At 72.7% G+C, this 43,821-nt stretch carries 33 protein-coding genes; 23 read left to right on the top strand and 10 right to left on the bottom strand.

The features are described 5' to 3' along the window. From infB to ACFF45_RS27505, 6 genes are all read left to right on the top strand, one after another. Positions 1-2,098 (top strand): translation initiation factor IF-2 (infB, locus tag ACFF45_RS27530; protein ID WP_381349282.1); only part of this gene is annotated, 2,098 nt, incomplete at its 5' end. 175 nt (positions 2,099-2,273) lie between these two features. Beyond that, positions 2,274-2,567, top strand: coding sequence for a DUF503 domain-containing protein (locus ACFF45_RS27525; RefSeq protein ID WP_381349281.1), 294 nt, complete (start codon positions 2,274-2,276; stop codon positions 2,565-2,567). 40 nt (positions 2,568-2,607) lie between these two features. Beyond that, positions 2,608-3,054: a 30S ribosome-binding factor RbfA gene (rbfA, locus tag ACFF45_RS27520; protein ID WP_381349280.1), complete on the top strand. Its 447-nt coding sequence runs from the start codon at positions 2,608-2,610 to the stop codon at positions 3,052-3,054. Then, positions 3,051-3,956: a tRNA pseudouridine(55) synthase TruB gene (gene truB, locus ACFF45_RS27515; RefSeq protein WP_381349279.1), complete on the top strand. Its 906-nt coding sequence runs from the start codon at positions 3,051-3,053 to the stop codon at positions 3,954-3,956. Before rbfA ends, truB begins: the two co-directional genes overlap by 4 nt. Before the next feature lie 257 nt (positions 3,957-4,213). Next, positions 4,214-7,648 carry a trypsin-like peptidase domain-containing protein gene (locus ACFF45_RS27510; RefSeq protein ID WP_381349278.1) on the top strand — a complete coding sequence of 1,145 codons (3,435 nt, stop codon included), beginning with the start codon at positions 4,214-4,216 and terminating at the stop codon, positions 7,646-7,648. Between the two features lie 122 nt (positions 7,649-7,770). Then, a complete protein-coding gene (locus ACFF45_RS27505) occupies positions 7,771-8,730 on the top strand; it encodes a bifunctional riboflavin kinase/FAD synthetase (RefSeq protein WP_381349277.1) in 960 nt (319 codons plus the stop codon). 85 nt (positions 8,731-8,815) lie between these two features. Here ACFF45_RS27505 and ACFF45_RS27500 read toward each other — a convergent pair whose 3' ends face one another. The 3 genes from ACFF45_RS27500 to eccE all read right to left on the bottom strand — a co-directional run bounded on the left by ACFF45_RS27500 (position 8,816) and on the right by eccE (position 14,544). Beyond that, the gene (locus tag ACFF45_RS27500; protein WP_381349276.1) at positions 8,816-12,109 is read right to left on the bottom strand and encodes an SCO5717 family growth-regulating ATPase; all 3,294 of its coding nucleotides are present in this window, start codon (positions 12,107-12,109) and stop codon (positions 8,816-8,818) included. Positions 12,110-12,451: 342 nt separating this feature from the next. Continuing rightward, positions 12,452-13,225, bottom strand: a complete 774-nt coding sequence (locus tag ACFF45_RS27495; protein ID WP_381349285.1) for a hypothetical protein — start codon at positions 13,223-13,225, stop codon at positions 12,452-12,454. Between the two features lie 5 nt (positions 13,226-13,230). Continuing rightward, positions 13,231-14,544, bottom strand: a complete 1,314-nt coding sequence (gene eccE, locus ACFF45_RS27490; RefSeq protein WP_381349275.1) for a type VII secretion protein EccE — start codon at positions 14,542-14,544, stop codon at positions 13,231-13,233. A gap of 192 nt (positions 14,545-14,736) precedes the next feature. On the opposite strand from eccE, the gene eccB reads away from it, so the two are divergent. The 7 genes from eccB to ACFF45_RS27455 all read left to right on the top strand — a co-directional run bounded on the left by eccB (position 14,737) and on the right by ACFF45_RS27455 (position 21,969). Then, positions 14,737-16,263: a type VII secretion protein EccB gene (gene eccB, locus ACFF45_RS27485; protein ID WP_381349273.1), complete on the top strand. Its 1,527-nt coding sequence runs from the start codon at positions 14,737-14,739 to the stop codon at positions 16,261-16,263. Positions 16,264-16,280: 17 nt separating this feature from the next. After that, positions 16,281-17,516: a type VII secretion-associated serine protease mycosin gene (mycP, locus tag ACFF45_RS27480; protein ID WP_381349284.1), complete on the top strand. Its 1,236-nt coding sequence runs from the start codon at positions 16,281-16,283 to the stop codon at positions 17,514-17,516. A 221-nt stretch (positions 17,517-17,737) separates the two neighbouring features. Next, positions 17,738-18,121, top strand: coding sequence for a DUF2563 family protein (locus ACFF45_RS27475; protein WP_381349272.1), 384 nt, complete (start codon positions 17,738-17,740; stop codon positions 18,119-18,121). Next, on the top strand, positions 18,121-19,842 hold the full coding sequence (locus tag ACFF45_RS27470) for a WXG100 family type VII secretion target (RefSeq protein WP_381349270.1): 1,722 nt from the start codon (positions 18,121-18,123) through the stop codon (positions 19,840-19,842). The genes ACFF45_RS27475 and ACFF45_RS27470 overlap by 1 nt, the downstream gene beginning before the upstream one ends. Positions 19,843-19,966: 124 nt before the next feature. After that, positions 19,967-21,136 (top strand): S8 family serine peptidase, encoded by a 1,170-nt coding sequence (locus ACFF45_RS27465; protein ID WP_381349269.1) that lies wholly within the window; start codon positions 19,967-19,969, stop codon positions 21,134-21,136. Between the two features lie 112 nt (positions 21,137-21,248). After that, entirely contained in the window at positions 21,249-21,587 is a 339-nt protein-coding gene (locus tag ACFF45_RS27460; RefSeq protein ID WP_381349268.1) for a WXG100 family type VII secretion target, read from the top strand. 79 nt (positions 21,588-21,666) lie between these two features. Further along, on the top strand, positions 21,667-21,969 hold the full coding sequence (locus ACFF45_RS27455; protein ID WP_381349266.1) for a WXG100 family type VII secretion target: 303 nt from the start codon (positions 21,667-21,669) through the stop codon (positions 21,967-21,969). Positions 21,970-22,059: 90 nt separating this feature from the next. Here the strand turns inward: ACFF45_RS27455 and ACFF45_RS27450 are convergent, their stop codons facing one another. The 4 genes from ACFF45_RS27450 to eccCa all read right to left on the bottom strand — a co-directional run bounded on the left by ACFF45_RS27450 (position 22,060) and on the right by eccCa (position 29,009). After that, positions 22,060-22,590, bottom strand: a complete 531-nt coding sequence (locus ACFF45_RS27450) for a hypothetical protein (RefSeq protein ID WP_381349264.1) — start codon at positions 22,588-22,590, stop codon at positions 22,060-22,062. Between the two features lie 39 nt (positions 22,591-22,629). Next, positions 22,630-24,426: an alpha/beta hydrolase gene (locus ACFF45_RS27445; protein ID WP_381349263.1), complete on the bottom strand. Its 1,797-nt coding sequence runs from the start codon at positions 24,424-24,426 to the stop codon at positions 22,630-22,632. A 9-nt stretch (positions 24,427-24,435) separates the two neighbouring features. After that, positions 24,436-24,879 (bottom strand): hypothetical protein, encoded by a 444-nt coding sequence (locus ACFF45_RS27440; RefSeq protein ID WP_381349262.1) that lies wholly within the window; start codon positions 24,877-24,879, stop codon positions 24,436-24,438. A gap of 161 nt (positions 24,880-25,040) precedes the next feature. Further along, positions 25,041-29,009, bottom strand: a complete 3,969-nt coding sequence (eccCa, locus tag ACFF45_RS27435) for a type VII secretion protein EccCa (RefSeq protein ID WP_381349261.1) — start codon at positions 29,007-29,009, stop codon at positions 25,041-25,043. 294 nt (positions 29,010-29,303) lie between these two features. Here eccCa and eccD point away from each other — a divergent pair, with 294 nt between their 5' ends. Further along, complete coding sequence (gene eccD, locus ACFF45_RS27430) at positions 29,304-30,809, top strand: type VII secretion integral membrane protein EccD (protein WP_381349259.1); 1,506 nt, start codon at positions 29,304-29,306, stop codon at positions 30,807-30,809. Between the two features lie 372 nt (positions 30,810-31,181). Continuing rightward, complete coding sequence (locus ACFF45_RS27425) at positions 31,182-32,711, top strand: outer membrane protein assembly factor BamB family protein (protein WP_381349258.1); 1,530 nt, start codon at positions 31,182-31,184, stop codon at positions 32,709-32,711. Between the two features lie 49 nt (positions 32,712-32,760). Here the strand turns inward: ACFF45_RS27425 and ACFF45_RS27420 are convergent, their stop codons facing one another. Then, the gene (locus ACFF45_RS27420; RefSeq protein ID WP_381349257.1) at positions 32,761-33,054 is read right to left on the bottom strand and encodes a DUF397 domain-containing protein; all 294 of its coding nucleotides are present in this window, start codon (positions 33,052-33,054) and stop codon (positions 32,761-32,763) included. A gap of 270 nt (positions 33,055-33,324) precedes the next feature. Here ACFF45_RS27420 and rpsO point away from each other — a divergent pair, with 270 nt between their 5' ends. The 5 genes from rpsO to ACFF45_RS27395 all read left to right on the top strand — a co-directional run bounded on the left by rpsO (position 33,325) and on the right by ACFF45_RS27395 (position 38,791). Then, on the top strand, positions 33,325-33,612 hold the full coding sequence (gene rpsO / locus ACFF45_RS27415; protein ID WP_094057916.1) for a 30S ribosomal protein S15: 288 nt from the start codon (positions 33,325-33,327) through the stop codon (positions 33,610-33,612). A gap of 324 nt (positions 33,613-33,936) precedes the next feature. Further along, positions 33,937-36,162, top strand: a complete 2,226-nt coding sequence (locus tag ACFF45_RS27410) for a polyribonucleotide nucleotidyltransferase (RefSeq protein WP_381349256.1) — start codon at positions 33,937-33,939, stop codon at positions 36,160-36,162. Then, positions 36,159-37,538: a M16 family metallopeptidase gene (locus ACFF45_RS27405; protein WP_381349255.1), complete on the top strand. Its 1,380-nt coding sequence runs from the start codon at positions 36,159-36,161 to the stop codon at positions 37,536-37,538. The genes ACFF45_RS27410 and ACFF45_RS27405 overlap by 4 nt, the downstream gene beginning before the upstream one ends. A gap of 36 nt (positions 37,539-37,574) precedes the next feature. Continuing rightward, positions 37,575-38,327, top strand: a complete 753-nt coding sequence (gene dapB / locus ACFF45_RS27400) for a 4-hydroxy-tetrahydrodipicolinate reductase (RefSeq protein ID WP_381349254.1) — start codon at positions 37,575-37,577, stop codon at positions 38,325-38,327. 11 nt (positions 38,328-38,338) lie between these two features. After that, positions 38,339-38,791 carry a hypothetical protein gene (locus ACFF45_RS27395; RefSeq protein WP_381349253.1) on the top strand — a complete coding sequence of 151 codons (453 nt, stop codon included), beginning with the start codon at positions 38,339-38,341 and terminating at the stop codon, positions 38,789-38,791. A gap of 39 nt (positions 38,792-38,830) precedes the next feature. On the opposite strand, the gene ACFF45_RS27390 is transcribed toward ACFF45_RS27395, so the two are convergent. Continuing rightward, positions 38,831-39,385 carry an SCO5741 family PH domain-containing membrane protein gene (locus ACFF45_RS27390; protein ID WP_381349283.1) on the bottom strand — a complete coding sequence of 185 codons (555 nt, stop codon included), beginning with the start codon at positions 39,383-39,385 and terminating at the stop codon, positions 38,831-38,833. Between the two features lie 100 nt (positions 39,386-39,485). Then, positions 39,486-39,725: a hypothetical protein gene (locus ACFF45_RS27385; RefSeq protein ID WP_381349252.1), complete on the bottom strand. Its 240-nt coding sequence runs from the start codon at positions 39,723-39,725 to the stop codon at positions 39,486-39,488. Between the two features lie 167 nt (positions 39,726-39,892). Between ACFF45_RS27385 and thyX the strand changes: the two genes are divergently transcribed. The 3 genes from thyX to ACFF45_RS27370 all read left to right on the top strand — a co-directional run bounded on the left by thyX (position 39,893) and on the right by ACFF45_RS27370 (position 43,594). After that, positions 39,893-40,633, top strand: coding sequence for an FAD-dependent thymidylate synthase (gene thyX / locus ACFF45_RS27380; RefSeq protein WP_381349251.1), 741 nt, complete (start codon positions 39,893-39,895; stop codon positions 40,631-40,633). 222 nt (positions 40,634-40,855) lie between these two features. Next, entirely contained in the window at positions 40,856-41,755 is a 900-nt protein-coding gene (gene dapA / locus ACFF45_RS27375) for a 4-hydroxy-tetrahydrodipicolinate synthase (RefSeq protein ID WP_381349249.1), read from the top strand. Between the two features lie 153 nt (positions 41,756-41,908). Further along, complete coding sequence (locus ACFF45_RS27370) at positions 41,909-43,594, top strand: ribonuclease J (RefSeq protein ID WP_381349247.1); 1,686 nt, start codon at positions 41,909-41,911, stop codon at positions 43,592-43,594. Positions 43,595-43,821 lie beyond the last annotated feature (227 nt).

The following is a 43,821-nucleotide window of genomic DNA, read 5'->3' as shown; positions in this document are numbered from 1 at the left end:
CGGCTTCGCCGGCCGTCCCGGTGGTGGCGGCGGCGCTCGTCCGGGCGGTGGCGGCGGGTTCGCCGGTCGTCCCGGTGGCGGCGCTCCCGGTGGTGGCGGCGGCTTCGGCGGTGGCGGCGGTGGCCGTCCCGGCTTCGGCGGCCGTCCCGGCGGTCCCGGTGGCCGCGGTGGCACGCAGGGCGCCTTCGGGCGTCCCGGCGGTCCCGCGCGCCGTGGCCGCAAGTCGAAGCGGCAGCGCCGCCAGGAGTACGAGGCCATGCAGGCCCCGTCGGTCGGCGGTGTGATGCTGCCTCGCGGCAACGGCGAGACCATTCGCCTGTCGCGCGGTGCCTCGCTCACCGACTTCGCGGAGAAGATCAACGCCAACCCGGCGTCGCTCGTCGCGGTCATGATGAACCTCGGCGAGATGGTCACGGCGACCCAGTCCGTCTCCGACGAGACGCTGGAGCTGCTGGCCGGCGAGATGAACTACTCGGTGCAGATCGTCAGCCCGGAGGAGGAGGACCGCGAGCTGCTCGAGTCCTTCGACATCGAGTTCGGCGAGGACGAGGGCGACGAGGAGGACCTGGTGGTCCGCCCGCCGGTCGTCACCGTCATGGGTCACGTCGACCACGGCAAGACCCGACTGCTCGACGCCATCCGCAAGACGAACGTCATCGCGGGCGAGGCCGGCGGCATCACCCAGCACATCGGTGCCTACCAGGTCGCGACCGAGGTCAACGAAGAAGAGCGCAAGATCACCTTCATCGACACCCCGGGTCACGAGGCGTTCACCGCCATGCGTGCGCGTGGTGCGAAGTCGACCGACATCGCGATCCTGGTCGTCGCGGCCAACGACGGCGTCATGCCGCAGACGGTCGAGGCGCTCAACCACGCCAAGGCGGCCGACGTCCCGATCGTCGTCGCGGTCAACAAGATCGACGTCGAGGGCGCCGACCCGACCAAGGTGCGCGGTCAGCTCACCGAGTACGGGCTGGTGGCCGAGGAGTACGGCGGCGACACGATGTTCGTCGACATCTCCGCCAAGCAGGGTCTGCACATCGACTCCCTGCTGGAGGCCGTGATCCTCACCGCCGACGCCTCGCTCGACCTGCGGGCCAACCCGAACCAGGACGCGCAGGGCATCTCGATCGAGTCCCGTCTCGACCGCGGCCGCGGTGCCGTGGCGACGGTCCTCGTCCAGCGGGGCACGCTGCGGGTCGGCGACACGATGGTCGTGGGCGACGCCTACGGTCGCGTGCGCGCCATGCTCGACGACAACGGCAACAACGTCGCCGAGGCGGGCCCGTCGACCCCGGTCCAGGTGCTGGGTCTGACCAACGTCCCGGGTGCCGGCGACAACTTCCTCGTGGTCGAGGAGGACCGCACGGCCCGCCAGATCGCGGAGAAGCGTGCCGCTCGCGAGCGCAACGCGGCCTTCGCGAAGCGCACGCGCCGCGTGTCGCTGGAGGACCTGGACAAGGTGCTGAAGGCCGGCGAGATCCAGCAGCTGAACCTGATCATCAAGGGCGACGCCTCCGGTTCCGTCGAGGCCCTGGAGTCCTCGCTGCTCCAGCTCGACGTCGGCGAAGAGGTCGACATCCGCGTCCTGCACCGCGGCGTCGGTGCGGTCACGGAGTCCGACATCGACCTGGCGATGGGATCGGACGCCATCGTGATCGGCTTCAACGTGCGCGCCGCCGGGCGTGCCGCGCAGATGGCCGAGCGCGAGGGCGTGGACGTCCGCTACTACTCGGTCATCTACCAGGCGATCGAGGAGATCGAGGCGGCCCTGAAGGGCATGCTCAAGCCGGAGTTCGAAGAGGTCGAGCTGGGTACGGCGGAGATCCGCGAGGTCTTCAAGTCGTCCAAGCTGGGCAACATCGCGGGTGTCCTCATCCGCTCCGGCGAGGTCAGGCGCAACACCAAGGCGCGCCTGGTCCGCGACGGCAAGGTCATCGCGGAGAACCTCAACATCGAGGGTCTGCGTCGCTTCAAGGACGACGTCACCGAGATCCGCGAAGGGTTCGAGGGCGGTATCAACCTCGGCAACTTCAACGACATCAAGGTCGACGACGTCATCGCGACGTACGAGATGCGGGAGAAGCCGCGGGCGTGACCGCACGTGGCTGACGGTGGCCGACGGGACCTGTGCCCGTCGGCCACCGCGGTTTGCCCCCGGGGCGGCGCGGGGCGCGGCCCCGGGCGAAACCCGGTCGAGCCCCCGGCGGCGGCGCGGTACCGTTCTTGAGGGCTCCATCGATCCCGTGCCGGCGGGTGAACCGGTTGCACACATGTATGTGGGGACGCTGTCCTTCGACCTGCTCCTCGGCGACGTTCGGTCGCTGAAGGAGAAGCGCTCCGTCGTCCGCCCGATCGTCGCCGAGCTCCAGCGGAAGTACGCGGTGAGCGCGGCCGAGGTGGACCACCTGGACCTCTACCGCAGGGCCCGGATCGGCCTGGCGGTGGTGTCCGGCGACGCGGGGCACGTCAGCGACGTGCTGGACCGGTGCGAGCGGCTGGTCGCCGGGCGCCCCGAGGTGGAACTGCTGTCGGTCAGACGCCGCTTCCACGGCGACGACGACTGACCCAGAGAACGTAGATCAGGAAAGAACGGGAGACGGACCAGTGGCCGACAACGCGCGTGCCAAGAGGCTGGCGGACCTCATCCGAGAGGTGGTGGCCCAGAAGCTGCAGCGCGGGATCAAGGACCCGCGGCTCGGTTCGCACGTCACCATCACGGACACCCGGGTGACGGGCGACCTGCGGGAGGCGACCGTCTTCTACACCGTGTACGGGGACGAGGAGGAGCGGGCGGCCGCGGCCGCCGGTCTGGAGAGCGCCAAGGGCATCCTGCGCTCCGAGGTCGGCAGGGCGGCCGGCGTGAAGTTCACGCCGACGCTCACCTTCGTCGCCGACGCCCTCCCGGACACCGCCCGGACCATCGAGGACCTCCTGGACAAGGCCCGCCAGTCCGACGAGAAGGTGCGCGAGGCCTCGGCGGGCGCCACCTACGCCGGTGACGCCGACCCGTACAAGAAGCCGGGTGACGACGAGGACGACACCACCGCATGACCCAGAAGCACACCACGCCCGACGGCCTCGTCATCGTCGACAAGCCGTCGGGCTTCACTTCGCACGACGTGGTCGCCAAGATGCGCGGCATCGCCCGGACCCGCCGCGTCGGCCACGCCGGCACCCTCGACCCGATGGCGACGGGCGTCCTCGTCCTCGGCGTCGAGCGGGCGACCAAGCTCCTCGGGCACCTCGCGCTGACCGAGAAGGAGTACCTGGGCACGATCCGCCTGGGCCAGACGACCGTCACCGACGACGCCGAGGGCGAGATCACCGGTTCGGCCGACGCCTCGAAGGTCGCCCGGGACGCCATCGACGCGGGGATCGCCCGGCTGACCGGCGACATCATGCAGGTGCCGTCCAAGGTCAGCGCCATCAAGATCAACGGCGTGCGGTCCTACAAGCGGGCCCGGGAGGGCGAGGACTTCGACATCCCGGCCCGGCCCGTCACCGTCTCGTCGTTCAGCGTGTACGACGTCCGGGACGCCGTCGCCGACGACGGCACGCCCGTGCTCGACCTGGTCGTGTCGGTGGTCTGCTCCTCCGGCACCTACATCCGCGCCCTCGCCCGGGACCTGGGCGCCGGGCTCGGCGTCGGCGGCCACCTCACCGCGCTGCGCCGCACCCGGGTCGGGCCGTACAAACTCGACACGGCCCGCACCCTCGACCAGCTCCAGCAGGAGCTGACGGTGATGCCGATCGCCGAGGCGGCCGCGGCCGCGTTCCCGCGCTGGGACGTGGACGGCAGGCGGGCCCGGCTGCTCGTCAACGGCGTGCGGCTGGAGATGCCCGACGAGTACGCGGGCGCCGGTGCGGTGGCCGTCTTCGATCCCGAGGGCGCCTTCCTCGCCCTCGTGGAGGCCCAGCGGGGCAAGGCCAAGAGCCTCGCCGTCTTCGCCTGACGGCCCGTCACGTCCTGCCCGTGGAGCGGCGGTCACGGGGCCCGGCGCTCCCGCCGCTCCACGGCCCCCCATCGGTTCCCCCACCCCTAGGGTGTATCCAGCGGCCCCCGTCCGTTCACCCGCGCAGGCAGGCGCTCGGAGTGAACCAGGGGAGTGCAGGGGGGCGCGTTCGTCACGCGTGCTGTCTCCCTGATCATCCGGCCCCTACCGTCGAGGTCAGGGCACAGACGGACGGCGGCACGGCGGGAGGTCCGGCCATGGCGGTACGAGACCCGGGGACCGCACCGCGCGACGGCGTCCTGGTACGCATCCACGACCCCGCCGGACGGCCCCGCGGCACCGGCGTCGTCGCCGACCGCCAGGGCACCGTCCTCACCAGCCACGAGGCCGTCGACGGACTGGCCCGGCTGGTGCTGCGCGCCGGGGAGCGCAGCTGTGTGGTGCCCGCCGAGGCGGTCACCGCGCTGCCGGAGCGCAACCTCGCCCTCGTACCCACCGAGGGCCTGGCCGCGGAGCCGCTGCCGCTCACCGTGCGGGACCGCGTCGAGACCGGCGCGTACGTGCGGATCGCCGCCGGCTGCTGGCGTGAGGCGCGGGTGCTGGGCGCGGTGACGGAGGCGGCCTACCCGGCCGCGGACCGCCTGCGCCGCCTCGACGGCGTGCTGCAACTGGCGATCGGCACGGCCGGGCGCGACGCCCTGCGGCCGGGCGGCGGGGCGGCCGGGGGGCCGGTCGTCGACGCCGCCACCGGAGCCGTGGTCGCCCTGCTCGCGACCGGGCTGCACACCGGCCACCGCGACTGGGGGCTGGCCGTGCCGCTGCGGCCCGCCGGGAGCGGCCCGCTGGCCGACCTGCTCGCCCGCAACGCGGCCACGGTGCCCGCCTACGGGGCGGACCTGAACCTCGCCGGGGTGCTCGCACTGACGGCCACCTCGGTGGCGCAGGACGGCCCGCCCGAGGCGCGCGCGGACCGGGCCGGCCGGGAGGCAGCCGTCGCGCCCGCCCCACGGGCCGCCGTCGTGCGGGAGTCGGCCGCGTTCACCGGGGGCCCGGCCACCGTTCTCGCACTCGTCGGGCCGCCGGGCAGCGGCCGTACGACCGAACTCGCGGCGCTCGCCGCCCGGCGCGCCCGGGACGCGGAACCGGCCCCCACGGTGTGGCTGCGCGGGGCCGACCTGCGGGCCGGGGACGCGTCGGTGGCGGACGCGGTGCGGCGGGCGCTGCACCGGGCGGCCCGGATCGTGGCGGCGGCACGGGACGGCGGCGCCCTGCTCGACGGGGCCGGCGGCGCCCTGCTCGGCGACACCGGCCCCGACGGCCTGGCCGGGCCGGCCCGCGCCGCCGGCCAGCCCCTGCTGCTGCTCCTCGACGGCCCCGAGCAGATGCCCCCGGCCCTGGCCCACCGCCTGCCCGCCTGGGCCGGGGAGACCGCGCGGTGGCTGGAGGAGACGGGGGCGCGCCTGGTCGTGGCGTGCCGGGCGGAGTACTGGGAGCAGGCCGGGGCGGCCTTCCCGGCCGGCCGCCTCCACCCGGGCGCGGCACCCGCCGGCCTGCCCCCCTGCGTCCCGCTGGGCGACCTGGACGAGGCCGAGGCCCGCCGCGCCCACGCCCGGCACGGCCTCCCCGACGGGGCCCTCGCCGCCCCCGACGCCCGCCACGCCCTCACCCTCCGGCTCCTCGGCGAGGTCCTCGCCGCCCGCCCGGACGTCCGCCCGGACGGCCCGCTCGACCGGTACGCCGTCCTCGCCGCCCACCTCGACCTGATGTGCCTGCGGGTGGCGGTACGGCTCGCCGCCGAGAACGGCCTGCGCGGCACCGCCGTGCGGCGGCTCGCGGCGAAGGTGGCCGGGCAGGTCCACGAGGCCGCCCGGCGCAGCCTCGGCTCCGGGCACGGCGAGCTGGACCGGGACGCGTTCGAGGCGCTGTTCCCCTGGGGCCGGGCCCCGGCCCGGCTCGGCGGGGGCACCGGCTGGGCGTCCGCCGTCCTGACCGAAGGCCTGCTCGTCCCGGCCGGCACCGGCTACCGCTTCGCCCACGAGGAGGTCGCCGACTGGCTCCAGGGCATCCACCTCGACCTGGACGAGGCCCTGCGGGCGCTGGTCCACCACCGCCGCGCCCCCGGCGCCGGCCGGCCGGCGCCCCTCGCGCACCACCGCGCCGGCCCCGTCGTGCAGGCCCTGCTCCTGCTCGCCCGGCAGCACGGCCCGCACCGGCTCGCCGTCCGCCTGGAGGAACTGCTGCTCGCCCTGGACGCCGACCCGCACTCCTGGTGGGCGGCCCGGCTGCTCGGCGAGGCGCTGCGCCGGGTGCCGGACGCCACGCCGTACCTCCGGGTCCTGCGGCTGCTCGCCGACGCGATCGCCGACTGGCGGCGGCGGGGACGGCCGGTGCCCCGGGAGTTCGGGCCCGCCTTCTGGACGGAGCCGGCGCTGCCCGGCGCCGAGCGCCTCGACCTGCTGCGCCGCCTGGTCCTCGCCGACACGCAACCGGCCGGCCCGGACCGGTACCTCGACACCGCCGCCCGGCTGCTCGCCGCCGACCCCGTCGCCGTGCAGCCGCACCTCGTCCGCTGGTTCGACGACGAGCGGCCGCTGCCCGCGGCGCCGCACGCGACCGTGGCGACCGCCGCGCAAGCACTGCTGCACACGCACCGGCACCGGGCGCTGGACGACCTCACGGAGGTGCTGGCCGGCACCGCGCACCGGCGGGGCGGCGAACTGCTCGGCGTGCTCGCCGAGGAGGAACCCTCCGCCGTGTGCCGGGCCGTGGACCGGTGGGCGCACGACGAGCGGCCGGCACGGCGGGCCGCGGCGGTGGCGTACGGGCCGCGTACCGCGCCGCACGCGCGCGGCGAGGCCGACCGCGCACTGCTGCGCCGCGCCGCCCTCGCCCAGCTCGCCCGCCCCGCCGACGCGCACCTGCACGGCGGGGCGCTGGCCCTCCTGGTCCGCGATCCGCACACCCGGGCCCGGTACCTGCCCCGCGCGGTCGAGCACTTCGCGGCCGGCGACCCCCAGCCGCCCGCGAGCGCGCTCCTGGCCGCGCTGGCGGCCCACCCGGAACCGGTGCTCGACGCCTTCCGGGCCCGGCTGCACCGGCCCGGCACCGCCGAGGCGCTGTGCGCGCTCGCCGACGCGGCGACCCCGGCGCCGGCCCGGCGGGTCGCCGCGCTGCTGCGGGACGCCGTGGCGCTGCACCCGGACCGGGCCGCGGCCGTGGCCGCCTGTGTCGGCCGCCGCCTGGACGCCGGGACCGCCTCCAGAACCGTGCTGGTCCCGCTGGTCACCGGGTTGCTGGAGGGCGGCTGCGAACAGCTCAGGGTGGCGCTGGCCGACGTCCTGGCGGCGCCCGGGCCGCCCGCCCGCGAGGCCCTGCGCCGGGAACTGTGCGACCTGCTCCTCGTCCACGAGGAGGCCCCGCCCGTCCTGGAGGCCGTGCTGCGCTCGGCCGTCCGGCACGGCGGGGAGGGGCTGCGCGCCCTGGTCCACCGCACGGGCATGCTCCTCGTGCGCACCCCCGAGGGCGCGACCCGCTTCGACCGGACGCTGCTCGACCTCGGCCGCGCGGTCCCCGGTTTCGCGGCCCAGGTCGCGCACTGGCTGGACGACGCTCCGCGGGACTGGGCCGCGGTGGTCGGCCCCAGCACCCGCCGGATGATCCAGAACCTGGCCGGTGCCCGGGTCCCGGCGTGATCGCCTGCGGCACGTGCGTCCGGTCACAGCCTCCATGCCGGTGCGGGCCGGATCCGCCGGGCATGGCACCCTTAGACCTGCGTAAGAGGCATAGACGGACACGGGTTCGAGGAGCGGTCACAGTGCAGCGCTGGCGTGGCTTGGAGGACATCCCCGAGGACTGGGGGCGCAGCGTCGTCACCATCGGCTCCTACGACGGTGTCCACCGCGGGCACCAGCTGATCATCCGGCACGCCGTGGAACGCGCCCGCGGGCTGGGCGTCCCCACCGTCGTCGTCACCTTCGACCCGCACCCCAGCGAGGTCGTCCGCCCCGGCAGCCACCCGCCGCTGCTCGCCCCGCACCACCGCCGCGCCGAGCTGATGGCCGAGCTGGGGGTGGACGCGGTGCTGATCCTGCCCTTCACGGCGGAGTTCTCGAAGCTCTCGCCGGCCGACTTCGTGGTCAAGGTCCTGGTCGACAAGCTGCGCGCCAAGGCGGTCGTCGAAGGCCCCAACTTCCGCTTCGGCCACCGAGCCGCCGGCAACGTCGAGTTCCTCGCCGAACAGGGCAAGGTCTACGACTTCGAGGTCGAGGTCGTCGACCTGTTCGTGTCGGGCGAGGCGGGCGGCGGCGAGCCGTTCTCCTCCACGCTGACGCGGCGGCTGGTGGCCGCGGGGGACGTGGCGGGGGCCGCGGAGATCCTCGGCCGGCCGCACCGGGTCGAGGGCGTCGTCGTCCGCGGCGCCCAGCGCGGCCGCGAACTGGGCTTCCCCACCGCCAACGTCGAGACCCTGCCGCACACCGCGATCCCGGCCGACGGGGTGTACGCGGGGTGGCTGACGGCCGGGGGCGAGGCCATGCCGGCCGCGATCTCCGTGGGTACCAACCCGCAGTTCGACGGCACCGAGCGCACGGTGGAGGCGTACGCCATCGACCGGCTCGGGCTGGATCTGTACGGGCTGCACGTCACCGTCGACTTCCTGGCCTTCGTGCGCGGCCAGGCGAAGTTCGACACGCTCCAGGCGCTGCTGGAGCAGATGGCGCAGGACGTGACGCGGTGCCGGGAGCTGATCGGGGTTGCGCAGCGGACGGCGTCGTAGCGGGCGGTCCCGCGCCGACGGGTACGACTGAAGGGCGGCCGGTGCCGGAGAGGCACCGGCCGCCCTTCACGCGTACGGCCTGTCGCTACTGCTGGGGCGGGCCGTCCGGCTGGCCGGTCTGGCCGGTCTGGCCGGTCTGCGGGTAGCCGTAGCCGTAGCCGGGGTGCTGGGGGTGCGGGGCCGGCTGGCCCGGTTGCGGCGGGTAGGGCTGGGCGGGGGCGTACTGCTGACCCGGCGTCGGCTGTCCCGGCGTCGGCTGTCCGGGAAGCGGCTGCCCGGGCAGGGGCTGCCCCGGCACCGGCTGACTCGGCAGGGGCCGGCCGGGCATCGGCGGGGCGGCGACCGGGGGCGGGTTGCCGTCGCTGGTCCACAGGCCGTGCATCTGCTGGTGGCGGACGAAGTCCTCGGCCACCATCGCCGCGAGGTTGAAGTACGCCTCCCGCACCTTGGGCCGCATCATGTCGAGGTCGACCTCGGCACCGGCGGCCAGGTGCTCGTCGAACGGCACGACGACGACGCCCCGGCAGCGCGTCTCGAAGTGCGCGACGATGTCCTCCACCTTGATCATCTTGCCGGTCTCGCGGACGCCGGAGATGACGGTGAGGGAGCGTGAGACCAGATCGGCGTACCCGTGCGCGGACAGCCAGTCCAGCGTCGTACTGGCGCTGCTCGCACCGTCCACGGACGGCGTCGAGATGATGATGAGCTGGTCGGCGAGGTCCAGCACCCCGCGCATGGCGCTGTACAGCAGGCCGGTGCCCGAGTCGGTGAGGATGATCGGGTACTGCTTGCCGAGCACGTCGATCGCGCGCCGGTAGTCCTCGTCGTTGAACGTCGTCGAGACGGCCGGGTCGACGTCGTTGGCGATGATCTCCAGACCGGAAGGGGCCTGGGAGGTGAACCGCCGGATGTCCATGTACGAGTTGAGGTACGGGATCGCCTGGACCAGGTCCCGGATGGTGGCCCCGGTCTCCCGGCGGACCCGGCGGCCGAGCGTACCGGCGTCCGGGTTGGCGTCGATCGCGAGGATCTTGTCCTGCCGCTCGATGGCCAGGGTGGAACCGAGGGCGGTGGTGGTCGTCGTCTTGCCGACACCGCCCTTGAGGCTGATCACGGCGATGCGGTAGCAGGACAGCACCGGCGTCCGGATCAGTTGCAGCTTCTGCCGGCGCTCGGCCTCCTCCTTCTTGCCGCCCAGTTTGAACCGGGAGACCGCCGCGGTCGGACGCCCGCTCTTCGCCTTCTGCTTCTTGTTGTTGAGCAGCCGGTCGGAGGACAGCTCGACGGCCGCGGTGTAACCGAGCGGCGCGGCGCCGGGGTTGGTGGGCTGCCGCTGGTCGTGCCGCAGGGGCTGCGGCCACGCGGTGCCGAGGCGGGGGTCCGCGGGCGGGGCCGGCGGCTGGGGCTGCCCCTGGGGGTGGTGCGGGGGCTGGGGGCGGCCCTGCGGGGCGCCGGCGGGGGGCTGCTGTGGAGCGTGCGGGTGCTGCGGGTGCCGGGCGTCGGGCTGCGGGGGGACGCCGGGGTGGGCGGCGGCCTGCTGCTGCGCCGGGGGCTGCGGGAAGCCGTAGCCGCTCTGGGGGGCGGGGGTGCCGGGGTGCGGGAAGCCGTATCCGGCCTGGGCGTCGGGGGTGCCGGGGGGCGGGAAGCCGTAGCCCTGCTGGGCGTGCGGGACGCCCGGAGCGCTGGGCGGGCTCTGCTGCGGGAAGCCGTAGCCCTGCTGGGTGTGGGGCTCGGGCGTGCCCGGCTGTGGGGCGTGGGGGGTGTGCGGACCCGGTGCCGGGACCGGCGGGGTCCACGCGGCCGGGGCGGGCTGTGGCGGCTGGGGCTGGACGGGCGGCTGCTGGGCGGGCGCGGGCGGCGGGCCCGGCGTGGCGGTGGCGGTCGGCTGCGGGTGGGGCTGCGCGGCAGGCGCGTTCAGGTCCGGCTGGGGCTGCGGCTGCGCCGGCCACTGGGCGGCGGGGGCCGGGGCCGCGGGCTGGTACGACGGCGGCAGCGGCGGCACTCCGCCCTGCGGGGCGGGCGGGGGAGTCCAGGCCGAAGACGCGTCGGGTGCCGGTGTGGCGGCGGCGGTGCGGGGACCGTCGTCGGCCCGGGGGGCGTCGTCGGTCCGGGGGGCGTCGTCGGTCCGGGGGGCGTCCTCCGGGGAGGCGCCGTCGTGGCCGGCGTCCCCGTGCGCGGTGTCCTGGTGGACGGCGTCCTCGTGCGGCGGCGCGTCGGAGGCGGCCGCCTCGGGGCCGGCGGCGGGGGCGTCCTGCGCTGCCTCGGGGGTCTTCGCCGGTTCGGGCAGGCCGGGGGTGGAGGCAGTGGTGTCGGTGGTGCCGGTGCCGTCCGTGTCGGCGCCGGCTGTGGTGCCGGCGTCCGTGGCGGACGCGGCACTGTCGGCGGTGGCGTCCTCGGCGGTGGCGTCCTGCTCCGGGGCGGCCGGGGTGTCACCCTCCGGCCGCTGCTCGCCCTTGGCCCTGGCGTCGGCCGCGTCGGCGGCGGCCGCGAGCTCGGCGATCTCCCGCTTCAGCGAGGCCGCGGAGAACCGCAGGGTGGCGCCGCTCTCCAGGTCCCCGTTGCCGGGCTCGGCCTCCTCGGCGGCCTGGAGGGTCTCCGGGGCGGGCGCGGCCGGCGGCTGGAGCTCGAAGCCGCTGCCCTCGGGCAGCCGGGGCACGCCCCCGGACTCCCCGGCCGGCGGCACGGGCGGCGGGAACGGAACGCCGGGCGCGGGCGCGGGCGGGGGAGGCGTGAACGGCACTCCCGGCATCGGCACGGGCGCGGGCGGCGTGAAGGGCGCCGCCGGGGTGGAGTAAGCCTGCGGGGCGGCGGGGGGCTGCGGTGCCAAGGGGGTCTGCGGGGCGGCGGGGGCCTGCGGGGCGGAGTGCGGGTGCGGGGTGGGGTGGCCCTGCGGGGCGGAGTGCGGGTGCGGGGTGGGGTGGCCCTGCGGGGCGGAGGGGGTGTGCGGGGTCGGGCCGGGCCCGAAGTCCGCCGCGGGCGGGGTGTGGCCGGGCCCGAAGTCGCCCGCGGGCGGGGTGTGGCCGGGCCGGGAATCGGCCGGGGGCGGGGTGTGGCCGGGTCCGAAGTCACCCGGCTGCGGAGGCGTGGGGCCGGGCCCGAACGGCGGGGCGGAGGGGGAGGCGGGCGCGGGCGCCGCGGGAGCCGGAGCGCCGGGAGCGGGTCCGCCGGGACCGGCGGAAACCGCGGACTCGGGCGGCACCGGCCCCGCGTCCCCCGGCCCCGCGTCCCCCGGCTCCCCGGACGCGTTCTGCGTGTACCAGGCAGGCGGCGCGTAGTCGATGGTGAACTCGCCCGTCATCTCGACGGCGGCCTCCGCGTCGGGCTGGTCATCGCCGGGCGTCGCCCAGCCCCCGCGGATCCCGTCCCGATCGCTGCTCACAATTCCTCCTGGTGTGGTCGAGCACCCTCATGCCGTGCGGGGGCGACCAGTACTTGTCGGGCTTGGTCGAGTCGAGGTCGTCCGGTCCACGGGCTCTCCCCCTGGGGCACGGACGCCCGGTCCATGGTTCTGGCGTCGCGCCGGTACCAGCCTAATCACCATGCCGCCCACCTCGTCAGGCCCGTCCACTCCAGCACGGCCGGTCCGCGGGGTCACCAGGGGCCCGCAGGTGTCCGCAGGCCGACCCCGCAGTGAACAAACCCGCGGATAGCGGGTGTTGAAACAGGGTGAGAAAGGGGCGAACATCCCCGAATGCGCAAGGGGCGTCGAGGGACGGCCGATTCAGTCCATCCGGCGGGGCGCGCCCAGCAACCCGGTCTCGGGATCGGTGGGCCGTGTCATCACGTACTGCCGGTCACGGTCGGTGCACCAGAGCGTCAGGCCGTCGGGCAGCGTGGGCAGGGCCTCCACGTCGGCGCGGGGCAGTGCCATCGTCCGCCCGAACTCCGCGGCCTCGTCCGGGGAGACCCGCTGCACCCCGACGAGCCGCGCCTGCCGGACCAGCCGGGGAGCCACCGGGCTGAGGTACGGCAGCACGGTCAGCACCGACTGCCAGGGCCCGGAGACGACCCGGCCGCGCGGCGGGCGCATCCCGCAGTCCCGCACCACCAGCACGGGCGTGCCCGCCGAGGTGCCCTGCGGGGGCACCCGGCCCACCTCGTGCACCGCCAGGCCGTTCTGCCCGCCGCCCATGGCGTGCACCATCTGCATCCAGGCCTGCGGCCGTCCGGTCTCCACCGCGACCCGCGCGCCGGTCGCCGCCGCCCTGAGGGCGATGACCTGGGCGGTCCACAGGCCGCCGATCAGGACGACGTCGTACGGGGTCGGCCGGTTGAGGCCGAGCACCGCGGGCCGGTTCTCCGCGTCCACCCCGACGACGACACCGTCGTCTCCGACGGGCAGGGCCAGGGCGTCCAGTCGGTCCACGGACACGGTGTGCCGCGCGTGCCGCGGGCCGATCAGCCCGAAGCCGCGGCGCAGCAAGTCCCGCGCCCGCTCCGGGGCGGCGGGCCGCTGCTCGCCGGGGCCGCCGGCCCGTCCCGCCCGGGTGGTCATGGGGGTCACCGGGCGCCTCCCAGGGGCAGCGTGGCCAGCATGCCCGGCACCTGTTCCCGGTCCAGGCGGGCGAGCCCGGTGCCCGTGTGCCGTGCCGCGGCCTCCAACGCGCGCCGGGCCGCGACGAGTTCGTCGTCGCTGCGTCCGGTCACCCGCAGATGCCCGCACACGGACACCTCCTGCCGCTCCCCTCTCGCCAGGGTGACGCTGAAGGTGGTGGCGAGCGCGGGAACGGCCGTGATCAGGGCGATGACCTGCGGCAGCGAGGGTGCCTGCCGGCTTCCCGGCGAGGGCCACCGGCGGATCCAGTACGTGGTGTGCCGGCGGTTGTCGCAGCGCCAGCTCCGCCCGGACTCCTCGGTCCGCCGCTCCCGTGCCTCCGTACGGCCTGCTTCCGCCGTCACCAGCGGGTTGGCGCAGGCGGAGGTGGCGATGGCGGCGGTCAGCTCCTCCTCGTCCAGGAGGGTCGCCCGGAACCCGGCCCCGGTCAGCCGGCTCGCCAGCTGGTCGGCGGCGCGCACCACGCACTTCTGCGCGCCCGGCAAGCCCCCGCCGCGCGCCGCCACGGCCTCCGGGCACAGCTCCGGGTCGAGCTTCACGGCGATCCAGGTGATGCGCACGGCCGGGGCGCCCGTCTGCTCCTGCAACGGCGCGTAGTTGGCGACGGCCACGGACTGCCGCGGCAGATGGAGCGCGGGAGCGGGCTGCGTGTGCAGCACCACCTGCGCCGACTCCAGCCGGATGCCGTCCACCTCCAGGGCGTCGTACACGAGGCCCAGCGGCAGCGGCTGCCGGTTCCGGTCGGCCCGCAGCGCGGTGGCGTCCGCCTCCACCTGGAGCACGGCGGTGACGAAGGTGCCGTCGCCGACGATGCCGACGGGGCGGCGGTCACGACCGGCGTACGTGTACGTCCGCAGGCTCGGGTCGCACTCCACGGCGGGCGCGAGTCCCGGCTCCGTGTCCGGGGGTATCGGCGTGCCGGCGGCCCGCCGCTGCCTGACCCGCAACGCCCGTGCCGTGGCAAGCCGTTCGGGCAGGGAGTGGCCGTGCCGGCGGACGAAGGCGACCAGGACCAGGCAGACGGCGACGACGGCCGCGACCGCCAGGGCCACCGGACCGATCACCCATCCGACGAGCAGCGCGGCGGCGGCGACCTCCAGCACGACCACGCGGTGCAACCGGAACGCCCCGGCCCGCCCCGCACGCGGCCCGAGGCGCGGCGTCCCCGAGGCGGCGGGCTGCCGCGCGGGCGCCCGTCCCGGAGCCGCGGAGCCCTCCGCCCGCGACCGGAACCGGACGCGCGTTCCGGAAGCCCTCACTGCATCCCCCCGCCTCACTCACGACTCGCCGCCGACCGCGTACCGCACCAGGCCATCGGCGACCCGGACACCCTACCCGTCCGCCCAACTCCCGCTGCGTACCAGGCATAGTAGGGGGCCGGTCCGACATCGGGGCGGGTAGCCGGTCACCCGCCCGCGGCCGGCGCCACACACGGGGAGAGACAGGCACAGATGGCATCTCGGCGGGACCAGCTCAACGCCTACACCTTCGCGAAGCGCCGCATGCTCGCGGCCTTCCTGCAGTCGTCGCCCGACGGCTCGGAGGAGGGGGCGCCGCGCCCGCTGCGCGCGGTCCTGCCCGGAGTCCTCGTCGGGGTGGTCGTCATGGCGGTCTTCGGGGCGTGGGGCATGTTCCGGCCGACCGCGCCCAAGGGCTGGGACGAACCCAACGCCAAGGTGATCGTCGCCAGCAAGTCGACCACGCGTTACGTCGTCCTGAGGACCGACGGCCAGGTCCAGCTCCACCCGGTCCTCAACATGGCCTCGGCGAAGCTGCTCCTGGAGGCCGGGCAGGGCGACGTCGTCACCGTCGCCGAGTCCGTCCTCGACAACGGCGACATCCCGCACGGCGTGACCATCGGCATCCCGTACGCGCCGGACCGCCTGCCCTCGGCCGAGGAGGCCGGCACCGCCAAGCGCTGGGTGGTCTGCGAGCGCCCGAGCGCGGGCGGCGGCGACACCGTGCAGAAGGCCGCACTGGTCCTGTCCGCTCGCGACCAGGAGGTGACCGACGGCAGGAACCGCCTGCGGGGCGGCCAGCTGCTCTACGTCGCCGGCCCGGACGGCCGGCGCCACGTCGTCGACGCGGGCGGCACGGCGTACCCCGTCGACCGGAACGACGAGCTGCTGTTGCGCGCCGTGGTCGGCTCCGGCCGGCAGCCCCAGCGGGTGTCCGCGGAGTGGCTCGCGACGCTGCACCGGGGCGACCCGGTCACCTTCCCGGAGATCACCGGGCGGCCGGGCGCCGCGGCCGGCGCGCCGGGCCGGCTGGACCGGGCGACCGACCGGGTCGGCACGGTGCTCAAGGCACCCGACAACAACGTGGACCAGTACTACGTGGTGCTGCCCGGCCGGGTCGCCCCCGTCTCCGCCTTCGTCGCCCAGCTCCTGCTGTTCAGCAAGGAGCTGGCCCCGCTCGGCCAGGCCGGCCGGGCCCGCCAGGTCAGCCCCGGCGACATCGTGCCGGGCCGGGCGTTCGGCACCGAACACCACTGGCCGACCGGCGACCCGGTCCCCGTCAACGAGGCCTCGGCGGCCCAGGGCAGCCGCAGCACGGTCTGCAACGTCCTGCGCCAGGTGGACGCCGGCTCCGGCGCCACCACCCTGAGCACCTGGGCCGGCACCGACTTCCCGCAGCAGCTGCCCGCCGGTGCCTCCAGCGCCTACGTCACGCCGGGTTCCGGCCAGCTCTACCGCCAGTTCCAGGGCGAGGCGACGAGGACCGGCCCGGTGTTCCTGGTCACCGACACGGGCCTGCGCTACGTCCTGCAGTCCAACGGCGACAGCGCCACCGACGACGCGGGCATCGGCACGACCGCCCAGCAGCGCCAACAGCGCCGGCAGGAGGCGACGCAGGCCCAGACCCTGCTGGGCTACGAGGACGTCGACCCGGCGCCGGTCCCGGCCGCCTGGTCGGAGTTCCTGCCCACCGGCCCACGGCTGTCGACCGCGGCGGCACGCCAGCCGCAGGGCTCGTGAGGGGGAGGGCCACGGTGCTGCGTACGACGCTGGTCGCGGCCGCGACCCTGCTCACGGCGACCACGGTGCTCGCGGTCCCCGCAACGGCCGCCGACGAACTGCCCTACTCGGACCAGTGCCAGTTCCCCAACGGCCGGTACCCGGGCCGCCCCTGGTCCCTCCAGCGCGTCCTGCTGGACGAGCTGTGGAGCCGGTCCACGGGCGAGGGGGTGCGGGTCGCGGTCATCGACACCGGTGTGGACGTGCGCAACCCGCAGCTCGCGGACGCGGTCGACACGGAGGCCGGCCGCAACCTGCTGCCGAGGAACCTCAAGGACGACGACGGCGACCCGATCGAGCGGGGCGAGGAGAACGGCACGACCGACACCGTCGGCCACGGCACCAAGGTCGCCGGCATCATCGCGGCCCGGCCGGCGAGCGGCACCGGCTTCGTGGGCCTGGCGCCGGAGGCGACGATCATCCCCGTCCAGCAGAACGACGCGGAGGGCCACGGCACGACCGAGACCCTGGCCGCCGCGATCCGCCACGCCGTCCGGGCCGGCGCCGGGGTCATCAACATCTCCCAGGACACCTCGGACGCGGCGAAGCCCGACCCCGGCCTCGAACGGGCGATCGGCGAGGCCCTCGCCCAGGACGTCGTCGTCGTGGCGTCGGCCGGCAACGACGGCCTCGGCGGCAACGTCAAGGAGACGTACCCCGCCTCCTACGACGGCGTCCTCGCCGTCGCCGCCTCCGACCGCAACAACGAACGCGCCTCCTTCTCCCAGTCCGGCGACTTCGTCGACGTGGCGGCCCCCGGCGTCGACATGATCTCCACCGTCCCCCGGGGCGGCCACTGCTCCGACAACGGCACGAGCTTCTCGGCGCCGTACGTGGCGGGCGTCGCGGCGCTGCTCAAGGCGAGGCACCCGGACTGGACCGCCCGCCAGGTCGTCGCCCAGATCGAACAGACGGCGGAGCGGACGATCGCGGGCCGCGACCGCCTCGTCGGCTGGGGCGTGGTCGACCCCGTCCGCGCGCTCACCGAGGACGACCACCCGATCGAGTCCCCCAGCCCCCGGGAGGGCCTGGCCCGGGCCGAGGCCCCCACCCCCGCGACGTTCCGGACCGGCGAGACCCCCGACGAACGCGACGCCCGCCTCGCCACGTACGTGGCCGTGGCCGCCGTGGTCCTGGCCGGGGGCCTCGGCGGCACCGCGGTGGCCGTCCGGGACGCCCGGCGGAGGGCACGGCGGGTGAGGGTGTCTCCGTGACGGCGTTTGCAAGGAACCGGTGAAGCCGGGAACGGTGTCACCAGGGTTGCCGGATTTGGCAGTTGGGACTGTCAGTGGCAGTCACTAGAGTGGTCGTGTTGCGGTCATGAACACATGAGGGGCGTGGGCTGCTCAGGACGGGCAACGGGCAGCGGACAACGGGGAGGGAATGCTTCGTGCTTCCTGCGGACACGGGGGGCGCCGACGTACGGCGTGGTCTGATGGCGCTTTCGACATTCAAGGAGCGCGTGGACGAGCTGCTCAGAAACTTCGAGGGCTCGGCGGGCGGCGCGTCCACGGTGGCGGCGCACGGCCTGTCGCAGGCCGCGTTCGGCAACGGTGACTTCCCGGAAGCGAAGGCGCTCCACCTGGAGTACGCACGCGTCCACGAACGCATCACCACCCTGTCGAAGTCCCTCGGCCTCCAACTGGAGGCGATGCAGATCGCCGTGCACGGCGTGGACGTGACCTTCGACCACCTGGAGGAGGAGGCCCGCCACCGCTTCCACGAGATCCGGGCCGAGGTCAACCAGGAGCGTGACGCGATGCTGGACGAGCATCTCAGGCGCGAGAACCGGGACGACCAGACCGACGCGGGGTACTGATGAGCGGCGACCAGGACGGCAGGCAGCCGCACCGCCACGAGGCGGAGCACCAGGAAGCCGCCCAGCAGAACGGCTCGCTCGACGCGTTCATGGGCATGACCAGGGTGGTCAACCCCTGGGGGCCGGACAAGGGCTTCCACTTCGGCAGGACCAGCTTCGAGAACCACGACCTCAACCAGATGATCGACATCGTCGAGTCAGCCGGCCCGGAACTCCTGGAGGCCGCCGGCAACGCCCTCGTCGACGCACGGGACGCCATCAACGAGGCCGCCGACGAACTCAGCGTCAACCTGGGCGCCGTCGACTGGGAGGGCGAGGCCCACGACGCCTTCTACACCTGGGGCATGGACCTGGTCGCCACCGCCCTCGCGCTGGCCGACTACGCCGATGTGGTCGGCACCCAGGTGATGGCCGCCGGCTCCGGCCTCGCCTCCGTACGCAAGTCCATGCCGCCGCGGGACACCCGCGCCGACCCCAAGAAGGTCGACGACATCCCCGAGGCCCAGCGCGTCGACAGCAACGACGAGTACACGGCGGCGGTCGAGGCGGAGAAGCACCGCCAGGAAGCCATCAACCAGATGTACCGGCTGGCGTCGTTCTACACGGTGTCGAACGGGGTCATGCAGACGGCCGAGGAGCCGGTGTTTCCGAAGATGCCCAGCGTGGGGGTGCCTCAGCCGGCGGTGGTCGTTGAGGACCCAGGAGCTCCGATCGGCGCTCACCCGGGTCAACGGTCTCTTCCGACTGTCCGTGGCTCGGGCATGTACCAAGACCTTGCGGACTCACCAGCGGGGCGACCGGGTGCGGAGGGCTTGTCGTCATCCCGCAACAGCCCGGACGATCCCGTCAGGTCCCCGGAGCGGCACATCGGTACGGAGATCGACAGCATTGGCACGCTGCCCCCGCAGGAGGCCATGAAGCCGACGCCCGTCACCCCGCCTCCGACGACAGGACCCAACGTCACCTCAGTGGGACCGCCTCCTCCGGTGGCCTCCGTAGCCTCGCCCCCTGTTTCACGAAATCCGGCCGGGCGCACCTCGGGCTTCGGCGGCGGAGCTGCGCCCAGGACTCCTGCCTCGGCGCAGGGGCGAGTCGGTGGGACACCGGTCGGGAACCCGGCAGGACGCCCGGGAACCGGGCCCATGGCACCGGTGGGACGTGCCGCCACACCAGGACAGACAGCCGGCCGTGCGACTGGTCCCATGGGACGCGGGGTCATTGGCGGGGTGCCGAGGCCCGTCGGCCCGGTGGCCGGTCAGGCGAGTGGCGTCCCGCGCGGTCCGGTCACCGGAACCGGTGTCACCAACCCCGTGCGTACCGGCGCCGGGCGCTGCGGTGTCGGCCGTAACGCGGATGGCGTCGTCGGCGGTAGGCCCGTCACCGGGGCCACCGCTGGTCCGAACGGCTCCAGGGTGCCGCGCGGCACGGTTGTCGGCGGCCAGGGCGCACCCACGTCCCGTGGCACGGGCGAGAGGCCGGGGCAGCGTGGGGTGATCGGTGCCGCGCAATCGCCGACGGGCCTGGGACAGATGCCTCGCCACCCTCTGGGCAGCTCCAACGGCGTGGTCGGAACGCCGACAGGACGAGCACCGGCAGCAGGGAACAGCGCACAGACGCCCGGTACCGGCGACGCAACGCGTGGCCCCAGGGGTGATGAGCCCTCCCGCGAGGCGCGTACACGCCGTGATGAGCGGCGCGATGGAGCGTCGTCTACCGACTGACCGGACAAGAGCGAGGACAGAAACAGTCATGGTGGCAGGGATCAGCCGACGCGGCGGACGGAGCGTGTCTTCTGCGGGACGGCGTGGAAGACGGGCTTCCGCCGTCGGTTCAGCGCTTGGTGCCTTGGCCGCCCTGTCCGGGGGTCTGGCTCCTGGTGCGGCGGCCGCGGACGTCCAGGGACAGCAGTGGTATCTGACGGCGATGCAGGCCGACGAGATGTGGCAGGTCAGCACCGGCGAGGGCGTCAAGGTCGCTGTCATCGACTCGGGCGTCAACGCCGGCACTCCGTCCTTGACGGGGCAGGTGCTCACCGACGAGGTGCCGGAGGCCGTGGGCTACAAGGCGACGGAGGATTACAGCGGTCATGGGACGAGCATGGCTGAACTGATCGTGGGTACTGGTTCCGGTGGCGGTCTGAAGGGCCTGGCTCCCGGGGCGAAAGTCGTGCCTTACCGACTCGCGTTCCCCGATCTGAAGAACGCGGAAGAGGCGAGGAAGGCACCGAACACCGCACAGGCGATCAGGGCTGCTGCGAACAGCGACGCCAAGATCATCAGCATGTCCTTCACCGCCCCCACCGACTACCCGGAGGAGGCGGCGGCGATCAAGTACGCCCAGTCCAAGGGCAAGCTGATGTTCGCCGGTGTCGGCAACGACGCCGAGACCAAGAACCTCATCGGGTATCCGGCCGCGTACCCGTACGTCGTCGGAGTCGCAGCCTCGGACGAGGAAGGCACGGTCGGAGGGTTCTCGGAGCACGGGAACTACGTCGACCTGGCCGCCCCCGGGCTCAACGTGCCGACGTGGTGCGACGCAACCTTCCGCTCGTACTGCCGTGGCAGAGGCACCAGCCAAGCCACCGCCATAGCCTCCGCCTCCGCCGCCCTCGTCTGGTCCGCCCACCCTGACTGGACCGCCAACCAGGTCCTCGCCAGCCTGATCGACACCGCCGGACGCGACTGGGCGAGGGACGACCCGAGCACCTACCTCGGATACGGCCTGATCCGCCCCCGCAAGGTCCTGGAAGACGCCGGCTTCACCCCCGGCCCCGCCGGCACCGACCCGCTCGCCGGGGAGAACGCCATCGGCGTCACGGACGACCCCGAGGCCTCCCCCTCCGCGCCCGCCTCGTCAGCGGCCCCGGAGGACGCCACCGGCGGCCGGACCTCGGCGGCAGCGTCCGGCTCCGACGCGTCCGGTGACACCACGACATGGGTGGCCCTCGGGGCCGGGGCCGCCCTGGTGATCGGCGGCGGCGCCTTCGCGGTGGCCCGTGCCCGGCGGGGAGCGTGAACGACTCGCGGCCACGCCCCCGCGCGCGACTGACCCGTCATCCACCACGCCCCGCCCCGACGCGGTGACGCGTGCAGCCAAGAACCTCGCTCTCACGAAACGGAGTGCCGAAATGGTCGACCGCAAGCTCAATGAAGGCGACGTACAGCGGCTTCAGACCGAAGTCATCGATCGCTACGACAACATCCGGCAGTCGCTGGCCAAGCTGCAGGGCACGATCGACATGATCGAGAAGACCTGGCGGGGCCAGGGCGCCAACGCGTTCAACACGAAGCAGACCGAGATCAACGGCCACATGGTCGCGATCGGCAAGATGCTCGACGACTTCCTCGAGGGCATCCACCTGAACAAGACCGACAAGCGCAACCTCGAGGACCAGATCGAGGCCGACCTGACCAAGATCTCGGTCGATGACCTCGGCGGCAGGACGTCGGCGCTCAACAGCTACTGACCGGCCACCGGCGGCAGTGAGCCACTCCACCGCCCGGGCTGCGCGGCCCGGCTGACACCGTCACAGAAACGAGGCACACATGTCCGGAGCGCACTACGACGAACTCGCCGTCACCTACGGCACCATGGACGCGCTCGCCACCGAGCTCGGCGACCAGGCCAAGAAGCTCGAGGAGGACCTCGAAGCCCTGAAGCAGGCCGTGCTCAACGTGTCCGCGGGCTGGGGCGGCGAGGCCTACAGCGAGTTCCAGAAGAAGTCCGCGGAGTGGGACAAGCACGCCCGGGGCATCCACGCGGCCCTGGTCCAGATCTCCCAGCGGGTCCACACGGCCGGCGGCGACTACCGCGGCGGCGACCTGAAGGGCGCCAGCTACTTCATGTGACAGCCGGCACCACACCACCCCGGGGTGGGCGCGCACGGGAGGCGCCCACCCCGGTGTCGTGTCACCCAGAACCCGGCAGGAGGGCGGCCTTCAAAAGCGTTCGATCTCTTGGCCGTCGGGCACCTGATAGCAGCCCGACACGACGTCCAGACTCAGCTTCGGCGGGTCGTTCTTCGACATCTGAACGATGTGGACGCCTGTCCTCTTCTCGTCATTGTCAGCAGTCAGGCTCAGGTTCCTGTTCTTGCTCGTGTCCGGCCCGTATTCGACGATCTCCCACCCCTTCTTGGGCAGCTCCGTCCTGAGTCGCTCCATCGCCACGTCGAGGTCGCCCGCCGACGCGGGGTAGAAGCTCCAAGGGTGGAGGATCCGGAAGTGCGTCTGGGTGTCCTTGTTCGGACAGTCCGTTACTGTCGGACGGCTGTCGGACGCCTTGCCCTTGACTCCGATCAGCTCGTAGATCTCGCTGGACACCCTCTCCGTCGCGGCGGAGGCGGCGCGCGACGTGCTGGTGCCGGCGGGCGGGATTTCGTCGGATTCTTTGTCAGACATGCTGCATCCGGTGAGAGTGACGAGGGCAAGGGGGGCGGTGAGCGCGAGAGCGCCCAGTTGTGTCTTCACGTCAGGGAGCCTTAGGTTGTCGAGCTGGAGCGGATCGGCCTACTTCACGTGCGCCCACGGGTCGGGCGGCGGCGCCAGCACCACGTCATCACCCTTCCCGACGATGACCAAAGCCTGATTCCTCAGGCTCGTAGTGTTCCCCTTCCAGTAATCGCTGTGGCCTTCGGTGTCGGTGGTCATCTGGTTGGCACCGAATTCGCGGTCACTGGGGATGACGAATTCGTTCCCCCCATGGCCCCACCGGCCGAGGTCCGGCACCACGTCCCCATCGGCCTCCTGGTTCCAGACGTGCCCCTTGGGGACGTCCATCTCCTCGGCGTTGGACACCTTGACGCCAGGGCTGCCCGCGAAGATGACGTCGTCGGCCTTGAGGTGTCCCGTCTCGGCAGCGGCACCGACGAGAGTCGTTCCGTACGAGTGCGCGATCACGGTGGTGTGCGCTGGAGAGGCGCCGGAATGCGAGGCGTCGATTCCGTCCATGAAGCTGCGGAACGCTGGAGCGCCGTCGTAGGCGTAGTGTTCGAAAGGCGCGTCAGTGGCAACTTTGTCCGGTGCCTCGTATCCGAGCCACGTGATCGTGGAAACGGACTTCCCGTCGGCCTCGTCATTGGCTCTGCGCCAGACACTGACCATCCGGTTGATGTCGCCCTCGATGCTGTCCAGGTCGGCCGTCGTACCCGGGACGTAGACCGCCCGGTGGTCCGCGGTGTCGGGATTCCCGTTGGCGATGATCGCACGGCCGTCCCCGTCGGCACTGAACCCCAGGAGATAGGCCTCGGGGAGCCGGTTCGTCCCGGTCGCGTCGAAGCGATTCTCGATGGACTGCATGCCCTTGAGGGATCTGGTGAGCTGGTCGTACCGGTCGCCGTACTTGTTGTGCCACGCCATCCACTCATCGGTGTGCACTTTGGACGGATAGCCTCCGGCGGACATCCAGGTCCATTCGTTGGCCGGCGGCTTCGGGATCGAGTTCAGCTCTGTCTGCACCCGGCCCCGGGTCTCGTCCAACACGATGCGGTTGGCTTCGTCCCGGACGGCGGCGGGCAGCCCGTCGAGCGCGCCCACCGCAGTCGGCTGCAAGGAGATCCATGCGGCCTGCTCCTCCGCGGACAGCCCACCCCACCACTGCGCGTTGCCCTGGGGACTGCCGTCCTTGGGGGGCTGAGGCAGAGAGTCGAGGTAGGCCTTGCCCGCGTCACTCACCCCGCTCGTGTCGGAGGACGCATCGGCCCAGTCCTTGTCGGAGACGGTGAGATCGTCGTCCGCCTTCAGGGCACGCAGCTTCGGTGCCCACTTCTCGTCGGCCTCGGTCGCCTCCTTGAGGGCGGCGGCGATCTGGTCCGCGTAGTCCTGTGCGAGCCGGTGGTTGGGGTTGGGGTCGAAGTTGGCAGCCTGGCGACCCACCGCGGAGGCCGTGCCATCCGTAAGGCCGCTCACGGTGCCGCCCTCGGGGACCTTCCCGTCCTCGGTCTTCTGCCCACCGGGCGGATAGGTGATCGAACCGTCGGCGTTCACGACGAGCCGCGCGGCCTTCGCGCCCTCAAGCGCCGCGTCCAGCCTGCTCTTGGCGGCTGCCACTTCGTACGAGAACGCCTCCAGTGCCGTGCTGACGAGACCGCACTCGACCTGGATGTAGTGGAAGTTCTCCGCCAGTTGCCCCAGTTGCCTGACCGCCGCGGTAGCGGCCTCGCCCTTGAGGGACTTTCTCATGGCCACGGCGATCTGGTTCTCGATGCGGTCCTTCGCCGCGCTCGCCATGTCCGAGGTGCCGCGGTATCCGTCGGCCGCTTCCGCGTACTCGGTCGGCTTGAGCGCTTTCAGCGTCGCGAGGTCCATGGTGTCCTGCTACCGCCCCTTGTCCTGACCGCCCACAGCGGGGGTGTCCGCGTAGGCGACCTTGAGGTGTGCGATCTCTGCTTCGACCGCCTCATCGGTCCTCAGCTGATCACTGCCCGCCTTCTCCAGCAGGCCCGAGAGCCGGCCGCAGCGCCCGCTGACGTCCTTGACGTAGCGTCGCCACGACTCGTAGACGTCCTTCTGCGCACGTGCCGTCAGACAGCCCGCGACGTCGGCGACGCCCTTCTGGCCGTCCGTCAGGAGGCTCACCGCCTTGCTGATGTCGTCACGGAGCGCCCCGACATCCTGACCGGCTTTGGACCAGGCCGGCTTGTTCGACACGAGCGTGCCGGAGTCGCCACCCGGGCCGGCCGGTACCTGGTTCAGTCGCATGCCGGCGCTGTGCTGCTCCGCCGCCGCGGTCTTGAGCTGCTCCCACTCGTCCCACGCCACGCGTGGCTCCTCCCCGTTTCCCCGTAAGCCCGTCCTGCGGACGGAACAGTTCCGCAACGCTACCAACCGGCGCGACCCGTCAACTCGGTTCGAACGACTCCACGGGCCGACCGGTACCAAGACGCCGAGGACGACTCTCTCCGTCGCCTCTCGGCCTGGTGTCACACCCCGTCCGACACCAACCCCACCTGCACCAACCCCCTCCCCCTCCGCCGAGAAACGAAGACCCCCCGCCCCGCCGGCATCGCCCGCGGCCGCACGCCGCCGAGGACGTCGCCCTCGCCGGGGTCGCCCGCCAGTACCACTCCCTGCGCGCCCAGTTCCTTGACGCGCTGCAGGAAGGGCTCGTACGCGGCGCGGCCCGCGCCGGCCGTGGAGCGGGCGAGGACGAAGCGGACGCCGACGTCCCGGGCGAAGGGGAGCAACTCGGTCAGCCCGGCCAGCGGGTTCCCGCTGGAGGTCGACACCAGGTCGTAGTCGTCGATGACGACGTACACCGTCGGCCCCTGCCACCAGCTGCGGTCGCGCAGCTGCTGCGCCGTCACGTCCGCGGTCGGGGTGCGCCGCTGCATCAGGTTGGCGAGGGCGGACATGTGGTGGTCCATGGCGTTGGACATCGGGATGTACTCGGCCAGGTGGGAGGACGGCGTGGCGTCCAGCAGGGAGCGCCGGTTGTCCACCACGAACAGCTTGCACTCGTCGCCCGAGTAGCGCTCCGTCAGCTGCTTGATCAGCAGCCGCAGCAGGTTCGACTTGCCCGACTCGCTCTCGCCGAAGACGAGGAAGAACGGGTCCTGCTCGAAGTCGACGAAGACCGGTTCGAGGTCGTTCTCGTCCAGGGCGAAGGCGACACCCCGGCTCGGGAAGCGGTCGCCCGGCGGCAGCCGGCTCGCCGGGAACTCGCGGGGCAGCAGGCGTACCTCTGGGGCGGGCGGCGCCTGCCAGTGGCGGGCCACCTCCGCGGCCAGCGCCTGCGTGGCGTCGGCGAGGTCCGTGTCGGAGGTGAGCCCGTCGATGCGCGGCACCGCCGCCATGAAGTGCAGCTTCTGCGGCGACTGACCGCGGCCGGGCACGCCCACCGGGACGTTGGCGGCCACCTTGCGGTCCAGTTCGGAGTCCATGGTGTCGCCGAGCCGCAGCTCCAGCCGGTTCATCAGGTGGTCCTTGAGGTTCGCCCGGACCTCCATCGACCGCGACGCGGTCAGCACGACGTGGATGCCGTAGCCGAGGCCGCGCGCCGCCATCTCCAGGACGATCGGCTCCAGCGTCTCGTGGTCCGCCTTGAAGTTGCCCCACCCGTCGATCACCAGGAAGACGTCGCCCCACGGCTGGTCCGTGACGGAGATCTCGCCCCGTGCCCGCCGGGCCCGGAACTCGCCGATCGACGGGATCCCGGCCGAGCGGAAGTACTCCTCGCGGCGGGTCAGCACGCCGTACACCTCGGCCACCGTGCGCCGCACCCGCTCCGGGTCCAGCCGCGAGGCCACCCCGCCCACGTGCGGCAGCCCGGCCACCGCCGCCATGCCGCCGCCGCCGAAGTCGAGGCCGTAGAACTGGACCTCGTACGGCGTGTGGGTGAGGGCGAAGGAGCAGATCAGCGAGCGCAGCAGGGTCGACTTGCCGGACTGCGGGCCGCCGAGGACCTGCAGGTGGCCGGCCGCGCCGGAGAAGTCCGTCCACAGCGCGTCGCGGCGCTGCTCGTACGGCTTGTCGACCAGGCCCACCGGTACGACCAGCCGGCCCGCGCCCTCGTAGCCGGGCTGGGTCAGGCCCCGGTCCGGTACCGCGGTCAGCCCGGGCAGCAGCGCGTCGAGCGACGGCGGGCTGTCCAGCGGCGGCAGCCACACCTGGTGGGCCGCCGGGCCCTGCGCCTCCAGCCGGCGCACGATCACGTCGAGCACCGTGTCCGCGAGGGCCTCGTCGGCCTGCGGCCCGTCCCCGGCCGATGCACGCGGCGCCGCCCGCGCGTACCGCACCGGCACCTCGGCCGCCGTGAACAGCACCGGCCGCCGGTCCACCGGCAGCGGCCCGCCGCCGGGCGCCGGGCGCTGCGGGCCGGAGCGGTAGGCCCCGGAGACGTACGCCGCCTTGAACCGCACCATCTCGTCGGTGCCGAACTTGAGAAAGCCGGAGCCGGGCACGTTCGGCAGTTCGTAGGCGTCGGGCACGCCCAGCGCCGCGCGCGACTCGGCGGCCGAGAAGGTGCGCAGGCCGATGCGGTACGACAGATAGGTCTCCAGGCCGCGCAGCCGGCCCTCCTCCAGGCGCTGCGAGGCCAGCAGCAGGTGCACGCCGAGCGACCGGCCGATCCGGCCGATCTGCACGAACATCTCGATGAAGTCCGGCTTCGCCGTGAGCAGTTCGCTGAATTCGTCGATCACCAGGACCAGCGAGGGGAGGGGCCGCAGGGGCGCGCCCGCCGCCCGGGCCTTCTCGTAGTCGTGGATGTTGGCGTAGTTGCCCGCGTTCCGCAGCATCTCCTGGCGGCGGTTGAGCTCGCCGCGGATGGAGTCGCCCATGCGGTCGACCAGGGTCAGGTCGTCCGCCAGGTTGGTGATCACGGCCGCGACGTGCGGCATCCGCGCCATGCCGGCGAAGGTGGCGCCGCCCTTGAAGTCGGCGAGGACGAAGTTCAGGGTCTCCGAGGAGTGGGTGACCGCCAGGCCCAGCACCAGCGTGCGCAGCAACTCCGACTTGCCGGAACCGGTCGCGCCCACGCACAGCCCGTGCGGGCCCATGCCCTCCTGGGCCGCCTCCTTGAGGTCGAGCATCACGGGGCGGCCGTCCTCACCGACGCCGATCGGCACCCGCAGCCGCTCGGCCAGCGAACGCGGCCGCCAGGTGCGCCGGGTGTCGACGGACGCCGCGTCACCGAGGTTGAGCAGGTCGGTGAAGTCCAGCTCGGCCAGCAGCGGTTCGTCGTCGTCCCCGCCGGAGGCCATCCGCAGCGGGGCCAGCTGCCGGGCGAGCACCTCCGCGGACTCGTACGACAGGGTGTCGGGCGTCCCCTCGTAGACGGCACCGTGCGCCGACTCCAGGCGCAGCGCGCCAGGCCGTACGACGACGGAGAGGTCGCCGCCGGTCCCGGCCGGCTCGCCGGGGACGACGTCCAGGACCGTCACGCCCAGCAGTCCCTCGGGTCCGGCCAGCAGCGAGTCGGCGGGGAGCGAGACGCCGTCGAGGAGGACGACGACGTGCGGCTCGTCCGGCACGGGCGCGGCGTTCGGGTGGAAGCGGGGGCGGCCGCCGAGCCGGGACGCGATCAGGTTCTCCAGCTCACGGATGTCCGTGCCGATCAGACGGCGGCTGCCCGCGCCGTCCACGGCGTCCGGCGCCTGCACGTGCGGCAGCCACTTGGCCCACTCCCAGTGCGCCAGCTCCTCGCGGCCCGCGGCGACGACGAGGACCAGGTCCTCGGGGGAGTGCAGCGCGGCCAGCGAAGCGGCCAGGGCGCGCGCGCAGGACCGTACCGACTGCGGCTCGCCGCTGATCGTCAGCCGGCCGAAGGCCCGCAGGGAGACGGCCATCGGGAGGTCGTCCAGGGTGCCGTGGACGGCGAGGAAGCGGCGCAGCGCACCCGCCGTCAGCGGCTCCAGCTGCTCGGCGGGCCCGGTCTCCGGGGCGACCAGCGCGGTGGCCAGTGCCTGGGGTCCCAGGCCGATGCGGACCTGGGCGAAGTCCTCGTCGCCGGGCCGCCGTTCCCACACCCGGCTGCCCTCGGCGACCAGCGCCCACAGCTGGTCGGGGGAGGGGTGCAGGTAGTACTGCGCGTCCCGCTGGGCCCGCGCGGTGGCGAGCGTGGTGCGGCGGATCCGGGCCAGGTAGCCCAGGTAGTCCCGGCGCAGGTCCGCCAACTGCCCCTGGGCGCCGCGCCGGTAGCGCACCACCATGGCCACGGACATGGCGACGGTCGAGGCGATCATGACCATGCCCATGATCCGCATGAACGGCTGCCCGCTCGTGAAGAAGAAGACCACCGAGCCACCCATGCCGAGCGTCGGCAGGAGTTGCATCAGCACGCTCTCCTGATGCCCCCGCGGCAACTCGGGCGGAGGCTGTACGGCGATCTCGCCCGTGGGCACCTCGGACGGCAGCGACCGCGGCGGACGCTTGACGACGATGTGGCTCACTGCTCACCAATTCCCTTGCCGGCCGCGGTAAGTACCGTCCGCCACCCCGTGTCAGGCGGACGCAGGCCGCCGCGTGATCCTACTGACTTCTTGTGTGACCAGGGGGCGGTAAGGTGCCGGATGTTCGCGTGAGCACATGCGGGACGGGGACCGTAAGGCGGGACATTCCGCGCGCTTCGGCGCCCTGCCGGGCCGGTACGGCCGCCCGGCCGCACCCACCGGTCACCCGGTGCGCGAACCGGCGCAGTTCCTTCACACCGCCGACCCGGAACCACCACTGAGGGGGAGCAGCAGGTGAGCATCACGGCCTCCACGGCAGCCACCGCGGGGGGACCCGGAACGGGCGCCGCCGCCAGGAGCGGGCTCGGCTTCTGCCGGGTCACGATCGTCGCGCCCGACAGCAGGATCGACGTGGCCCTGCCCGACGACGTCCCGGTCGTCGACCTCTACCCGGAGGTCCTCAGGCTCGCCCGGCAGAGCCCCGCCCCGGGCGCGCCGGTCGGCTACCACCTCGTACGCCGGGACGGCAGGGTCCTCGACGGCTCGCGCTCCTTCACCGCCCAGCACATCCTGGACGGCGAACTCCTCACGCTGCGCCCGTTCTCCGCATCGCTGCCGCCCGCCGTCCACGACGACGTGTCCGACGCGGTCGCCTCGGCCGTGACCCGCGAGCACACCCTGTGGGGCGGCGAGCTGACCCGGGCCGCGGGCCTCGTCGGCGGCGGCGTGCTGCCGGTGCTGCTCGCCTTCGTGGCCTGGACGGGCGACCCGCGCCACGACATGCACGCGCTGCCCGGCGTCCTCGCCGCCGTCGCCGGTGTCCTGCTCGTCGCCCTCGCCTGCGTGCGGGCCCGCGTCTACGACGACCGGTCCTCCGCCGTCGCCCTGGGACTGGGCGCCCTGCCGAACGTCGGGGTGGCCGGCTCCGGGCTGCTGCCGCTCGCCGACGGCCAGGGTGTCGGCAAGCTCCAGTTCCTGCTGGCCTGCGCGGCGGTGCTGCTCGCCGCCGTACTGCTCACCCTGTGCTCGCCCGGCGGCGACGGCCCGTTCGTCGCCTGCCTGGTCGCCTCCGGGGCGGCCCTGGCCGCCGTGTTCGCGGGCATCCTCGCGCGGTGGACGCCGTCCGAGACCGCCGCGGTCTGCGCGCCCGTCGCGGTGGGCGCCCTGGCCTTCCTGCCCGGTCTGTCCCTGCGCTTCGCCCGGCTCCCCATCGGTTTCGACGCCCAGGCCTCCGCCCCGCGCAGCGCGTACGGCGCCGAGCCCGCCCCCCAGGAGCCGGTCGACATCGAGCGGATCACCGCCCAGGTACGCCGCGGCCACGAACTCCTGGTCGGCCTGGTCGGCGGCTGCGCGCTCGTCGCGGTGGGCGCCTGCGCGGTCCTCGGCTTCGCCGAGAACGTCTGGTCCCGGCTGCTCGCCCTCGCCGTGGGCGTCGCCCTGCTGATGCGCGCCCAGCTCTTCCGCTACACCGCCCAGGTCGCCCCTCTCCTCGCCGCCGGGCTGGGCTCCCTGGTGCTGCTCGGCATCGGGCTGGCGCTCAACCCGCCCCTGCCGGCGGTCCGCGACGCCCTCACGGGCGACCGCACCGACCTGGACGTCCGTACGATCTGGCTGGTGGCGGCGGTCGCGGCGGTGTCCGCCGTCGTCACCGCGATCGGCCTGATCGCCTCGCGCGGCGGCGTCACCCCGTTCTGGGGACGCTTCACGGAGATCGCCGAGGGCTTCGTCCTGCTCACCCTGGTGCCGCTGGCACTGGCCGTCTTCGACGTGTACGCCGCCGCCCGGGCGATGACGAGCTGAAACCGGCGACCGCGGGCTCCGACTCCGGCCCCGGTACGGACTCGACCCGGGCTTCGATGCCGGCTTCGGTACGGACTCGACCCGGGCTACGACTCCGGCTTCGGCACGGACTCGACACGGGCTGCGGAACAGACTGCGGCACGGACTCGACACGGGCTGCGGAACAGACTGCGGCACGGACTCGACCCAGGCTGCGGAACAGACTGCGGCACGGACTCGACCCAGGCTGCGAAACAGACTGCGGCACGGACTCGACACAGGCTTCATGTTTCGGCACAGGCTTCGTCAACCGACCGGCGGCCGCCCGCCCGCCCGGCACGGCGGGAAGCCGGCGCCCCACCCACCTGCCCGGCACGGAAAGGAACTTCGAGCGTGAGCTTCGGCCCGCCCCCGTCCGTCTACACCCAGTCCGCGACGTCCGCGGAGGCCGCCCGCGTCCGGCGCCGCCGGAAGCTGCTGGTGTGGCCACTCGCCGTCGTCCTCGCCGTGGCACTCGGCATCGGCGGCCGGCTCCTGTGGGGCGGAGCCGGCGACGACAGCGGGACCGGGCCGCGCAGCACCGCCGGACAGGGCCGCCTCGACGTGCGGCAGACGGTCGAGGCACCGCCCGCGAGCACCATCGGAAAGATGGCCTTCCGGTTCTCCGTGGACGACCTCACCTCCGGCGAGCACTACGAGATGCCCGGCATGTGGGCCACGGACAAGATCCTCGCCAAGGGCGTCAACAAGACCGTCCTCGGCCTGGCCGTCGGCAGCGACGCCGTACCCGGCGACGAGCGGTGGAAGCTCTCCCTCGCCGGCCCGATCTGCGGGTACACCCGCCATGTCACCGGCGACCACCGCACGGCCGTGCTGTTCCGGGCGAGCGAGGACGAGGACGCGCTCTGCGACCACGTGGCGTTCTTCGACCTGGACGACGGCCGCGAGGTCTGGTCGGGCGAGTTCCCCGCCTCCGCCGCCGGCGACTCCGCGGAGCTGCCCGTCAGCGGCGACTACCAGGACACGCCGAGTGTGACCCTCACCCACGGCACCGTCGTCCTGACCTGGGGCGGCGGCACCGACGCGTACGCCATGGACACCGGCGAGCGGCTGTGGCGCACCACTTCCACCGGGCCCTGCCAGGACATGGGCGCGGCCGGCGGCGGCGCGCTGATCGTCCGCCAGCGGTGCGTCGTCGACGACGACGGCCTCCCGGCCGGCTCACTGGAGAGCGTCGCCTACAAGGCCCGCAAGGTGGACCCACGCACGGGCGAGGTCCTGTGGACGTACTCCGCCGCCAAGGGCATCCGCGACCTGACCGTCCCGTCCGCCGAACCGGCCGTCCTCGCCGTCCAGGCCGGCGAGATCGGCATATCCGAGCTGCTCTCCTTCGACGCCGAGGGCAAGGCCCGCGCCACGATCCGCCTGCAGAGCGGCACGTACGTGGGGGAGTGCGCGTACGACGACTACCTGGTCGTCGACGACTGCCCGACCATCGCCGTCGGCGCAGGCCAGGTCTTCCTGCGCAGCAAGGAGTCGGGCGAGGCGGCCAACTCCAACTGGGTCATCGGCTTCGACCTGGCCACCGGGCGGACCACGAAGAAGTTCGACTCCGGTCCCGGCTCGCTGCTCTACCCGGTGCGGATGAGCGGCGGCCGGCTGCTCGCCCTGCGCGAGACCGGCGACCACATCGCGCCCAACGCGCTCGTGAGCCTGGACCCCGAGACCGGCAGGGAGACGCCGTACTTCTCCTTCGACCTGCCCGCGGAGGCCGAGCTGATGACGATGACGGAGCACAACTACGTCGTCGTGCAGGACGGACGCCTCTTCTTCGGCGTCAAGCGGGTCGACGGCCCGCCCTCCGGGAAGGCGTGGATCTACCTGGTCCTCGGCATCGAGAGCAACGCGCGCCGCGGCACCTGAGCGGCGGCCCCGGCCGGCGGCGGCCGGCGCGCACCGGCCGCCGCGGCGGCTACCGCTCCGCGGGTCCCGCGGGGCGCGGCGCCGGCTCCAGGTCGAACTCCCCGTCCCGCGCTCCCAGCACGAACGCCCGCCACTCCGCCTCCGTGTACCGCAGCACGGTCCCGGGATCGAGTGAGGACCGCATGGCCACGGCGCCGCCGGGCAGGTACGCGATCTCGACCCGCTCCTCGTGCTCCTCGGTTCCCGGCGCGCTGTGCCACTCGACGCCCGAGATGTCGAGCGCGTACAGCTCGTCCCGCTCCCGTTCCTTGCGTGCCCTGATCTCCGCTTCCGTCTCCGCCATTGACCAGCGACCCCTTCCCGACGTGCACACCGATGCCGATCCGACGGCTCACCCTAGTGGCCGCCCCGCCGCCGGCAGGGCGCTTCGGGCACCGTTGACGGAGCGGTGCTCACCTGCTGGTACCCTGAGTGACGGCCGTATGTGTACGCGTCCCCGGAGCCCTGCTCTGGAGGCCGCGCCCAGCGGATCCCGCCTTCCGAGTCACGGAAGATCCCCCGAGACGCAGACCGGGGGCACTCGGTGGCCATTCTCAGACCATGAGGAGTACGCGTGTCGCTCGACGCCGCTACGAAGAAGCAGATCGTCTCCGAGTTCGGTACCAAGGAGGGTGACACCGGCTCTCCCGAGGTCCAGGTCGCTCTGCTCTCCCGTCGGATCTCCGACCTGACGGAGCACCTCAAGACCCACAAGCACGACCACCACTCCCGCCGTGGTCTGCTGATCCTGGTCGGCCAGCGCCGCCGGCTGCTGCAGTACCTCGCCAAGAAGGACATCCAGCGCTTCCGTGCGCTGGTCGACCGCCTCGGCATCCGCCGCGGTGCGGCGGGCGCCAAGTAAGACGCCGTGAAGGGAGCGGTCCCCACGACGAGGGGACCGCTCCCTTTGCTGTACGTGCGGAGTGTCACCGCCCCTTTGTAGTGTGGTAGCACAACGCAATACGCACGACACAGCGTGATTCCGCGCTCCACCGGGGTATGGCGGAATCACAGGACGAACGAGGAGGAGCGCACCGCGCCGCCGCCGGTCCTCGGTAGTGGCCCCCGGGGGGAAGCGAGCCCCGGGTGCTTCGATCGAAGACCGGCCCGCACCAGACGGAGCGCTTCTCCGCCACCGTCCCCCCGCCACACGGGCGAGGAGGGACGAGGACGAGGAGAAAACCTAGTGGAGAACGAGACCCACTACGCCGAGGCCGTCATCGACAACGGCGCCTTCGGCACCCGTACCATCCGGTTCGAGACGGGCCGCCTGGCCAAGCAGGCCGCCGGTTCCGCCGTGGCGTACCTGGACGACGACACCATGGTGCTGTCGGCCACCACCGCCTCCAAGAACCCCAAGGACCAGCTCGACTTCTTCCCGCTCACGGTGGACGTCGAGGAGCGGATGTACGCCGCCGGCAAGATCCCCGGCAGCTTCTTCCGCCGTGAGGGCCGCCCTTCCGAGGACGCCATCCTCACCTGCCGCCTCATCGACCGCCCGCTGCGCCCGTCCTTCAAGAAGGGCCTGCGCAACGAGATCCAGGTCGTCGCCACGATCATGGCGCTCAACCCCGACCACCTGTACGACGTCGTCGCGATCAACGCCGCGTCCGCGTCCACGCAGCTGGCCGGCCTGCCCTTCTCCGGCCCGATCGGCGGCGTCCGCGTCGCGCTGATCCGCGGCCAGTGGGTGGCCTTCCCGACGCACACCGAGCTCGAGGACGCCGTCTTCGACATGGTCGTCGCGGGCCGCGTCCTGGAGGACGGCGACGTCGCGATCATGATGGTCGAGGCCGAGGCCACCGAGAAGACCGTCAAGCTGGTCGAGGGCGGCGCCGAGGCCCCCACCGAGGACGTCGTCGCCGCCGGTCTGGACGCCGCGAAGCCCTTCATCAAGGTGCTCTGCAAGGCCCAGTCGGACCTCGCCGCGAAGGCCGCCAAGCCGACCGCCGAGTTCCCGATCTTCCTCGACCACCAGGACGACGTCCTGGAGGCCCTGGCGGCCGCGGTCAAGCCCGAGCTCGCCCAGGCGCTCACCATCGCCGGCAAGCAGGAGCGCGAGGCCGAGCTGGACCGCGTGAAGACCCTCGCCGCCGAGAAGCTCCTGCCGGAGTTCGAGGGCCGCGAGAAGGAGATCTCCGCCGCGTACCGCTCGCTGACCAAGTCCCTGGTCCGTGAGCGCGTCATCAAGGAGAAGAAGCGCATCGACGGCCGCGGTGTCACCGACATCCGCACCCTGGCCGCCGAGGTCGAGGCGATCCCGCGGGTGCACGGCTCCGCGCTGTTCGAGCGTGGCGAGACCCAGATCCTGGGCGTCACCACCCTGAACATGCTCCGCATGGAGCAGCAGCTGGACACCCTCTCCCCGGTGACCCGCAAGCGCTACATGCACAACTACAACTTCCCGCCGTACTCCACCGGCGAGACCGGCCGCGTCGGCTCCCCCAAGCGCCGCGAGATCGGCCACGGCGCTCTCGCCGAGCGCGCCCTGGTCCCGGTCCTGCCGACCCGCGAGGAGTTCCCGTACGCGATCCGTCAGGTGTCCGAGGCCCTCGGCTCCAACGGCTCGACGTCCATGGGCTCGGTCTGCGCCTCCACCATGTCGCTGCTGAACGCCGGTGTGCCGCTGAAGGCCCCGGTCGCCGGTATCGCCATGGGCCTGATCTCCCAGGAGATCGAGGGCGAGACGCACTACGTCACCCTCACCGACATCCTCGGTGCGGAGGACGCCTTCGGCGACATGGACTTCAAGGTCGCCGGCACCAAGGAGTTCGTGACCGCCCTCCAGCTCGACACCAAGCTGGACGGCATCCCGGCCTCCGTGCTCGCCGCCGCCCTCAAGCAGGCCCGCGACGCGCGTCTCCACATCCTCGACGTGATGATGGAGGCCATCGACCGGCCCGACGAGATGTCCCCGAACGCGCCGCGGATCATCACCGTGAAGATCCCGGTCGACAAGATCGGCGAGGTCATCGGCCCCAAGGGCAAGATGATCAACCAGATCCAGGAGGACACGGGCGCCGAGATCACCATCGAGGACGACGGCACGATCTACATCGGTGCCGCCGACGGCCCGTCCGCCGAGGCCGCCCGCGCCACGATCAACGGCATCGCCAACCCGACGATGCCCGAGGTCGGCGAGCGCTACCTGGGCACGGTCGTGAAGACCACCACGTTCGGGGCCTTCGTCTCCCTGCTGCCCGGCAAGGACGGCCTGCTGCACATCTCGCAGATCCGCAAGCTGGCCGGCGGCAAGCGCGTGGAGAACGTCGAGGACGTGCTCGGCGTGGGCCACAAGGTCCAGGTCGAGATCGCCGAGATCGACTCCCGCGGCAAGCTCTCCCTGATTCCGGTCATCGAGGGCGAGACCGACGGCGGCGCCGACGAGTCGAAGGACGACGCCGACCAGTGACGTCCCGTAGCGCCAGGGCGACGGCCCGCTCCTCCTCGGAGGCGCGGGCCGTCGCCCGTACCCAAACGCTCATCAAGGGCACCGCCGGCATCGGCACCGTCCGCAGGACCACCCTCCCCGGCGGCCTGCGGATCGTCACCGAGACCCTGCCCTCCGTGCGCTCCGCCACCTTCGGCATCTGGGCGCACGTCGGCTCCCGCGACGAGACGCCGTCCCTGAACGGCGCCACGCACTACCTGGAGCACCTGCTCTTCAAGGGCACCCAGCGGCGCAGCGCGCTGGACATCTCCGCCGCCCTCGACGCGGTCGGCGGCGAGATGAACGCGTTCACGGCGAAGGAGTACACGTGCTACTACGCACGCGTGCTCGACGCCGACCTGCCGCTCGCCATCGACGTCGTCTGCGACATGCTGACCGGCTCGCTCATCCTCGAGGACGACGTGAACGTCGAGCGCGGCGCGATCCTCGAAGAGATCGCGATGACCGAGGACGACCCGAGCGACTGCGTGCACGACCTGTTCGCGCACACGATGTTCGGCGACAACCCGCTCGGCCGCCCGGTCCTCGGCACGGTCGACACGGTCAACGCGCTCACCGCCGACCGCATCCGCCGCTTCTACAAGAAGCACTACGACCCCACCCACCTCGTGGTCGCCTGCGCCGGCAACATCGACCACAACAAGGTCGTACGCCTGGTCCGCGCCGCCTTCGAGCAGGCCGGCGCCCTGGAGGACGGCGCCGCCCAGCCCGTCGCCCCGCGCGACGGCCGCCGGGCCGTCCGTACCGCCGGCCGCGTCCGGCTGCTCGGCCGCAAGACCGAGCAGGCCCACGTCGTGCTCGGCATGCCGGGCCTGGCCCGCACGGACGACCGCCGCTGGGCCCTGGGCGTGCTCAACACCGCCCTCGGCGGCGGCATGTCGTCCCGGCTCTTCCAGGAGGTGCGGGAGAAGCGGGGCCTCGCCTACAGCGTCTACTCGTACACCTCCGGCTTCGCCGACTGCGGCCTGTTCGGCGTGTACGCCGGCTGCCGTCCCAGCCAGGTGCACGACGTGCTGAGGATCTGCCGCGACGAACTCGACCACGTCGCCGAGCACGGCCTGTCCGACGACGAGCTCGACCGCGCCGTCGGCCAGCTCCGCGGCTCCACGGTCCTCGGCCTGGAGGACACCGGCGCGCTGATGAACCGTATCGGCAAGAGCGAGCTGTGCTGGGGCGAGCAGATGTCCGTCGACGACATGCTGGCCCGGATCGCGGCGGTGACCCCGGACGACGTCCGCGCGGTCGCGCGCGACATCCTGGGACAGCGGCCCTCGCTGTCGGTCATCGGCCCGCTGAAGGACAAGCAGGCATCGCGTCTGCACGATGCCGTCGCCTGACACCCGTATCCGGTACGTCGGTAAGGAATCAACACTATGAGCAAGCTGCGCGTGGCGGTCCTCGGTGCCAAGGGCCGGATCGGTTCGGAGGCGGTACGAGCCGTCGACGCCGCCGACGACATGGAACTGGTCGCCGCCCTCGGCCGGGGCGACGACCTGGAGGCGCTGACCGCCTCCGGTGCCCAGGTCGCCGTCGAGCTCACCACCCCCGCCTCGGTGATGGACAACCTCGACTACTGCGTACGGCACGGGATCCACGCCGTCGTCGGTACGACGGGCTGGACCGACGAGCGCCTCGCGCAGCTGCGCGGCTGGCTGGAGCGGTCGCCGGAGACGGGCGTGCTGATCGCGCCGAACTTCTCCGTCGGCGCCGTGCTCACCATGAAGTTCGCGCAGATCGCCGCGCCCTACTTCGAGTCCGTCGAGGTCGTCGAGCTGCACCACCCCAACAAGGTCGACGCCCCCAGCGGCACCGCCACCCGCACCGCCCAGCTCATCGCCGCGGCCCGCGCCAAGGCCGGCTCGGCGCCCGCGCCGGACGCCACGGTCACGGCCCTGGAGGGGGCGCGCGGCGCCAGCGTCGACGGCGTGCCGGTGCACGCCGTGCGCCTGCGCGGGCTGCTCGCGCACCAGGAGGTCCTGCTCGGCGGCGAGGGCGAGACTCTCACCGTCCGGCACGACTCGCTGCACCACAGCAGCTTCATGCCGGGCATCCTGCTCGGCGCGCGCCGCGTGGTGAGCACCCCGGGCCTCACCATCGGCCTGGAACACTTCCTGGACCTGGGCTGAGCCGGACCCTCATGCGCGCGAAGCTCTCCTACCTCCTCACGGCTGCCGTCCTGGTCTTCTACTTCGTCCTGGTCGGCAGCCGGGGCGTGCTGCTCATCCGCACCGGCTCGCCGATCGCCGTCGCCTTCGGTGTCGCGGTGCTGGTCCTGCCGTTCATCGGCCTGTGGTTCCTGTGGAAGAACACCCAGTTCGTCCGCCGGGCCAACCGGCTCGCCGCCGAACTCGACGCCGAGGGCGGCCTGCCGGTCGACGAACTGAGGCGTCTGCCCAGCGGCCGCGTCGACCGCGACTCGGCCGACGAGGTCTTCACCCGGCGCAAGGCCGAGACGGAGGCGGCGCCGGACGACTGGCGCACGTGGTTCCGGCTGGCCGTCGCCTACCACGACGCCCGCGACACCCCGCGCGCCCGCAAGGCGATGCAGCGGGCGATCGCCCTCCACGACGGCAGGCCCGTCCGGACCTGACACCGGCCGGCACCCCGCGTGCCGGCCCGCACGGGTGACTCAGTCCCGCTGGTACTCCTCGGCCCACGCCTCCACCGCGTCCGCCGCCCGGTCGAACGCCCCGGGCCGGGCCAGGAAGTCGGCGCTGTGCGTGGTCAGCAGGTACGGCGCGTCGTCCGCGGTACGGCCCGCGCGGACCAGGATCAGCGCCTGCCCCTGCACCGTCCGCGGCAGTCCCAGCCAGCGCACCGGCTGCTGCACCGTCCGCACGGCGGTGACCCGCTCCCACGGCAGCGTCCGGGTGTGCAGCAGGCGCACCTGACGCAGCCCGTGCGCGCTCACCCACACCCCCGTGCGCAGCAGCCGCAGGGCCACGGCGATGATCGCCAGCGCGATGCCGAACACCGCACCGGCGGCGGGCAGCGTGCCGGTCAGCGCGATGATCACCGCGGCGAACAGGACGTAGGAGGCGAGCAGCAGCCAGATCGCGGCCGCACCCACCCGCCAGGGACCGGGGCGGTAGGGGCGCCGCCAGCGGTCGCGGTCGTCGAACGGCAGCGCGACGTCTTCCGTCGTGTCGAAGGCGCGGTCGGCCGTCAGAAAGGGCAGGGGCACGGCTGGGTCCTCACTCATCCATGCATGGGCTGTGCCCGGTGAGGCTATCGATCCGTGCCCCCGCCCACCACCCTTGGGGGTCCGTCCGAGTCAGGCCCGCTCAGCGCCCGTCGGACGCCTGGGACTGCTGCGCCGGCGTGGCCGAACGGTCCAGCTCCAGGGCCGGTGTCCCGATCACCAGGGAGCCGACGAGCCCGGCCACGATGGTGAGCCCCATGAGCCAGCGCCCGGCCACCTCCCCGGCGCTCGCCCGCTCGCGGGGCGGGGGAGTGACATTGCTGCGGAACCGCTCCGCCTCGGCGAGGAAGGCGAAGGGTACGGGTTCACGCCGACGGAACATCGGGGGTCCTGCTCCTCTCTGATCTCTGAGGAATCGGTCTCGCACGAGTGACGGTCACCAAGACAGACGCGCGAGTACCCGGCGAAGTGCCCGCTTACCGGGAAAATCCGCGCACCGGGCACTGAGTAAAGTGGTCGGCGCACTCCAGCCGTGATGGAAGGACCCTCTTGACCTCCGCCGACGCCCCCCACGCCGACATCACCCTGCGCAGTGACGTCACGGTCGAACTGGTGAAGTCCAGCGCCTCCGACTCCGACGTCCTGTTCGCCGCGCGCGTCTCGACCCTCGGGGAGCAGTCCCTGGCCGAGCTGCAGAAGGACCCCGAGCGTTCGAAGGGCCTGATCAACTACCTGATGCGGGACCGGCACGGCAGCCCCTTCGAGCACAACTCGATGACCTTCCTGATCAGCGCGCCGATCTTCGTCTTCCGGGAGTTCATGCGGCACCGCGTCGGCTGGTCGTACAACGAGGAGTCCGGCCGCTACCGCGAGCTCCAGCCGGTCTTCTACGTACCCGACGCCTCCCGCAAGCTGGTCCAGGAGGGGCGCCCCGGCAAGTACACCTTCGTCGAGGGCACGCCGACGCAGTTCGACACGCTGCACCGCGTCTTCGACGAGTCCTACCAGCAGGCCTACTCCGCCTACCAGAAGCTGCTCGCCGAGGGCGTGGCCCGCGAGGTCGCCCGCGCGGTCCTCCCGGTCGGCCTGTTCTCCTCGATGTACGCCACCTGCAACGCGCGCTCGCTGATGCACTTCCTCGGCCTGCGCACCCAGCACGAGCTGGCCAAGGTGCCGTCCTTCCCGCAGCGGGAGATCGAGATGGTCGGCGAGAAGATGGAGGCCGAGTGGGCCCGGCTGATGCCGCTCACGTACGCGGCCTTCAACGCCAACGGCCGGGTGGCCCCGTGACGCGCAGGTACTTCCCCGCCGGCTCCCCGGCAGGCACGCAGGTACGGGCCAGCCCGGAGAAGTGTCCGTATTGCGGCATTTAGCTAAGTTCATCTAGCCTGATCAAACGGACCCGGCACTGCTTGAACCCCCGAGCAGGCAGTGCCGGGCTCCATCTTTGTCCTGACTTATCCCGCACCCCGAGGGCAGACCAGGCCTTGCGTAACGAGTAGCGTGTAACCCATGGCTCCGACCTCCACTCCGCAGACCCCCTTCGGGCGGGTCCTCACCGCCATGGTCACGCCCTTCACGGCGGACGGCGCACTCGACCTCGACGGCGCGCAGCGGCTCGCCGCGCACCTGGTGGACGCAGGCAACGACGGCCTGATCATCAACGGCACCACCGGCGAGTCCCCCACCACCAGCGACGCGGAGAAATCGGACCTCGTACGAGCGGTCCTGGAGGCCGTGGGCGACCGCGCCCACGTCGTCGCCGGTGTCGGCACCAACGACACCCACCACAGCATCGAGCTGGCCCGCGCCGCCGAGCAGACCGGCGCACACGGCCTCCTCGTCGTCACTCCCTACTACAACAAGCCGCCCCAGGAGGGCCTCTACCGGCACTTCACGGCCGTCGCCGACGCCGCCGAGCTGCCGGTCATGCTCTACGACATCCCCGGCCGCAGCGGCGTCCCGATCAACACCGAGACGCTGGTCCGGCTCGCCGAGCACCCGCGGATCGTCGCCAACAAGGACGCCAAGGGCGACCTCGGCCGCGCGAGCTGGGCCATCGCGCGATCCGGCCTCGCCTGGTACTCCGGCGACGACATGCTCAACCTGCCGCTGCTCTCCGTGGGCGCCGTCGGCTTCGTCTCCGTCGTCGGCCACGTGGTCACCCCGGAGCTGCGCGAGCTGGTCGAGGCGTACACCAGTGGGGACGTCCAGAAGGCGACCGAGATCCACCAGAAGCTGCTCCCGGTCTGCACGGGCATGTTCCGCACCCAGGGCGTCATGACCACCAAGGCCGCGCTCGCCCTCCAGGGCCTGCCCGGCGGCCCGCTGCGCCCGCCCATGGTGGAACTCACACCCCAGGAGATCGAGCAGCTCAAGATCGATCTTGGCGCCGGCGGGGTACAGCTCTGACATCGGACTTCGCCCGACCGGGCGCGCACAAACCTCACAACTGAATACGCGGGCCACCGGTGCCCGCACCCCACAACGACAACTGCATCTGCACGAACGTCATGCGCGCCACGTGCCCCACCGGTACGTGGCGTGTGTGGTGAGGAGAGTCTTTTGAGTCATCCGCATCCTGAACTCGGCCCGCCCCCGCCGCTCCCCGAAGGCGGCCTGCGGGTCACCCCGCTCGGCGGCCTCGGCGAGATCGGCCGGAACATGACCGTGTTCGAGTACGGCGGCCGCCTGCTGATCGTCGACTGCGGAGTGCTCTTCCCCGAGGAGGAGCAGCCCGGAATCGACCTGATCCTGCCGGACTTCTCGTCCATCCGGGACCGCCTCGACGACATCGAGGGCATCGTTCTCACCCACGGTCACGAGGACCACATCGGCGGCGTCCCCTTCCTGCTCCGCGAGAAGCCGGACATCCCGCTGATCGGCTCCAAGCTGACCCTCGCCCTGATCGAGGCGAAGCTCCAGGAGCACCGGATCCGCCCCTACACGCTCGAGGTCGCCGAGGGCCACCGCGAGCGCATCGGCCCCTTCGACTGCGAGTTCGTCGCGGTCAACCACTCCATCCCGGACGCGCTCGCGGTCGCCATCCGCACCCCCGCCGGCATGGTCGTGCACACCGGCGACTTCAAGATGGACCAGCTCCCGCTGGACAACCGCCTCACCGACCTCCACGCGTTCGCACGTCTGAGCGAAGAGGGCATCGACCTCCTCCTCAGCGACTCCACGAACGCCGAGGTCCCCGGGTTCACCCCGCACGAACGCGACATCTCCAACGTTCTGCGGCAGGTCTTCGCGTCCGCCCGCCGGCGCATCATCGTGGCGAGCTTCGCCAGCCACGTCCACCGCATCCAGCAGATCCTGGACGCCGCCCACGAGTACGGCCGCCGGGTCGCCTTCGTCGGCCGCTCCATGGTCCGCAACATGGGCATCGCCAGAGACCTCGGCTATCTGCGGGTCCCCCCGGGCCTGGTCGTCGACGTCCGGACGCTCGACGACCTCCCGGACAGCGAGATCGTCCTCGTCTGCACGGGCTCGCAGGGCGAGCCGATGGCCGCGCTCTCGCGCATGGCCAACCGGGACCACCAGATCCGGATCGTCGACGGCGACACGGTGATCCTGGCGTCGTCCCTGATCCCCGGCAACGAGAACGCGGTCTACCGCGTCATCAACGGCCTCACCCGCTGGGGCGCCAACGTCGTCCACAAGGGCAACGCCAAGGTCCACGTCTCCGGCCACGCGTCGGCGGGCGAGCTCCTGTACTTCTACAACATCTGCCGGCCGCGCAACCTGATGCCGGTCCACGGCGAGTGGCGCCACCTGCGTGCCAACGCCGAGCTGGGCGCTCTCACGGGCGTCCCGCACGACCGCATCGTGATCGCCGAGGACGGCGTCGCCGTCGACCTCGTCGAGGGCAAGGCCAAGATCTCCGGCAAGGTCCAGGCGGGTTACGTCTACGTCGACGGCCTCTCCGTCGGCGACGTCGGCGAGCCGGCGCTGAAGGACCGCAAGATCCTCGGCGAGGAGGGCATCATCTCGGTCTTCGTCGTCATGGACTCGTCCACCGGCAAGATCACGGGTGGCCCGCACGTCCAGGCCCGCGGCTCCGGCATCGAGGACGCCGCCTTCGTCGACGTCCTGCCGAAGATCACCGAGGTCCTGGAGCGCTCGGCTCAGGACGGCGTCGTCGAGCCCCACCAGATGCAGCAGCTGATCCGGCGCACGCTGGGCAAGTGGGTCTCCGACAGGTATCGCCGCAGGCCGATGATCCTGCCGGTCGTCGTGGAGGTCTGACCCGCGCACGACCCCCTGGGACGTGCGGACTTGGAGCGGGGCCCCTCGATTTGCATCGGGGCGCCCCGCTCCAGTACGTTTACGGCTCGCTCCCCCGGGAACCCGGCCACTCCGTGCGCCGGAGACAGTCTCCGGAGCAGGGGCGGGAATTCCGACTCAGAACCTCTGATAAAGTCGGAAGCGCCGGAAAGGGAAACGCGAGAGCGGGATCCTGGAAAGCACCGAGG

Origin of the sequence: Streptomyces cinereospinus (genome assembly GCF_042430725.1) — a bacterium.
GTDB classification, from domain to species: domain Bacteria; phylum Actinomycetota; class Actinomycetes; order Streptomycetales; family Streptomycetaceae; genus Streptomyces; species Streptomyces cinereospinus.
Note: the sequence above shows the minus strand (reverse complement) of the source record. Positions and strands in the feature narration are given on the sequence as shown.

What these genes read in the sequence shown, in the direction of transcription:
- eccB (WP_381349273.1), top strand. Translation starts at nt 14,737, where the DNA reads ATGGCATCTCGGCGGGACCAGCTCAACGCCTACACCTTCGCGAAGCGC.
- ACFF45_RS27525 (WP_381349281.1), top strand. Translation starts at nt 2,274, where the DNA reads ATGTATGTGGGGACGCTGTCCTTCGACCTGCTCCTCGGCGACGTTCGG.
- ACFF45_RS27455 (WP_381349266.1), top strand. Translation starts at nt 21,667, where the DNA reads ATGTCCGGAGCGCACTACGACGAACTCGCCGTCACCTACGGCACCATG.
- ACFF45_RS27445 (WP_381349263.1), bottom strand. Translation starts at nt 24,426, where the DNA reads ATGGACCTCGCGACGCTGAAAGCGCTCAAGCCGACCGAGTACGCGGAA.
- dapB (WP_381349254.1), top strand. Translation starts at nt 37,575, where the DNA reads ATGAGCAAGCTGCGCGTGGCGGTCCTCGGTGCCAAGGGCCGGATCGGT.
- ACFF45_RS27420 (WP_381349257.1), bottom strand. Translation starts at nt 33,054, where the DNA reads ATGGCGGAGACGGAAGCGGAGATCAGGGCACGCAAGGAACGGGAGCGG.
- ACFF45_RS27510 (WP_381349278.1), top strand. Translation starts at nt 4,214, where the DNA reads ATGGCGGTACGAGACCCGGGGACCGCACCGCGCGACGGCGTCCTGGTA.
- truB (WP_381349279.1), top strand. Translation starts at nt 3,051, where the DNA reads ATGACCCAGAAGCACACCACGCCCGACGGCCTCGTCATCGTCGACAAG.
- ACFF45_RS27460 (WP_381349268.1), top strand. Translation starts at nt 21,249, where the DNA reads ATGGTCGACCGCAAGCTCAATGAAGGCGACGTACAGCGGCTTCAGACC.
- ACFF45_RS27395 (WP_381349253.1), top strand. Translation starts at nt 38,339, where the DNA reads ATGCGCGCGAAGCTCTCCTACCTCCTCACGGCTGCCGTCCTGGTCTTC.
- dapA (WP_381349249.1), top strand. Translation starts at nt 40,856, where the DNA reads ATGGCTCCGACCTCCACTCCGCAGACCCCCTTCGGGCGGGTCCTCACC.
- ACFF45_RS27495 (WP_381349285.1), bottom strand. Translation starts at nt 13,225, where the DNA reads ATGACCACCCGGGCGGGACGGGCCGGCGGCCCCGGCGAGCAGCGGCCC.
- ACFF45_RS27385 (WP_381349252.1), bottom strand. Translation starts at nt 39,725, where the DNA reads ATGTTCCGTCGGCGTGAACCCGTACCCTTCGCCTTCCTCGCCGAGGCG.
- ACFF45_RS27475 (WP_381349272.1), top strand. Translation starts at nt 17,738, where the DNA reads ATGGCGCTTTCGACATTCAAGGAGCGCGTGGACGAGCTGCTCAGAAAC.
- ACFF45_RS27470 (WP_381349270.1), top strand. Translation starts at nt 18,121, where the DNA reads ATGAGCGGCGACCAGGACGGCAGGCAGCCGCACCGCCACGAGGCGGAG.